The 57,671-nt window shown below is 61.8% G+C and carries 39 protein-coding genes and 1 pseudogene (1 of these 40 running past the window's edge); 13 read left to right on the top strand and 27 right to left on the bottom strand.

What is annotated here, in order from left to right; translation table 11 throughout:
• From ACFMO7_RS21135 to ACFMO7_RS21115, 5 genes are all read left to right on the top strand, one after another.
• Positions 1-1,003, top strand: partial view of an MFS transporter gene (locus ACFMO7_RS21135; RefSeq protein ID WP_376797461.1) — the 3' portion only. It extends 374 nt beyond the left edge of the window; the window shows 1,003 of its 1,377 coding nt (coding positions 375-1,377); its start codon lies off the left edge, out of view; it ends in the stop codon at positions 1,001-1,003.
• A gap of 204 nt (positions 1,004-1,207) precedes the next feature.
• Entirely contained in the window at positions 1,208-2,035 is an 828-nt protein-coding gene (locus tag ACFMO7_RS21130; protein ID WP_376797460.1) for a sulfite exporter TauE/SafE family protein, read from the top strand.
• A 146-nt stretch (positions 2,036-2,181) separates the two neighbouring features.
• Positions 2,182-3,330, top strand: coding sequence for a DUF2330 domain-containing protein (locus tag ACFMO7_RS21125; protein ID WP_376797459.1), 1,149 nt, complete (start codon positions 2,182-2,184; stop codon positions 3,328-3,330).
• A 617-nt stretch (positions 3,331-3,947) separates the two neighbouring features.
• A complete protein-coding gene (locus ACFMO7_RS21120) occupies positions 3,948-4,148 on the top strand; it encodes a hypothetical protein (protein ID WP_376797458.1) in 201 nt (66 codons plus the stop codon).
• Between the two features lie 124 nt (positions 4,149-4,272).
• The gene (locus tag ACFMO7_RS21115; RefSeq protein ID WP_376797457.1) at positions 4,273-5,235 is read left to right on the top strand and encodes a class I SAM-dependent methyltransferase; all 963 of its coding nucleotides are present in this window, start codon (positions 4,273-4,275) and stop codon (positions 5,233-5,235) included.
• Positions 5,236-6,298: 1,063 nt separating this feature from the next.
• Here ACFMO7_RS21115 and ACFMO7_RS21110 read toward each other — a convergent pair.
• On the bottom strand, positions 6,299-7,501 hold the full coding sequence (locus tag ACFMO7_RS21110) for an LLM class flavin-dependent oxidoreductase (RefSeq protein ID WP_376797456.1): 1,203 nt from the start codon (positions 7,499-7,501) through the stop codon (positions 6,299-6,301).
• Positions 7,498-8,316: an alpha/beta fold hydrolase gene (locus ACFMO7_RS21105; protein WP_376797455.1), complete on the bottom strand. Its 819-nt coding sequence runs from the start codon at positions 8,314-8,316 to the stop codon at positions 7,498-7,500. Before ACFMO7_RS21105 ends, ACFMO7_RS21110 begins: the two co-directional genes overlap by 4 nt.
• Before the next feature lie 348 nt (positions 8,317-8,664).
• On the opposite strand from ACFMO7_RS21105, the gene ACFMO7_RS21100 reads away from it, so the two are divergent.
• Positions 8,665-9,795: an RNA-guided endonuclease InsQ/TnpB family protein gene (locus ACFMO7_RS21100; RefSeq protein WP_376797498.1), complete on the top strand. Its 1,131-nt coding sequence runs from the start codon at positions 8,665-8,667 to the stop codon at positions 9,793-9,795.
• A gap of 103 nt (positions 9,796-9,898) precedes the next feature.
• Here the strand turns inward: ACFMO7_RS21100 and ACFMO7_RS21095 are convergent, their stop codons facing one another.
• Entirely contained in the window at positions 9,899-11,005 is a 1,107-nt protein-coding gene (locus tag ACFMO7_RS21095; RefSeq protein WP_376797454.1) for a three-Cys-motif partner protein TcmP, read from the bottom strand.
• Positions 11,006-11,212: 207 nt separating this feature from the next.
• Positions 11,213-12,667: a hypothetical protein gene (locus ACFMO7_RS21090; RefSeq protein WP_376797453.1), complete on the bottom strand. Its 1,455-nt coding sequence runs from the start codon at positions 12,665-12,667 to the stop codon at positions 11,213-11,215.
• 388 nt (positions 12,668-13,055) lie between these two features.
• Here ACFMO7_RS21090 and ACFMO7_RS21085 point away from each other — a divergent pair, with 388 nt between their 5' ends.
• From ACFMO7_RS21085 to ACFMO7_RS21060, 6 genes are all read left to right on the top strand, one after another.
• Complete coding sequence (locus ACFMO7_RS21085) at positions 13,056-14,195, top strand: LacI family DNA-binding transcriptional regulator (protein ID WP_376797452.1); 1,140 nt, start codon at positions 13,056-13,058, stop codon at positions 14,193-14,195.
• A gap of 89 nt (positions 14,196-14,284) precedes the next feature.
• Positions 14,285-16,777: a hypothetical protein gene (locus ACFMO7_RS21080; RefSeq protein WP_376797451.1), complete on the top strand. Its 2,493-nt coding sequence runs from the start codon at positions 14,285-14,287 to the stop codon at positions 16,775-16,777.
• Positions 16,778-17,071: 294 nt separating this feature from the next.
• Positions 17,072-18,454 (top strand): ABC transporter substrate-binding protein, encoded by a 1,383-nt coding sequence (locus ACFMO7_RS21075; protein WP_376797450.1) that lies wholly within the window; start codon positions 17,072-17,074, stop codon positions 18,452-18,454.
• 213 nt (positions 18,455-18,667) lie between these two features.
• Positions 18,668-19,630: a carbohydrate ABC transporter permease gene (locus ACFMO7_RS21070; RefSeq protein WP_376797449.1), complete on the top strand. Its 963-nt coding sequence runs from the start codon at positions 18,668-18,670 to the stop codon at positions 19,628-19,630.
• Between the two features lie 91 nt (positions 19,631-19,721).
• Positions 19,722-20,630 (top strand): carbohydrate ABC transporter permease, encoded by a 909-nt coding sequence (locus ACFMO7_RS21065; RefSeq protein ID WP_376797448.1) that lies wholly within the window; start codon positions 19,722-19,724, stop codon positions 20,628-20,630.
• A 39-nt stretch (positions 20,631-20,669) separates the two neighbouring features.
• On the top strand, positions 20,670-21,983 hold the full coding sequence (locus tag ACFMO7_RS21060; RefSeq protein WP_376797447.1) for an amylo-alpha-1,6-glucosidase: 1,314 nt from the start codon (positions 20,670-20,672) through the stop codon (positions 21,981-21,983).
• Positions 21,984-22,128: 145 nt separating this feature from the next.
• Here the strand turns inward: ACFMO7_RS21060 and ACFMO7_RS21055 are convergent, their stop codons facing one another.
• From ACFMO7_RS21055 to mraZ, 17 genes and pseudogenes are all read right to left on the bottom strand, one after another.
• Entirely contained in the window at positions 22,129-23,808 is a 1,680-nt protein-coding gene (locus ACFMO7_RS21055; protein ID WP_376797446.1) for a hypothetical protein, read from the bottom strand.
• A gap of 136 nt (positions 23,809-23,944) precedes the next feature.
• Positions 23,945-25,492 carry a radical SAM protein gene (locus ACFMO7_RS21050; protein ID WP_376797445.1) on the bottom strand — a complete coding sequence of 516 codons (1,548 nt, stop codon included), beginning with the start codon at positions 25,490-25,492 and terminating at the stop codon, positions 23,945-23,947.
• A gap of 132 nt (positions 25,493-25,624) precedes the next feature.
• Positions 25,625-28,366, bottom strand: a complete 2,742-nt coding sequence (locus ACFMO7_RS21045) for a tetratricopeptide repeat protein (protein WP_376797444.1) — start codon at positions 28,364-28,366, stop codon at positions 25,625-25,627.
• 17 nt (positions 28,367-28,383) lie between these two features.
• Complete coding sequence (locus ACFMO7_RS21040; RefSeq protein ID WP_376797443.1) at positions 28,384-29,709, bottom strand: hypothetical protein; 1,326 nt, start codon at positions 29,707-29,709, stop codon at positions 28,384-28,386.
• A 35-nt stretch (positions 29,710-29,744) separates the two neighbouring features.
• Entirely contained in the window at positions 29,745-30,806 is a 1,062-nt protein-coding gene (locus ACFMO7_RS21035) for an SIR2 family protein (RefSeq protein WP_376797442.1), read from the bottom strand.
• Positions 30,807-32,241: 1,435 nt separating this feature from the next.
• Positions 32,242-33,183: pseudogene (ftsZ, locus tag ACFMO7_RS21030) on the bottom strand (cell division protein FtsZ); the annotation flags it as partial.
• 240 nt (positions 33,184-33,423) lie between these two features.
• Positions 33,424-34,659 (bottom strand): cell division protein FtsA, encoded by a 1,236-nt coding sequence (gene ftsA, locus ACFMO7_RS21025; protein ID WP_376797441.1) that lies wholly within the window; start codon positions 34,657-34,659, stop codon positions 33,424-33,426.
• A gap of 362 nt (positions 34,660-35,021) precedes the next feature.
• The gene (locus ACFMO7_RS21020) at positions 35,022-36,164 is read right to left on the bottom strand and encodes a cell division protein FtsQ/DivIB (protein ID WP_376797440.1); all 1,143 of its coding nucleotides are present in this window, start codon (positions 36,162-36,164) and stop codon (positions 35,022-35,024) included.
• Positions 36,161-37,234, bottom strand: coding sequence for a UDP-N-acetylmuramate dehydrogenase (locus ACFMO7_RS21015; protein ID WP_376797439.1), 1,074 nt, complete (start codon positions 37,232-37,234; stop codon positions 36,161-36,163). Before ACFMO7_RS21015 ends, ACFMO7_RS21020 begins: the two co-directional genes overlap by 4 nt.
• Positions 37,235-37,398: 164 nt before the next feature.
• Positions 37,399-39,003 (bottom strand): UDP-N-acetylmuramate--L-alanine ligase, encoded by a 1,605-nt coding sequence (gene murC, locus ACFMO7_RS21010; RefSeq protein WP_376797438.1) that lies wholly within the window; start codon positions 39,001-39,003, stop codon positions 37,399-37,401.
• A gap of 165 nt (positions 39,004-39,168) precedes the next feature.
• Positions 39,169-40,323, bottom strand: a complete 1,155-nt coding sequence (murG, locus tag ACFMO7_RS21005; RefSeq protein WP_376797437.1) for an undecaprenyldiphospho-muramoylpentapeptide beta-N-acetylglucosaminyltransferase — start codon at positions 40,321-40,323, stop codon at positions 39,169-39,171.
• 333 nt (positions 40,324-40,656) lie between these two features.
• On the bottom strand, positions 40,657-42,294 hold the full coding sequence (gene ftsW / locus ACFMO7_RS21000; RefSeq protein ID WP_376797436.1) for a putative lipid II flippase FtsW: 1,638 nt from the start codon (positions 42,292-42,294) through the stop codon (positions 40,657-40,659).
• Between the two features lie 201 nt (positions 42,295-42,495).
• A complete protein-coding gene (locus ACFMO7_RS20995) occupies positions 42,496-42,885 on the bottom strand; it encodes a hypothetical protein (RefSeq protein WP_376797435.1) in 390 nt (129 codons plus the stop codon).
• A gap of 29 nt (positions 42,886-42,914) precedes the next feature.
• Positions 42,915-44,696, bottom strand: a complete 1,782-nt coding sequence (locus ACFMO7_RS20990; protein ID WP_376797434.1) for a peptidoglycan D,D-transpeptidase FtsI family protein — start codon at positions 44,694-44,696, stop codon at positions 42,915-42,917.
• A 304-nt stretch (positions 44,697-45,000) separates the two neighbouring features.
• Positions 45,001-45,402 (bottom strand): hypothetical protein, encoded by a 402-nt coding sequence (locus tag ACFMO7_RS20985; RefSeq protein ID WP_376797433.1) that lies wholly within the window; start codon positions 45,400-45,402, stop codon positions 45,001-45,003.
• A 236-nt stretch (positions 45,403-45,638) separates the two neighbouring features.
• Positions 45,639-46,613: a 16S rRNA (cytosine(1402)-N(4))-methyltransferase RsmH gene (gene rsmH / locus ACFMO7_RS20980; protein ID WP_376797432.1), complete on the bottom strand. Its 975-nt coding sequence runs from the start codon at positions 46,611-46,613 to the stop codon at positions 45,639-45,641.
• Between the two features lie 166 nt (positions 46,614-46,779).
• Complete coding sequence (gene mraZ / locus ACFMO7_RS20975; protein WP_376797431.1) at positions 46,780-47,187, bottom strand: division/cell wall cluster transcriptional repressor MraZ; 408 nt, start codon at positions 47,185-47,187, stop codon at positions 46,780-46,782.
• A 698-nt stretch (positions 47,188-47,885) separates the two neighbouring features.
• Between mraZ and ACFMO7_RS20970 the strand changes: the two genes are divergently transcribed.
• Positions 47,886-48,854: an alpha/beta hydrolase gene (locus ACFMO7_RS20970; protein WP_376797430.1), complete on the top strand. Its 969-nt coding sequence runs from the start codon at positions 47,886-47,888 to the stop codon at positions 48,852-48,854.
• A gap of 113 nt (positions 48,855-48,967) precedes the next feature.
• Here ACFMO7_RS20970 and ACFMO7_RS20965 read toward each other — a convergent pair whose 3' ends face one another.
• The 6 genes from ACFMO7_RS20965 to ACFMO7_RS20940 all read right to left on the bottom strand — a co-directional run bounded on the left by ACFMO7_RS20965 (position 48,968) and on the right by ACFMO7_RS20940 (position 57,603).
• The gene (locus ACFMO7_RS20965) at positions 48,968-50,473 is read right to left on the bottom strand and encodes a rhamnulokinase family protein (protein WP_376797429.1); all 1,506 of its coding nucleotides are present in this window, start codon (positions 50,471-50,473) and stop codon (positions 48,968-48,970) included.
• A gap of 72 nt (positions 50,474-50,545) precedes the next feature.
• Entirely contained in the window at positions 50,546-52,618 is a 2,073-nt protein-coding gene (locus ACFMO7_RS20960) for a bifunctional aldolase/short-chain dehydrogenase (protein ID WP_376797428.1), read from the bottom strand.
• A 59-nt stretch (positions 52,619-52,677) separates the two neighbouring features.
• The gene (gene rhaI, locus ACFMO7_RS20955) at positions 52,678-53,859 is read right to left on the bottom strand and encodes an L-rhamnose isomerase (protein WP_376797497.1); all 1,182 of its coding nucleotides are present in this window, start codon (positions 53,857-53,859) and stop codon (positions 52,678-52,680) included.
• Positions 53,860-54,170: 311 nt separating this feature from the next.
• Positions 54,171-55,157 carry a rhamnose ABC transporter substrate-binding protein gene (gene rhaS, locus ACFMO7_RS20950; protein WP_376797496.1) on the bottom strand — a complete coding sequence of 329 codons (987 nt, stop codon included), beginning with the start codon at positions 55,155-55,157 and terminating at the stop codon, positions 54,171-54,173.
• 221 nt (positions 55,158-55,378) lie between these two features.
• Positions 55,379-56,422 (bottom strand): ABC transporter permease, encoded by a 1,044-nt coding sequence (locus ACFMO7_RS20945; RefSeq protein WP_376797495.1) that lies wholly within the window; start codon positions 56,420-56,422, stop codon positions 55,379-55,381.
• Between the two features lie 140 nt (positions 56,423-56,562).
• Positions 56,563-57,603, bottom strand: coding sequence for an ABC transporter permease (locus tag ACFMO7_RS20940; RefSeq protein ID WP_376797427.1), 1,041 nt, complete (start codon positions 57,601-57,603; stop codon positions 56,563-56,565).
• Positions 57,604-57,671 lie beyond the last annotated feature (68 nt).

Genomic DNA, 57,671 nt, shown 5'->3' with positions numbered 1-57,671 from the left:
GATTACGACTTACCTCTCCTGGCGTTGGATTTTCTACGTGAACGTCCCGGTAGGCATCATCGGTCTTCTGGCGACCTGGTTCCTGCTGAAGGAGCGCCACACCCAGCGCCAGGGACGCTTCGACCCGTTGGGCGCGCTGACACTGGGCCTGGGCCTGGCCTGCCTCACGCTCGCCCTCTCCTTTGGCCAGGAGCTGGGCTGGCTCTCGCCCTTTGTCCTCGTCAGTTTGCTGGTTGGCCTGGCGGCGCTGGTCGCGCTCTACTTCGTTGAGCAACGGGTTGCTTATCCGGTGATCGACTTTTCTCTGTTGCGGCGGCGGGTCTTCCTCTCTGCCAACATCAGCCTGATCCTCTGCTTCATGTCACTCTTCGCGGTCAGCTTCCTGATGCCGTTCTATCTGGAACAGCTACACGGCTTCCCGACTGAGGTAGCTGGCCTCCTGCTGACGCCGCTGCCCATCACCCTGGCCTGCATTGCGCCGCTCAGCGGGAGCCTTGCGGACCGGATCGGCTCGCGCTGGTTGGCGGCCAGTGGACTGGCAATCTCGTGTCTGGGATTGATTTTGCTGGGCCAGCTCAACGCTCACAGCTCGATCTGGGATATCGTTTGGCGTCTGGTGGTCACTGGGATGGGGCAGGCCATCTTCCAATCGCCCAACAGCAGCGCGCTGATGGGTGACGCTCCGCGTGAGCAGCAGGGCAGCGCTTCCGGCTTCCTGGCAACAGGCCGGACGATGGGCCAGAGCATCAGCGTAGCCCTTGCTGGGGCGATCTTCACCAGTCTGGGCGGGGCCAGCGCCGGGCTACAGCTTGTGATCCTGCGCGCACACGGTTCGCTCCCCGCCGCTCAGGCAGCCGCACTTGAGCAGACCTTCAGCCACGCCTTCCAGAGCGCTTTGCTGGTCTGCGCCCTGATTGCTGCCATCGGCGTAGGGACCTCACTGGTGCGCGGCAAGGAGGAGCGGCGCAGTCGCCAACTCGGCCTGACTGAGCCTGGTCATTAGGCCGCTGGCCGCCTGCTCTCTCCTGGCTTCGGCTCTATGCAGGCAGAGAGGCCCCGATTCCTGACACGCCTCCGCCAGCGGGAGCGATTCCGCCAGGGACAGGCCGTAGCTCGCCGTGAGAGCCGGAGCCTCTCCTTTTTCCAGCTTTTTTGCTGCTATGATTACAGCAAGATCATCCTCACAAAGGAAAGTTGGAATACGTCTATGACCCTTGCACAGGCCATTCTGCTCTTTGTGGCCGCGATGCTCGGCGGCATGTTGAATTCGGTTGCCGGTGGAGGAAGCTTCATCGGATTTCCTGCCCTGATCTTCGTCGGAGTGCCTTCTATTAACGCTAACGCCACTAATACAGTCGCCCTTTGGCCCGGGGTGGTGGCCAGCGCCGGCGCCTACCGCCGCGAGCTGGCCCGGCAGCCGCGAGCCTTGATATTGGTGCTTGGAGGCACCAGCCTGATCGGTGGCGTGCTGGGCGCACTGCTGCTGCTGCGCACTCCTCAGCAGACCTTTACGTTGCTGATTCCACCCTTGCTCCTGATTGCCACAGTACTCTTTGCCGTCAGTCCGCAGCTGACCGCCCTTTTGCGCAGGCGACGCACGAAGCCGGCGACAACTACGAGCAGCCCGGCCCTGAGCGCGGAGAAGCTCACTCCTCTCAAGTTGATCAGTGTCTCTTTCTTCCAGCTGCTGATTGCCACCTATGGAGGCTATTTTGGCGGCGGGATCGGTATTTTGATGCTGGCCACCCTGGGGATGATGGGCATGGAGGATATCCACGAGATGAACGGCCTCAAGACCCTGCTGGCGGGCCTGATCAACGGGGTGGCCGTGATCACCTTTGCGCTGGCCGGCGCGGTCTTGTGGCTCCACGGTCTGCTGATGGTGGTGGGAGCGATCATCGGCGGCTACGGCGGCGCCTACTACGCCCGTAAAATCGATCAGCGCTGGGTCCGTCTCTTCGTCACCCTTGTTGGGGTGACCATGACGCTCTACTTCTTTATCAATATCTACATTCTGGGCCACAGCGGCAAATAGTCATCGCTGAGCAGGGGAAGCCAGCAAGAGGACGGGCAGAATGCTATAGAAGAAGAGCGAGCGACCCCGGCAAGGAGCGGAACTTTTAGGGCGCGGGCCTCGTCTCCTGGGTGGATGGAGTCTACCCGCCAAGGAGGTGCCCAGCTATGTCAAGAAGAAGCAGAAGAAGGTCTCGTCTCTGGAAGGGGCTGCTCGCCGTTTTAGTCTGCTCGCTGCTGACTTTTTCGCAGATAGAGTCAGCTCTGGCCTGCGGCGGACTGCTGGCTCCCAACGGCAGCGTCCGCCTGCAACGGGCAACTACCCTGGTCGCCTGGCACGCGGGCATCGAGTATTATCTGACTAGCTTCGCTTACCAGGGGGATGCCAGTCGCCTCGGCTGGGTCGTGCCGTTGCCAACGGCTCCGCTCAGCATTCAGGAGGGCGGGGCCTGGAGCCTGCAGCGCCTGGCTCTCGAGGCTCAGCAGCGCCTGATTCGGGGCGTGGAGTCACAGAGCGCGCCCTTGAGTGCAGCGGGAGTGCAGGTGGTGCAAAAGACACAAATCGAGGCTCTCAACATCACAGTGATCAAGGGGAGCGGCACGGCGGTGCTCGACTGGGCCACCCAGCAGGGCTTTCTGCTTGACGAGGAGACACGGGCCCACCTGCTGGTCTACGCTCAAGCCAGTCCTTTTTTCATGGCCGTCCAGTTCGATGCCGCGCAGGCCCGTCAGCGGGGATTGACCCAGGGAGACGGCACGCCGCTGTTGATCACGATGCGCCTGCCTCGGCTGTGGGTGCCATTAGAGGTGTTGGCGGTCGGGACCGATACGGTGAACGCCGACCTGTTCCTGTTGACCGATCAGCCACTCTATACGAGTGACTGGGCTTACCATCTAGGACTGTCGCCGGTAGGCAGCGAGGTACCCGGCGCTCCAGGTTTGCAGATCCTCCTGCAAGAGCCACTGAATGCCTCCCTCTATCACGACCTGGTCAGCGACCGTCATATGAGCTGGGTCTGGCCAGGAAGCTGGCTCACTTATCTCAGCCTGTCGGCCCCAGCAAGCCAGGTCAGCTACGACCTACAGGTTACTCCCCAGCCGGGACTGCTGCACGGCGTTCCCTTCGGTACTCCGCCCCTGCGCTCGTCCCAGGCGAACGCCGCTCTACCCGGATGGCTACCCGCTTTGCCCGTGGGCAGTCTGCCCCTGTTGCTGGAAGTGAGCATCTTCCTGCTGCTCGTCGCCGCTCTCTTCTTCTGGCACCATCGGACCCACGGAGGCGGCAGTCTCAGACGGTCCTTCCAGTCTCGCTCCTAAAGAAGGCTTGCCTGACGGTGCGGGCGCGATCATGGCTTCTCACAAAGAAAGATACCAGGCGACCGCGCCCGCCGCCCCTCAGAGCAAGGCGATACTCCTCCCCCACGGACCACCAAAAGCCTGCTCTTCTCCTGCAGGCCAGCCGGCACTTCCTCGATGCCCGCGCACACTCATTCATTTCAAACACCTTTTACTTTCGATACCTCCTTTGCATCTTTCTGGGAACCTCTCCGGGGTATCTACTATTTATAGATATACATAATCAATTTCACCGCCCGCTTCTTACCAGGCGAGCTGTAAAATTGTAGAAGGGTGGCAGTCGTCTTCAGGAGGCTCTTTATTGGGGTGATTACACAAGAAATCTTAAGAAAAATGGGAAATATGTCTAAAATTGGCCGCCGAAGCCTTGAAAAATTGGCTCGCAAAAACGTACAACAATAGAGAAGCACTTGCAATCGTCTCCCAGGCCAACCCGACTGGCGAGCACCTGTGTGGGTAGCCGAGCTGGCGAGGTTGGAGCGAGGGCAAAGAAGCTGCAGGGCAGCGCCGCGCTGCGGCAGGTTGACGAATGGGGAGAGGCAAGAGAGCGCTCTGCCGAAGGACAAGAGAGGATCTGGATGAAGCTCAGAAGGAGCAAAAACATAGTAGGGAGTGTATATATCTATGAGGATCTTGCATTGGCTGAAGCAGTTGTGGAGAGGAAGAGGAAAGGCGTGTTGGCTGCCGAGGACGGCCTCACAGCGGGCGAGGCCAGCGATTGGGGCAGCGAGCCAGCAGCCGGCGCAGGCTCATCCAGGACAGGTCCTGAACGCCAGTAGGAGCACAGGGACGGCGGCCTTCCTGTCTTGCTGGGCAGTACCCCCCGACACGGCCACTCCCAGGCCGCTGAGCGCTCCAGGAGAGCTGGTCAGCGCGGCGGTTGGCAACCGGGGAGGTTGTTCGGTGACCGAGGCAGGAAGTAGAGGGAACGGGCAGGCTCAGGTCCAGGCGGTCACGGGCCGGATGGCCTCGGTGGGCATAGGCAGGGCCTTTGCTCAGCAGCAGACCATAGAGCAGCACCCCACCGTCCGACTTCCCCAGTCCCCTGCGGCGCCCACTATTGCCAGGCGCTACCTGATCGACACGGACTATCTTCTGCCGAAAGACCTTATCGAGGCCAATCGACTGGACTTTCAGCACTACTACCTCAAGCACGTCCTCAAAAGTAACTACCTGGCGCCGCTCGACAAGGAGCGAGTGCGATCCATCCTCGACGTCGGCTGTGGTACCGGGCGCTGGGTCATTGAGATGGCGCGAGCTTTCCGGGAAGCGCGCGTCTATGGGATCGATCTGGAGTGGTCAACGCCAGCACAGAAGCTGCCCCCGAACGTGACTTTCCTGCAGGGCAATGTCCTTGCGGGTCTGCCCTTCCCCGGGCATACCTTTGACTACGTCCATCAGCGCCTGCTCGCTATGGGCATTCCGGCTAACCGCTGGCCCTCCCTTTTGCAGGAGCTGCTGCGGGTAACTGCCCCCGGCGGCTGGATCGAGCTGTTCGAGGGAGGGGATACCTTTGTGAACGCCGGCCCCGCCCTCAGGCTCTTCATCGAGTGGTACCGCCAGGCTAGCAAGCGGGCCGGCTACGACCCGGCCATCGTCGATCGCCTGGGCAACCTTTTCCAAAACCTCGGCCTGCATCACGTCCGTCTGGAAACCCTGAGCGTGCCGGTCGGCCCCTGGGGCCGCCATGAGGGAGTCATGCTCCAGAAGAACCTGATGGCTACCTTTCCGGGCCTCTTCCCCCTCTTGCAGCAACAACTCAATATCGAGGAAGAGCAATTCAATATGGTATTAAATGAGATAAATCGAGAAATGGAAATTTTACAGATAGAGTATCAATATTACGTAGTTTATGGGCAAAAATAAGACCACGGCGCATCCCGGCGATTGAGGAGCCGCCTGGCCCTTGCCCATTGGCCGGAGGCTCATACTGGCCTGCCCGTCAGTCTCGCCGAGGGGCCGGAGATCGCGAAGGGCACCGCGCACTGGGACGGGCCCGCTGGGAGGGAGGGGAGGGTTCCAGGAAGAGAGGCAGAGTAGCCGGCTCAGCTCAGGAACTGCCCTGGCGGCTCAGGTCTCGCTCGGTATCTCTCCAGCCCCTTTCAGCGAGCGATCAGCTCCCTCAGCCTGCGCCCTTCCGCACCGGCCACCACCGGGGCAATGCGCCGAGCAGGGATCACCTCTGCAGGCAAGCAAGATAGGGAAGGGAGGAGGAGAGCGCCACAGTTGTCCGGAAAAGGAAAGGAAAGGGAGGAACGAGAGCAGAGAGATAAAGAACAGGGTGACTACCAGAGGATGGCAGAAGCGGTCAGGCTGCCCGGCCGGTCGCCGGGTCTACCACGGGAGCCGGGACCTGGCCAGGTAGCCTGACCCAAAAGAAAGCAAGAGAGAACACCTTCGCCAGGAAGGACGAGTTGAGTTTAGCGGCCTTAGCTCCGCTTTGGCGCTTTCAGGACTCCTTCCCCGCAGTCTGCTCAGTCTGCTCAGACTGGTCCTGCCTGGGTGCTACCTTGCACGAACCGCCATTGCCGGGAGCAGCCTGCTCCTCGGACGACGCTGGCGAAAGGCCACTCTGCTGCGGCGGGTTTGATAGGGCGGCTGCTTGACGTGCAGCGCAGCGTGGACAAACCAGCCGCGGCAGCTTCTGTTTCAGCCAGAGCGGCGGCGCAGTCGCTGCGAACACATCCAATCTCCTCCTTGCCGCCTGCCACTCTCAGGCCATGTCAGGCCACGTCTAGTTGCAGGCAGGGCGGGTTACACGCCTAAGATTGATCCTTCTCTATGAGGAGAACACGCCGGGGCGCCTGCAAGCTGACAGCTCTGTCCGAAAGTACTGGTCGGCGGGCTGCCCCAGTGCGACCGCCTCTAGAGTCTCTCAGCGCTCTCCCCCTGCCCGGCCTCTCGGCGGGGACCAGAGGCTGGCGGGCACTCAGGACCGCCGACCAGCGGTCTCAAGCGGAGGTGGTTCCGGCGGCTCCTCCTGGCGACGGAAGTAGGGCATAACCTCCCTGGCCATCATCTCCTGATGCTTGAGCACTAGGTAATCGGGCATACCATCGGTGCAACCGCCGGTCACCAGCATACCGGCATGCAGCACCTCCGTATAGTAGCTTAGCTTCTCGATGACGGTCGCCGGGCTACCGGCAATGACCACCCCCTGCTCAACCAGCTCTTTAAAGGTCGTGTTGCCAAAGCCAAAACTAGCGCGGTTCTCTATAGCCGCCCGAATGCTGCGCAGACTCATGTAGCCTGGCGGCATAAAGAACTCCGTCGGCACCTTCATGGCCTTCTGAAAGAGCCACATCATGTAGCGCTCGCCCTCTTTCATAGCCAGATCATCCGTTTCGGCAATGGCAATAGGCACACAGAAAGCCAGTTGCTCGGGCTGAGCTTCGTAGCCATATTTCTCCTCGGCCAGGCGGCGATACAGCTCGTAGGCCCGCTTGCGCTGCTCCATCGGCATAAAGACGGTCATGTAAGGATAGCGATGGGCGGCGGCGAAGTCGATGGTCTCCAGGCTGGCAGTGCCGGGCAGCCAGATTGGCGGATGCGGCTTCTGCAGGGGCCGCGGCCAGATATTGACGTAGCGATAGTTGTAGTGCTCGCCCTCAAAGCTAAAGGGGCCGGGCCGAGTCCAGGCCTGGATGATGAGGTCATGGGCCTCGTTCATGCGCTCGCGACTGAGCGCCGGATTGATATTGTAGCTAAAGTATTCCATGCCGGTGCCGCGCACAAAGCCGGAGATGATGCGCCCACCGCTGATGACATCGAGCATGGCGATCTCCTCAGCAACCCGCAGGGGATCATCGTGCAGAGGGAGAGCATTGCCGATGATGCCGATCCTGGCTCGCTTGATGCGCTGGGTAAGCACCGCCGCCATGATATTGGGCGAGGGCATGGTGCCGTAGGCGTTCTGATGGTGCTCGTTGACGCAGACGCTGTCCCAGCCGAGCTTGTCGGCGCGCTCCAGCTCATCAAAGTAGCGGTTGTAGAGGGCGTGACCCTTCTCGGGATCGTAGATGCTGTTGGGCAACGTCACCCAGGCCGAGTCATACTTTTCGTCGAAGTCGGGCGGCAGATCGGGCCAGGGCATCAGATGGAAGTAGTGAAAGGTCAGTCGAGGACGGCTCATGCGGGCTTTACCTCCTGTGACTCCTGGAGGAACGAGCAGATGGGATCGGCCCATTGCTGAGGCAGCTCAAACATAGGCATGTGGCCGGTGCCTTCGAGCACCACAAGCTGTGCACCAGGAATGAGACGCTGCCACTCCTGGCCATAGGCGGGCGGAATGAGACGATCGAGTGCTCCCCAGATCACCAGGGTCGGGCACCGGAGCCTCTGCAGACGACGTCCTAGTCTGGGGTCGTAGTGCGGGTTCCAGGCCAGGGCGGCCAGCGTGGTTCGCTCGGCGTAGAGGCGGACAAAGTAGTCGGTGTTGATCTCAGGCGGGATCAGCGGGGCGGCAGCCGCCAGGTTCTCGAAGCAGGTCTCTAGCAGCCGCTGCGGGCTGAGAGCAAAGAAGTCGGCCATCGGCACCCCTTTGAGACGCAAGCCCGCGGCGTTCGAGAGGACCAGCTTGCTGACGCGCTCCGGATACCAGACAGCGATTTCGGCAGCCATCCAGCCGCCGAGCGAGTGGCCGACCAGAGCGGCCCGCTCAAGACCCAGGGCCGCCATGAGGTCGCGGAAGCAGAGCACGTAGTCGCTCATATCACGCATCCAGTCTGGCCGCTCGCTGAGGCCAAACCCGGGAATGTCGGGGGCAAACAGATGAAAGTCTCGAGCAAGCAGTCGATGGTAATCGAGCCAGAGGTTGCCAAGATGGGTGCCATGTAGATAGAGCAACGGCGGGGCAGCAGAAGGACCGGCCTCAAAGAGATGGGTGGCTATGCCTTGAACTTCAATGGTGCGCTCAATCCGGTCGCCAGCGCGATCGGCTTCGGTCATCGTCGACGCTCCTTTCTCTCCAGATACAGAGCAGGGCTTTGCTCAGGCGAAAAGGCCTGTCTGAGGCTGTCGGTCGACCCTGACGGCTAGCGCTCTCTGCTTCCTCCCGATAAGGATGCTGGCAGAATCTGAGCCGCCCGCTTCACGCTGGGCCTGGCAATTCAGACGACAAGCTGGCCTTGCGCAGAGGGGGAGGGAGAGCTGCCAATACGCCTCTCACGGAGAGAAGGATAACATATGCCGGCGCCTCCCAGTTCTTATCAGAAGCGGCCAGAAGACCCCTGCTTTCAAGGATGGGGATGAATGGCCACGCTTGAGTCATTGATGCGTTTGTGCTACCACGCAGCTATGCATAAAATGTTTGTGTACCGGATCTATCCCACCAAGAAACAAGCCACCTTGCTGCAAGCCACCCTGGACGAGTGCCGGTGGCTCTATAATCACTTGCTTGAACAGCGCAAGAAGGTCTATGAGCAAACCGGCAAGGGGCTGAGCCTGTATCAGCAGATCAACACGTTGCCCGTACTCAAACAACAACGCCCCTCGCTTGCCAGTGTGCATTCTCAGGTATTGCAGAATGTTGCAGTCCGCCTTGATCTGGCGTTCAAAGCTTTCTTCCGGCGGGTCAAAGCCGGCGAGAAGCCGGGCTATCCTCGCTTCAAGGGCCGAAACCGCTACGATAGCTTCACCTACCCCCAATCCGGCTTCCGGCTCGATGAACAAGGGAAACTCTACGCCTCTGGGATCGGGCATATCAAGATCGTCTTACACCGCCCCTTGAGAGGCAAGATCCAGACGCTGACCATCCGCCGCTCTTCGACAGGCAAGTGGTATGCTGCGTTCTCGGTGGAGTGTGAGCCGGAAAGACTCCCTGAGAACCCCCATCAGGTCGGGATCGATGTGGGACTCCACACCTTTGCCACTCTCTCGGATGGGACAGCCATTGCTGCTCCCCGTTTCTTCCGGCAAGAAGAACGCGCTCTTGCCAAAGTGCAACGCAAACACAGCCGGCTGGCAGAGGGAACGCCTGAGAGACGCCAGCACCGCCAAGTCATTGCCCGTGTGCATGAGCGGATTGCCTTCCGGCGCAAGAACTTCACGCACCAGCTCAGCCGTCAGATCGTCAACGCCTCCGGCTTCATCGCCGTTGAAGACTTGCACGTGAACCGCATGGTTCACCACCATTGTCTGGCCAAGAGCATCAGCGATGCTGCATGGAGCCAGTTCTTTGACCAATTGTTCTACAAAGCGGAAGAGGCTGGTAGGACCTTTGTCAAAGTCAACCCGGCCTATACGAGTCAGACATGCAGCGTGTGTGGACATCGCCAGAAGATGCCGCTTGACCAGCGCCTCTTCGAGTGTCCCTGCTGTCATGCTCAACTGGATCGCGACCTCAATGCGGCGAGAAACATCAAAGCTCTGGGGCTACAGAGCGTGGGTTTGCCCCTAGAAGCCCCCGCCTCCAGGCGTGGGGAGTAGTCACTGACTTACTGGCCTGTCGGCGCACCGGACTGAGGTAAGACCAACGAGCAGCAGGGCGGCAAAGCGAGGCAAGCCCGTTTAGCCCAAGCTCGGTCAGAACTTAGCGAAACAGGATAGTCATGGCTAAATCGGCGTAGGTACCTTTCTTTCTTCCTTCCGGGCCGTAGACCTCTATCAGCCCTTCTTGTTCCAGTAGTTTCAGGCTCGACTTGTATTTGAAGAAGGGAGTATCGGCTATAACATACTCTTCGATATCGTCAAGAGCAACCAACTTTCCTCGAAAGCGCTCGTAGAGCATCTGAGCCAGGATGGGCGGAGAATCATTCTGGAGAAGAAAGCTCTGCGCCAGACCAGTGCAGTCGGAGAAAACAAAGTTGCCTGTAGGATCAACTTCCCACATGGCTCGCTTCATATTCTTCATTCCCAGCCGGTGCCTGGTGGCGAAGAAAAGAAAATAATCGGTTTTATTTCTCTTATTGAGCATACAAAACGAGCGTACATAGCGGGCGCCCGCAACGCTCAAGAGCTGCTGACGATAGAGATTGTGCAGTTGCTGCTGGCGCGTCCGCGCATCCTGGCAATCGAGAGCAATCGTCCGCCACTCGGAGGTGCCAAAGAGCTGGTCATAATGGACCGACTGAGCCTGGCAATTGCGCTTCAAAAAGCGATCGATTTCTTCATACATGAAGGTAATCAAGACCTCACAACGAGGATATCTCATCAATTGACAAATAATATCCATTGGAGCATGAGAGTAGCCGAATGGATCGATAAAAACAAACATAGCATCGTAATGCTCGCGCCCACAGGCCAGGTTGCGCAGAAGATCCCTCATCGCATCCACAAAGGTGCCCGTATGAATCTCGTAAGTTGCTGTTGGAGGAAGCGGCTGGCTCTGGAGGTGGGCCTGTATCTTCAGTCGAAGGTGAGCAGAGCGATGGGGATCTCGCTCCACAAAGAAGAACTTCACCCTGCCCTGTCGTATGGAATGAGCGCGATGGCCCTGATAGGCATTGAGCATAATCAACGGCGAACCGATCTCTCCGCCTATGTACTCCCCTGGGCCTGCAAAGCCATCAACCAGCAGCCCACTGGTCCCCTTACGGATAAGAATAGGTAGCCAGGCACCGAGATACTTCCTCAGAATGATGTGCTTCGCCAGAGTATGATCCTCTAGCTTCCAAATCGTCGACCGTGGGGCCGTCATGGCCTTCTCCTTTCTGACTGGTTGGTTAGCCTGCGGCGCTCGAAGAGAGCCAGCCCCCCCAGCACAGGTGAGACGCCGACCTCCGTGGTTTGTCTTTATTTTTCAGTAAAATAGCACTATCCTTCGATTATCTTATATTTAATTATATCTACGAATGAGTGTGTTTGCAAGCGAACCATCTCTCTATAAACAAGCAAGCGCTAAAATCTACTCCTGTGGAGCGCGCTTGATCACAGGCAGGGGTTGGCGCTGCAGCTGAGCCCGCAGTCCATAGCTGATATGACAGGCGCAGGGCATACTGCTGATCGCTCCTGCCTTCAGAAACTGCAGGGCCTGGCGCGGATCAGCCTTACAGGGAGTCGTTTGCACATGGGCCAGATCGTAGCGCGCCAGCAGGAGGCGCACCCAGCGATAGAGGCGTAGCTGGCGGGTTGGCGACGGGCGATACTTGTGAGCCACCACCTGCGGCTCCATCTCCCTCAGCAAGGGAGTTACCTGCTCCTCCGGCAAGCTCGCCCGCAAGATCCGCGGCATCTGTGGCGAAAAGCGCAGGATATCCACCGTCATGCGCTTCAAGCGCGGTCCCAGGATGGCACGGATCTGGGCGAACAGCTCGTGGTAGGCCTGGCGGTAGTTGGTGACCGTGATAATCGGTCCCAGGCGAATCGTATGGTCCAAGGCCCCATGTTCGATCGCCCAGGCCAGGCCGCGCAGGCGGGCCTCGGGCGGGGCCCCACCCGGCTCAAACTGGGCGGAGATCTCCGCCGGGTTCAGACTGATTGCCAGCAGCGCCAGCCGCCCTTCCAGGCGCAGATACGGCTCATAGACGCCTTTGGTCAGAAAGAAAGAGACAATGCCGCGCTCGCTGGCCAGATCCAGGATCGTCTGCACCAGCGAGCCGTGGCCCTGCTCGTCGACGAACCAGGGATCTTCCTCGACGGGACCACCCAGCTCGGCCCAGTTAACTACGCTTCCGCGTGGCAGCCGCTCTAGCTCCGGAAGAACTTCCTCCAGATTCAGAGCCACGCTTTTGAAGCCCATGCCCTGTAGGCCCCGCAGATAGCAGAAGCTGCACTCGACCGGGCAGACCCCCTGGGCATAATTGCCACGCAGAAACCCCCGAATCGGCTCGGCGCCGCGCTCTTCCCTGGCTGAACGGGTGCCAGCGATCCAGGTTTGCGAACCGCGGCGATAGGCCACGATCGGCGTCCAGGCCCCACAGGTAGTGCCGGCACCGCCTACAAAGGGTGCAATGAACTGCGGCCTGCCAGCGCCACCGCGGCGGATCAAGAGCAGAATGCGGGCTTTCCGTCTTCCTTCCTCCTCTCCCGGAAAGAGGAGCCGATGGAGGGCCAGGGCCTCGCGCGCCACCTCCGTGCGACTGCTGAGGCGTCGCAGATGAACCGCCGCGACCAGCGGCGCGAGGCGCTCCGCCGCCAGGTGGGCCTGCTCTTCCTCCTGGCGGCTGTGAGCATGGAGCAGCAGATGGGCGGGACGGGCCGGCAGCAACCGATGGCGATTGGCCAGCAGCCTCCTTGCTCGTTCACCAGCTTCTCCAGTGCTGACCGCCGCATCCAGAACCACCAGATCGATTTCCGCCAGCCGCCCGAGCATCGACGACTCTTGCAGGATTCGCGTTTTTTCATAAGCTATACTCGTCATAATGCTTTCCTCCCGGCAGTAGCCTATAGCTGCCTCCTGGCCCGCTCATACCGGCGGCCAACGGCCGGCAACCAGCCAAGTCTGCAACTGAACAATCAATTGAATATTTGTTCGAAATCTTCTTAATTATATCCGAGAACGAGGGTGAAGTCGAGAGAACAGAGAGAACGGGCTAGAAAGGCGCATAGTGGCACCTCTCTGGCCCCCTGGAAGCCCCCCGCTCTTTCCCAATGCGCATCTTGACAGACAACCACTTCGTATGGTATCTAATCAATAAGCCAACGCAACCGGTTGCGTAAGGAAACCGACCGGTAGGGAGCGACCGAGCGATGGATCGCAGCGTAGCGATCGGTCGAGCGAGCAACGAGAGAGCGGCAGGGGGTCTCCGATGACCACACAGGAGCAGCACACGGCAAGCGCCGGCTCGAACGAGCCGCGACCGGCGGGTGGGCAGTCCAGCCGAGCGGCTGTCGAGCTAAACACCACGCGGCCCACGCTGGCGGAAATCGCCCGTCGGGCGGGTGTCAACAAATCCACCGTCTCGCGTGCCCTGCGTGACGACCCCTCGATTCCGCAAGCCACGCGCCAGCGCATTCAGGATCTGGCCGCGCAGCTCAACTACGTGCCCAACGCCAGTGCCCGCCATCTCAACCACGCGCGCACCGACACAATCGCCCTGGTCTCGCGCGCGCTCAATCTTGATACTGGGGCTGGCAACGCTGATCCCTTCCTGGTCGAACTCCTCGCCGGTATCGCCGACGAGGCCGCCAGCTATCACCTCGACGTCCTCCTGGTACGAGCCGAAGAGGGAGAGCGCGAGCTAAGCGTCTATCAGCGCATTCTGGGAGGACGGCATGCCGACGGCGTGATTCTCACCGATCTTCGCCCCAACGACCACCGCCTCAGCTACCTCTGTCGTCAGCGCTATCCGCACGTGCTCTTTGGTCGTTCTGCCGAGGATCTGGCGGAGGCTCGTCTCTACCCCTATCCCTGGGCCGAAGTTGACAATCGGAGCGGGGCCAGGATCGGCACAGAGCACCTCATCAGCCTGGGACACCGGCGCATTGCCTTCATAGGCGGTGGTGACACCTACCACTGGGAGCGCGATCGGCGAGCTGGCTATCGTGAGGCTCTGGCTCAGGCCAACCTACCCTACGATCCACGCCTGTGCATTCCAAGCGGGATCTCCCAGAAGGACGGCTACCTGCTCACCCAGCAACTGCTTTCCTGGGAAGAGCCGCCGACGGCCATCTTTGCCATCAGCGACGTGCTCGCTGTCGGCGTGATGCGAGCTGCCCTCGATGCTGGCGTCCAGATCGGGCCGACCTTCTCGGTCATCGGCTTTGATGGTCTCGGGCTTGGCTCCTACCTGACCCCTCCGCTCACAACGCTACGCCAGCCTATCAATGAGGTGGGGCGCATCCTGGTACGCCTGCTGTGCGCCGTTCTGCGCGCTACCCCACCGGAAGAGCCACACGTTTTTCTGCAGCCGGAGCTGATCGTGCGCGCCTCAACGCGTGGCTCCTGACAAGCGAGATCAAGCCAAGCGTAACCGCTATCTTCACGTCTGGTAGCCAGAGAAGCAAGACCAGTATCATTGGACAGGAGAAAAGAACCGTGTACGAAGAGCAGCAAGAAGGGCCAGCTCTCGAGGCGCAACCTGATGGGAAGCGCTTCTATGCCCTCAGCGGCAGGCGCCTCTATAGCATCGCCACCCTGGATGGTCGCTTTCCCGACCTGGGCTGGCACCAGCCAGGCGAGATGGGTGGTCTGTGGGCGCCGCCACTCAAGCTGCTTGACGGCTACTGGTTCGCGCTGCGCCTGCCTGCAAGCGAGGAAATCCTCTGGCTCACCAGTCCCGAGCGCTGGCAATGGACAGCCTCCGGTGTGTCACTCAGCTACACGCTTCCGGCCCTGGGCCTTTCTATCGAGCGCAACGAATGGATCGTGCCCGATGAAAGCGCCCTTGTGATCCAACTGACCTTCAGAGCGCAGCCTGGAGCCGATCGCCAGTGGCAGTCGCAGACAGGCGGGGGGCAGCCACACTTGCTCTGCGGCCTGGTGGTACGCAGCGACCTGCATGGGGCCTGGATGGCCGAGGAACGCCTCGGCTGGCACGACGGGGAAGATCTGGCCGAGTATGATGAGGAACTGGCCGCCGTCGTGCTGCGCGATGCGCTTCACCCCAGGTGGACAGCCTGCGTGGGAGCCACGGTCTCTCCTCTTGCCTGGCAGGTAGGTGATGCTATTTGGGGACCGGAGCGCACCGGCGGGCGCGGCACCGGCGCCGCGCGCTGGTATCGCTGCCAGGTCTCTTGCGCCGGGCCTGCGCAGCTCAGTTTCCTCATCACCGGCCCCCACCCCGCAGGCAATGCGGGGTCGGCTGCCGCCCTCGTCGCCCGCCTGACACGGGGGGAACGCGTCTCAGGCGGCTTGACACCAGCGCTCGTCGAAGCTCAGCACCGCGCCCGTGTCGAGTTTCTCTCCCCGTTCGAGCGCTGTGCCCTCTCTTCGCCCGACCTGGCCTTCAACGAGGTCTTCGCCTGGTCCAAGGTCAATGCTGCTCGTCTGCTACTGGAGGTGCCAGGCGTTGGCAGCGGCCTGATGGCCGGCCTACCCGATTTTCCCTGGTGGTTCGGCTGCGACACGGCCTATGGGGTGTTGCCACTGCTGCCCAGCGGACAGACCGCGGCTGCCGTGGCCAGCCTGCGGACCCTGGCAGCCTTCGGCAAACGCTGCGACCCCCACGGCGCTGTACCTCATGAAGTGCTCCCCTATGGCCAGGTCTGGGCGAGCGGCAATCTGGTGGAGCTGCCGCTCTTTGTGCGCGCGCTCTACCACACCTATTGCTGGACGGGGGACCGTGGCCTGCTCAGAGAACTGTTCCCCTTCTGTCTGCAGGCACTGCGCGCCTGGCCGCTGGCCGACTGCGAGCGGCGCGCCAGCCTGGTCCCCCATGGCAAGAGCATTGTGGAGACGCCGGAGATGGCTAGCGATGATGTGCAGGCGCTGGATGTGGCCGCTTATCTGGCGGAGGCCCTTGACTGCCTCGCCACCCTGGCCACCGAACTGGACGACCCCGAGCTGGCCACCGACCTGCGCCAGCGCGCCGCGCAGACGCGCGCCCATGTGCGCGACGCCTGGTGGTTGCCACAGGCGAGCCTCTTCGGCGATCTCTACGCCTCCCCCCGTCATCTGCGCCGGCATCAGGCAGCTCTGGAGGCGCGGGCTATGGCAGCCTCCCGCGCCTCGGAGGAGGCAGAGGCTCAGGCCCTGCGGGAAGCAGCGGCGGCCCTGGAGCAGGCCCTTGAGGAGCGAACCTCTTTCTCCAGCTCCGGCCCAAGCGAAAGCAATCCCGAGAGCGAGGAGGCTCCTCGCCCCTGGCTGCTGTACCATATGGTCCAGGCCCTGGCCCTGGATGCCGGCCTGCCCTCGCTGGCTCAGGCCGAGGCCCTGCTCTCGCGCCTGGAAGGGCCCGAGTGGCAGGAGAGCTGCGGCCTGGTGCTCAATGCCCGGCGCAATCGGGCCGTCATGACCTTGCCCACGGGAGCACTGGCCGTCGGCGCGGCTCGCTACGGTCGTCCCGATCAGGCTCTGGCCTGGATGCAGCGCATGAGCACGGCCTTCGGCCTAGCCTCACCAGGTACGCTCAGCGAGTACGCTCCCGACAAGGGGTGCTTCCTGCAGCTATGGTCGAGCTACGGCATCGTCTGGCCCGTGGTGCATTACTTCTTTGGTCTCCGTCCTCAGGTGGCCACACGCCGTCTGCTTTGTATTCCCCAGCCACCCCGCGCCTGGCCTCGGGCCACACTACGTCGTGTTCCTCTGGCTTCCGCTTCTCTCGATGTCGAGCTGACCGTAGAACCGGATAGCCTACAGGTACAGCTGACGATCAGCGAGCCGGATTGGGAGCTGCTGCCCGGCCTGGCGCTGCCGCCCGATCAGCGCATTCGCGAGGCTCGTCTGAACGGCAGGCCGGTGACGCTCCAACCAGCCCAGCTCACCGGGTTCGAGGAGCGTACCATCTGGCTCGCCCCGGCCTTGCAGCAGACAACCGCCTATGAGCTGCTGGTGCGCTGGTCCCCTTCTGGCGCCGCGGCTGGTCTGTAGGAGGTGAGCCTGAGCTGGTCTGTACTTCTCTTATCTGTTAGCCTGAATCAATTATCTTTAATGAATTTTTCTTGCAATGATGCAAGAACTATAAGCAGTTAACTGCTGCATCGTTGTTCATTTCGTTCCCCAGTCCGCCCTATGCAGGCCAGACTGGCCGAGGCAGCTTGCTCCGTCTCGGAGAGACAGGCAGACAGACAGACAGCCGCAAGCCTTCAGCGTGCCGGCCGCCTGATCTGGCCTGACAGGGGGATCGGTAGAGCAGCCGATGAGAGCAAACAAAGGAGTTCGTCCATGCCAAGCAAAGCAAGAAGAAGGAGCCTTTGGAGTATTCTGATGGCTCTCACGCTGGTGGCCCTCCTCACCGCCTGTGGTGGTAGCAGCAGCGGAGGAACCAGCAGCGGGACCAGCCCCAGTGTTGCAGGTCCCAAAAATGGCCTCGTGCGCTGTCCGAGCAACACTAACACGACAGCCGCCAGTCCCGAAACCGGCCAGATCCACCTGGTTGTATCTGGCTGGTCCTCGACGCCGGCGGAGGACGCCCTGGTTAAGCAGGGTCTGCAGAATTTTGAGAAGCTGCACCCCAACGTGACCGTGACCTGGACGCCCATCCCCGGCGATTACGCCACCAAGATGCGCGCCAATGTGGCCAGCGGCAACGTGCCCGATGTCTTCTATCTGCAGCCGCCGATGGCTCAGGAATACATCCCCGCCGGCAAGCTGCTCAACCTCAGCCCCTACATGGCGCGCGACCACGTCTCGCCTTCGACCTACTACCCGTCGTTGATGCAAGCCTTTGACTGCGCCGATGGCACGGTCTTTGGTATTCCCAAAGACTGGAACTCGCTCGGTCTCTTCTATAACAAGACGCTTTTCCAGCAGGCCGGCCTCGGCGACCCTTCCAACTGGACCTGGGACGATCTGAAGAATGCGGCCCAGAAGCTGACGAAGCGCGGCAGCAGCCCGGCTAACAGTGTCTATGGCATCGCGCTGCCCGCCGATGCCTCGCGCTGGGGGGCCTTCCTCTTTGCCAACGGCGGTCAGATGGTCTCCGCCGACGGCAAGCAAGCCCTCTTCAACAGTCAGGCCGGCATCCAGGCGGCGGAGTTCTACACCTCCTTCGAGCTGAACCATACTGGCGTCATGCCCGGCGATGTCGGCGCCAGTTGGGACGGCGACGCTTTTGGGAAGCAGCAGGTGGCCATGACGCTGGAAGGCGGCTGGATGATTCCCTTCCTGACCCAGAACTATCCCAAGGTTCAGTATGGAATCGCACCGTTGCCCATCGGGCCGAGCGGCAAGCGCGGCAACTTGCTCTACACGAATGCCTGGGCGGCCTACTCCGGTACAAAGTATCCCGGCATGGCCTGGGAACTGATCAAGTATATGACTGGCGCCGAGTATCAGACGCAGGTGTTGCATAACGGCTTTGCCCTGCCTACCCTGACCTCGCTGGCGAACGATGCCTACTTCCAGCAGAATCCCGGGGTCAAGGTCCTGCAGGACGGCGCTTCCTACGGTCAGCCCGACTTCTACGGTGTGGCCGATACCGAGATTCACAACGACGTGAGCAACGCCCTGCAGTCCATCATGCTCGGTAAGCAGTCGGTTGCCGCCGCCCTGAATGCAGCGGCCCAGAAGGCCAACACCTGGATTCAGCAGAACGTTGCCCCCTAATCCGGCCCTGGTTGCTAGCGCCCTGATCCAGCGAAGAGCAGGAGAGTGGGCAGGGGAGGTCAGGGGAGGTCAGGGGAGGTCAGGTCAGGCCCAGACAGGGATCCTGCACAGGCCACGCCCTGACCTCTTCCTGAATCCACCACTCTCCCGCCTCCTGAGAGCGAGCGGCGAGTAGTCCCTCTTCATCCGGCTACAGACAAAGGAGCCTTGATCATGCAAGTGGCAGCAAGGAAAATCCAACCGGGCGGTCCACCTGGGGCAGGTCGCGGCCTGCCTTTCAAGATCAATCGACGCAAGCTGACCGAGATCCTGACCGCCTATACCTTCCTGGCACCCTACCTCTTTGTCCTGATCGTCTTTACGCTGATCGCCATCGTCACGGCTCTGACCCTGAGCTTCTTCTACGTCGACTTCGGCTTCACCACGCCGATCTTCTACGGCCTTCGCAATTACCTGAACATCTGGTACGACCTGACACATGATGGCGATTTTGCGGTGGGGCTACGCAACTGCGTTGAGTACACAATTGGGGTGGTGACCCTGCAGACGATTCTGGCCCTTTTCCTGGCCCTACTGCTCAACCAGAAGGTGCGCGGACGGGGCATCTTTCGCACCCTCTTCTACCTGCCGGCCATGACCTCCTCGGTGGCTATCTCGCTGATTTTCTATTGGCTCTACCAGCCTCAGGGAGGCATCAACTATCTGCTCTCGCTGCTCCACATCCAGGGGCCGGCCTGGCTGGAGAATCCCACGACGGCCCTGCCCGCCATCATGCTGCTCAACATCTGGACCACCGCCCCGACCTTCATGCTGATGTACCTGGCGGCCCTGCAGGATATCCCAGCGACGCTTTACGAAGCCGCCCGCGTCGACGGGGCCAATCGCTGGCAGATGCTCTGGAAGATCACCGTCCCCCTCCTGCGTCCCACGACCTTCGCCGTGGTGGCCCTCGGCTCGATCGGGGCCTTCCAGATGTTCGATCAGGCTTTCGTGATGGAGGGAGCCAACGGGGCCCCGCTGCGCTCAACGCTGACTGCCGCGATGGTCATCTACGACACAGCCTTTCAGAAGTCGCTGATGGGACTGGCTTGCGCTCAAGCCTTTGTTCTCTTCATCATCATCTTCGCTGTGACGCTGCTGCAGAAGCGCTACATTGATGTCAACATCCAATATTAGCGCGTGTGAGTGGACCAGCAGGCAGAGAGACAGGCGGACAGTGCAGAGCGCGTCTGATCTGTCCTCTAGTGAAAAGAGAGGAGCAAGAGCAATGAGTACAATCGGAGGCGTCGCCAGAGCAGAAAGGGTACCGCTGTCGACCGCTGCCGTCTCCATGAAACGTCGGCCTCCGTTGCCACTGCAACCGGGTCAGATCCTTCTCTACATCGTGCTGATCGGCTACGGACTATTCTCGCTGGCCCCTTTCCTGTTCGCTTTTTCGTCGTCTTTCAAGACCTATGCACAGGTACTGGCCTGGCCACCAAGCCTCCTGCCTAATCCGGCCACGCTCGACAACTACCGTTTCATCCTGAGCGGGGCCCAGCTCTTTCCGCGCTACATTCTGAACTCGATCATCTATGCGGGCGCCGTGACAGTCCTGAATGTGCTGCTAGCCTCGATGGCCGGCTACGCCTTCGGACGCATGGAATTTCCCGGCAAGAACTTCTTTTACCTGCTGACGCTGGCGGTCCTGATGATCCCGACGCAGCTCATCCTGATTCCGAAGTTCCTGGTGGCCTATACTCTGCATTTGACCGACAACTACGGTGGTCTGATCGTGCCAGCGATGGTGGCTCCCACCTCGGTCTTTCTGATGACGCAGTTTCTGAAGACGCTGCCGCGCGAGCTGGAGGAGGCGGCCCTCATCGATGGCTGTTCACGCTTTCGCGCTTTCTGGCAGATTATCTTTCCTTTGGTGCGCCCGGCGGTCACGGTGGTGGCCCTGCTTTCGTTTCAGGGGGCCTGGAACGACTTCCTCTGGCCGTTGATCGTGATGTCTCAGCAGGACAATTATACCCTGACAGTCGGTTTGGCTTTCTTCAAAGGCAACTATGTGACACAATACAATCTGGTACTGGCAGGAGCGATGATTTCGATCGCGCCGCTAGTGATCATTTTCTTCATTTTCCAGCGCTACTTTATCCAGGGTCTGGCCACTTCGGGCCTGGCCGGCAGATAGAGAGAAGGCCCACCTAGAAAGGATGTTCGCAGCACCATCATGATGAAGTCTACACACGATCCGGAACATGCTGCTCTTCTCGTCCGCTGGTTAGAGCGCGGGCGTGCCTGGCTGGATGAGCTACAGACGCCCGGCGGCCTGCACGCCAGCAGCGCTGCCGATCAGTATCCGGCCCTCTACGGGCGAGATACGCTCTGGTCGATCTTGCTGGTTTTAGAGGCCGCGCGGCTGCGTCCTGGCGACAGCGCGCTGGCCAACTGGGCCGCAGCCTTCGCTGCCCACGGCTTGCAGGCTCTGGCGTCGACCCAAGGGACAACCGAGCGAGACGAGAACGAGGAGCAGCCGGGCAAGATCATTCATGAGTACTGGCCGGAGCCGCGCCGCTGGCTAGCCAGTGAGTGGCCGCTGTGGGAGGGCCGCTACTACGGTTCGGTGGACGCGACCTATCTCTTCTTGATCACCGCAGCGACCGTCTGGCAGCAAGTCGAGGGTGGGCGACAGGTGATCGAGCGGCTCTGGCCGCATGTCATGGCGGCGCTTGACTGGACACTGAAATACGGTGATGTTGATGGCGACGGCCTAGTCGAAGTTCTGCCACGCCAGCCCCGCGGCCTTGGATTGCGCAATCAGGTCTGGAAGGATAGCAACGACGCCCTGCTGCTTGAGGATGGCGCCCCTCCCTCGCCGCCGGTAGCCTGGGTTGAGCTGCAGGGCTACGCTTTGGCCGCCTTTCGTGAGATACGGCCCCTGCTACAGGAAGCAGGAGGCGAGACCGCCCTCCTGCGTGAGCTGGAGGAGCGCATGGAACGTCTGCGCCGTGGTCTGCCGCGCTTCTGGCTGCCAGGAGAAGGCTGTCCGGCGATGGCTCTTTCTCCGGAGAAGCAGGCCATTCCTCTGGTGGCTTCCAATATGGGACATTTGCTCTGGTGCGCTGCTCTGGAGGAACCCTACGCTTCCCGGACAGCCGAGCGCCTGTTGCAGCCCGATCTGCTCACTCCCTGGGGTATCCGCACGCTCTCGCGTAGCTCCTACGCCTTCGATCCATATTCATATCACCGTGGGACCGTCTGGCCTTTTGATAACGCGATCATCGCTTCGGCTCTCTGGCGCATGGGGCGACGGGACCAGGCTCGCCTGCTCAGTCAGCGTCTGTTGGAAGCGATCGCCCTCTTCGATTCGCCGGTGGAACTCTACTGCGTTCTGCCTCCAGAGTGGATTCTGACCCCCACAACTGGCGGGGCCGAGGCGCTGGCAGTCTACACACGTGCCTGCAAGATTCAGGCCTGGACAGCAGCCGCTCTAATGCTGGCCGCCGCGCAGCTTCTATCTGAAGCCAGCCGAGCAGAAAGTTGAGGGGAAGCTGATTGGTGGCACACACTAAGCCGCTACCCCGAGAGCAGCGTCGGTAGACGAGTGAGAGAGGGGCCACCGTCTGGCCTGTGGGAGAAGAAAGCCGTCGGCCTCCCTCCCAAGTGAGCTGTCCGCTGACCGCCACCGGTCAGCCTCTTGCTGCGCTCCAGTCGGTGGCCAGACCTCCCTGAGCCAGCACGTGCAGGGTAAAACGAGCAGCATTGTTCGCAGCCTTGCGTTGCCGCTGTTCCTCGCGCTCCTGTTTGAAGCCATCGGCCCAGTCGGCAATGGCTTTAACGAGAATCCAGTCGACTTTGTAGTGTTGTGCCGCAGCACACAGGCCGGCCCCCTCCATCTCGCCGCCGATGGCCTCCGGCTCCAGAGCCTGCAACTGATCGCGATACTCTCTGTCATTGATCAGCTTCTCGCCCGAGAGCATCAAGCCAAAATGGACACTCTGGCCCTTCCAGCTTTTTTTGCCACTCCTGAAACGGTCCAGCAGCAGCGGCGAGGCGGTCACCCGATCGCCCCGCAGGCGCACGCTGCGTTGACCTTCGCGGGCGACAACCGCCTGCAGCTCGTAGGCCAGGATCTGGCGCGCCACCAGGATGTCGCCAATGCGCTGCTCACCAGGCTTGAGGCCGAAGGCGATGCCAACCATGATGACCGCCCGTGGCCCCAGATGACGAATACCCTCGCTGACAGTCAGCAGAGAGCCACCAGCGCCCCCCTGCCCCATCTCGGACTGCACCATGAGCAGGCTGGTGCCGCCGACTTCGCCCAGGCGATAGTAGGTTTTCTGATCGACGTAATATCGCTCAGCCTGCGGGAAGAGCGCCAACACCGCCTGAGCTTCGACCTCGGTGACCGTCACAAGCAGCACATCGGCGCGCAGCCTGGGTTGCAGGGATGCCCTTCCCTCGAGTGAGAGCGCGGCCGACGGGGAAGAGGCGTTGGACTCTCCAGCCGATTCAGCGGTGGCAAGAAGGGAGGAGCGTGGCATCTGTACCTCGGTCACCTGGACCTCGAGAGGCTGGCGAGAGCTGAGCAAGGCTTCCAGTGCAGCAAAGAAAGTAGCAGGCTGCCCGTAGATCCCACAGATCAAAAACGGGGCACTGTCTCGATGTCGCGCCTCGATGAGGCGGAGCAACCGGTCGTCTTCAGCAGGAGCCTCCGGAACTACATAATAAATGCTGCTGCGGCTAGTCGCGCTCAAGAGGCGAAGCACTGCCTCTTCCTGAGTAGGAGATCCTACCACAATCAGATCCTCGTTCAGCTCCCACTCCAGGATCTCACGCAGCGGGTAGGAAAATTCTAACAGGTCGGGGAAGCTGGGGAGGAGAACACCGGCTTCCAGGCTGCCAAAGAGCTTCAAGAGGAGAACCTCATGTCCGTGGGTATGCTCTTTCAGCTTTTCCTTAAGGTAGACCTCGCTTTCACGGCCAAGCACGAGCTGGCAGAGCCGTTCTGGATTGACATCCTGGCTGCTAAAGGCTCGCTCCAAGAGGACATCGATACCGCTGACCAGAACAGTGTCAAAGTAGCCCTGCTGGCAGAGACGAGCCAGTGAGCGATAGCCGTCCAGGTTCGGGGAGTTCTCTCTCAAAGCGAGACCTTGCGCCAGCACTCCGAGACGATCACGGGGGCCAAGCTGCTGCAAGTAAGCACGGAAGTCGCTCCAGCTTTCGCTTTGACAGATTGCCCGACGGACCTCGGCAGTCAGGCTGGCAGCCAGGGTGATGACCATGCGATAGGATCGCTGCCCCTGCCGCTTGCGCAGCCCGAGAAGCCGGGCCAGTCGCGCTAGAGCAAGTGGTGGTCTCTCCATCTGGATTGTTTCCTCCTCTCTGCGGCCCCACACTGCGGCAACCCCGCCTCCTTCTGGGGAGATGGAGCGGCCTATACGCAGATCGCCTCTCTCCCTCGAAAGATGCGGGGAAGAGAATGCCGCGCTCTTGCTGCGGCTAAAAGACGAGCGCTGTCCCATACTTCAGGACGCGCAACGCCTCCAGGCGCAACACATCAGGGAAGAGAGCTTTATAGATGGCACAATTTGGTGATCGGACATCGAGTCGTCCGGTGAGATGATAGGTTAAAGCAGGACAGCCACCCGCGCACCAATAGCGCCAGCGACAGGTCCGGCAGCCCTCTTTCTCATCGACCGCGACGGCGCGCAGTCCACCGGAGGGCAGACGCACCGCTTCTAGCGGGTCCTCAGCAGCGATCGTAGCAACCTGCTCCGTAAGCGCGGCATGACAGCGCGCTACGCCACCACGCTGATCGATCACGAGATAGTGGCGTCCCATGCCACAGGCATACGGGGAAGCGAGGCCAGGATGAGTCCGGTCGAGCAGGGCCTTCCACAAGCGACGACGGGGGAGGCGCCGCTCGATCACCGCAAAGGCAGCCCGCATGCCCGCAATCATCTCCTCTTCCTCAAATCCAAGATCATCAATACCAGGGGCAGGATTGTGCTCGCGATAGTAGCTCAACGAGAAAGGTAGATCGCGCTCCAGCAAATACTCCAGCAGAGTGGGCAAGGCCGCGAGATTGCGGCGCGAGACCGTCACGTTGACAGAAGGGGGCCATCTGGCGGCCAGCAAGCGATTGAGAGCGCGCTCAACGTAGGCGAACGAGCCTCGGCCATTCCCAAAGGGGCGTTGCAGGTCATGCTGCTGGCCGAGGCCATCGAGAGAGAGCATAACGGAGATACGGCGCTCTTTCAAGGCGGCAATGGCTTGTTCACTGAGGGCCACCCCGTTGGTGAGCAGGGAGGCCGTGACCTTCATCTGCGCCTGTGAACCTAACGTGAGGGCATAGTCGTGCAGCGCCAGCACCTGACGCAAGCGCAAGGTTGGCTCGCCGCCGGCATACTTCAGGTGCACTGCCTGATAGCCATGAAGCTGAGCCGAGCGGAAGACGGCCTCTACCGCCTGCCTGGCCGTAGCGTCGGCCATTGGCTCAGAACTTTTCTGCACATAGCAATACTGGCAAGCGAGGTTACAGGCATTCGTGACATGGAGCCAGGCAGAGAGCGTTCTGGCCCTGCTCTGCTGCTCCGAAGAGACGCTCTGAACTGGCTTCCTCTCCACGGGCAGCAGCAAGCCCAGGGCAACCAGCCAGTGCAGCAGCCCGAAGAGGGCTGCTGTGGGCACCTGTGGGAAAGCTCGGGCGACCTCGAGGGGCCTGGCTGGCTGCTCAAAGGAGCGGAGGAGGGCCAGAGCCTCTTCATCCAGGACGGCCAGGGTGGCCGACCAGTGCTCGGGATCGCAGACCAGCCAGCGTCCAGCAGCACACTCCTGCCAATAGAGGGAAACAGGCATATGCAGCGGATTCCAAGACTTCTCTCTAGACATCAGCGGCTGAGCTTGCCAGATGGGCAGTGCCATTTCCTGATGACCGGTCCCAGGCTCGTAATTACATTCATCAGGAGACCCGCACTCGCACTCGTCGAAGGTCTCAAAGCCGCAAGAGATGCTCTGGAGAAGATCAAGATCTACCCAGGCGTTCATTCCCGCGCGTCACCCCCTGACAGAAACAGACAGAAGGATCTCACTACAAAGCCTGTGGCACCAGCACGCGATCCCAGCGGATCAAAGGTCCAGGCCCTCTATCGCCTGACATTCTGTCGATCAGGCGAGCCACTAGCTCCCCTGGAGCACACTCAGGAATTGAGCGATTTCCTTACAGGCCTGGTACAGTTCCGGATAGCGCTCTGCCAGCTTGCGCTGATGCCAGCCTTCACTCACCAGGTGGGCTGCCTGAGGGATCTCTTGCAGAGGAAGGGAGAAGAGCCGTCCAAGCAAGCGGCGTTGTGCCTTGTGGTACTCCAGGACATTATGGCGAGCCATCCAGGCACAACTCTCCAGATAATGCTCAAAGGCCTCCTCCAGGCGGCCAGCAGCAAAGGCCAGGCTTCCCAACAACTCCTCACCCCGCCCAAGCAACAGGCGATAGCCTTCTTCCTCGGCGATCGTCCGCGCCTCCTTCCAGGCCGCCTGCGCCTCCTCCTCTCTTCCCAGATGGTGCAGAGCTTCCATCAGCTCTACCAGGCTGGCGGCCAGCTGATAGCGATCCTGCAGGTGTCGGGCATGCTCGCAGGCACACAGCAGATGCTCTGCAGCCTCCTGCCACTGCTCTCGTCTCAGGGCGACGCGCCCCTGATAGTACCGGCTGTTGATAAAGACCTCCTCATCGAAGCCGGTCACCAGGGTCTCGGCCTGCTTGAACAAGGCATCGGCCTCCTCCAGCTGCCCTTTCAGGAACGCCACCTGTCCCAGCCGAATGTAGGTCGCCGCTACCCCCGAGCGGTAGCCGACATGGGCATAGCACTCAAAGGCCCGGCGGAAATGCTCTTCTGCCAGCAAAAGGTCCTCGCTCTCCAGATAGATCATCGCCAGCGTGCTGTGAGAGAGGCCGACGGCCCGTTCATCCAGGCGCCCCTGGCGCCAGAGGTCCTCTCGTACACGCAACCCCATCAGGCAGTAGCGGAGGGCCTTTTCGATGTGCCCCCGGAGCCGATAGACGTTGCTGATGCTATTGAGCAGGTTGGCATACCAGGCCCGGCTCCCCCGCTTCTGATGATATTCCAGAGAGGCATAATAGCAGCGCAGCGCCTCCCGCCACTGGCCCAGACGCCGATAGACATAGCCCAGCTGGCCCTGCAACGTACTGGCCTCTTCCTCATCGCCCCGCTCCAGTGCCAGCGCCAGGCACTGTTCATAATAGTGAATGGTCTTCCGGAGCTGGTTTTGCTGCAAGGCACAGCGGGCCAACTCGTAGCAGAGCTCGGCCCGCTGCGCCGTTTGCCAGGCCGGATCGGCCTCTTGCTGCAAGCGTTCGAGCAGCACCTGGGCCTGGGCCGGCTGCTCCTCGATGCGCAGCAGCCTGGCTTCCCAGAGAGCCAGTCGCCAGCGCTGCACAGGCGTTAGGTGCAGCTCAAACTCACGCACCGTCTCCAGCAGCATGCGTGCAAAGCCACTGCGCCAGCCGAGCGTTGCAAGACCAAAGAGGCGCCGGAAGTATCCCAGTCCCTCTTCCAGGTCCAGGGTGAGCCGATGATAGAGCAGCTCGACCCGGCTAGCCTGCCATTGCTGTTCCGAGAGGGCCTGCTCGTTCTGCTGCTCGTAGTAGCTGATCACGGCTCGACTCAGCTCGCGGCGGAAGCGCCTATCGGGGTCCTGTCGCTCCCAGCAATAGAGTACCACCAGACGGCGCATCTCATCGTGCAGCGCCAGCTCATCGCCTTCGCCGGCAGCCCGCACAAACGAGAGCTGCCGCAGGGCTGCCAGCCACTCTTCAACAGCGCTCTGCCCGTCGGTTTCCGTCAGCTTGACCTGGCTCAGCACCCAGGAGAGCAGAGGCGCAGACAGGCGATGATAGATATGGGCCAGCAGCAAGATTAGCCAGTTAAGGGGGCGTTCCAGATCGTTGATGCGCGCCACGAGCTGCTCCTCAAAGCGATCTGGAGGGAAGGCAACCAATTCCTCCAGCCTCAGCAGGCGCCTGGCCAGCAGATCACAGGCCAGACCGACCACAATCGGACGACCCCCAGTCAGGGCATAGAGGTGCTCCACGAACTGGGCCTGGCGCTCTGCCGAAGGAGCAGGCTCTCCCATCCCGGCAGATTCCCCGCTCGCCTCAGCAGCCCCCTCAGACAGGTCAGCCAGCTCGCGGGCCAGATAGCGGCGCACCTCCTCGGGAGAAAAGGGAGGCAGCGCCAGCTCCAGCGCCTCCCTCTCGCGTCCGCGCCAGGTCGGCTGCTGCCAATCCAGTGCGTTGCGTCCAGCCAAGAGCACTTTGACTCGTGGCAGGCCATAGTGCTCGGGGAAGAGCTGCCCCAGGCTCATCACCGCCACCTGGGGATTGCGCTCGACCAGCTCAAAAGTATCGAAGACGAGGAGCAAGGACGGTCCATCCTCGGGCAAGAGTGGCAGCAACTCCTGCACGTCGCGCGCCAGCGCTTCCGAGAGGCTATCACGAATACGGATATCGGCCACATCTTTTTCAGGATAGAGGCTGCTAAGATAGCCCTGAGTAGCAAACGACTCGAGCGTCTGAGCAAAGGTCCGCGCCTGCCACTGCGGATAGGCTTCTTGAAGGCGCTCGACCACCCGGCGCGCGATCAACAGGCGATCTCGATCAGCGACGCGGAAGAAATCCACCTGGACCACGGCCAACTGAGGAAAGCACTGGCGCGCCTGCGCCACGCAGGCCCGCAGCAGCCAGGTTTTGCCAACGCCTCCCCGCCGAGCGGGGTCTGGCTCGGCATCATGGATAGCGAGAATCCAGGGAGCGTCGGACTGACAATCCGTAAGCCAGCCGAGAAAGAGCGCCAGTTCACGCTCTCGCCCGAGAAAGGTCTCGGGTACCCCTTGACGTTGCATCGCACGACTCCCTCACCCTAGTGTTCCAGGGCTTGCAACCCTGTGAGGAAGCCCTGAGCATGCTCTCCCAGGGCTTCCTGGAGTTCCTGGTCCTGACGAACCTCTTCAACAAACTGCACGCGCGCCTCCGCGGCCTCCATACTGAGCAGCGCGAGCAGCTCCTGGATGCCCTGCGTAAGAGCTGCCGGCTCAAGACAAAAGGCGCTATGATAAAGCCATTCGCGGAGATAGCGACTGCGATCGGAGCCGCTCACCTGGCTGGCCAGGCGCTGGTTGAAGGCAGCCAACCAGCGATGCAGGGCGACCACCTGTTCCGGCTGCTCGCTCTGGAAGGTGAGCAAGAAGAGCCGGCGGACTGGCCCTTCGACCGCATAGCCGGCCCGGTCTAGATGCCAGCGAACCACTTCTGTCTTCGCGCCCAGCTCGCGCGGCAGAAAGAAATAGGCTAAGAGGCTTTCTCGCACCCATTGGGGAGCGAACTGCTCAATCAGCTCTTGCAGCAAGAGGAGATTAAAGCGCCGGGGAACCGAGAGCAGGCGGAGCAACTCCTCATAGGCCGGAACCTCCTCCGGCGAGAGCTGGCGCAGAATTCCCTGGCGGATCACGCGCTCCCTCAGCAGGTGAAGCCCCTGGAGCTGATCGGCCGGCCGCAGCAGATTGAGGCCCCCCCGAATGGCCTGGGTCAGGACCTCCAGCGCCAGTGGGTAGCCCTGCGTCCAGGAGTAGAGCAGCTCCCGCACCTCGGGCGCCAGAGCGAGGCCCGCCTTCTGGAGATAGATGTCACAACTGGAGCGATCGAGCGGTCCCAGCTCCAGCGCTGTGATCTTACGAGCTACTGAGCGCTCGCCTTGGAAGGGCACCAGGCGCGAGGCCGCCAGGACCACAAAGAGGGTATACTCTTTCACGATCTCGCGCAGCAGGGCCTCCAGCGAACGCACCTCGTCCTCATTGCCAGCATCCACCGCATCGACGAGCAGAACCGCCCGTCCCCGCTGAGCCAGCAGGTGCAGTGCTCGTACCGCACTCCACTCGTTCGGGCCAGGCTCTCCCGAGAGCGTTACCTGCGCTCCCACCGCACGGCTGTGGGAGCGCCCCACCGCCTCCACAATCTGGCGTGCCAGAGAACGCTCCTTCCGCCCCGCCTCTGCCCAAATACAGGGGACGTCGGACGCCTGACAGCGCCGCTGCACCTGGCGGAGGAGGGCCGTTTTGCCGATACCACGCACTCCACAAAACTCCACCACAGGCGTGCGCAAGAGCCGCTGTCGATCCTGCAACGTCTGCAGGGCCTCTTCAATCACCTGCAGTTCTCGCTCTCTGTTGACGAAGGAGTCACTTTCCATGCCTTATCTCCAGCAGTAATACTTATACAGCAAGACTACTCTTCGCGAAGGAGCCGACGTAACGAGCCTACCTGCTCCCTAAGCATGGACAATTCTGAGGTTATCAGCTGAAAACCCTGCTCTGTTTGCTGCTGAAGCAAGCTGAGTTGTCCCAGAACGGAATGGAACAGCTCTTGAATCTCGTGCCTCTCCTTCTGGGCAGCGGCTCGCTCACTATTTATTTTACGCAATTCACTAAGAATATCGAGAAAATTGCTTATATTGGTAGGCATTGATGACTTAAGGTGCCAGAAGATAGCTTTCAAGAAGTTCTCATACTGACCATCCCAGCCAGTAAGATAGAGCGACTGGCGAGCCTGGAAGATCTGGGCCATGCTCGACTCTGCGGGAGGCAATTCCTCATTGACGAACCAGGTTGAGCTGAAGCCTCCCTCAGGAGAGATCAAATCGATCAACCCGGCATCCCAGAGAGGGTCAAGGCCAATGACCAGAATGTCGCCTTTCAGCGCCTGCTGGAGATATTCCTTTAGCCTGGCGTAGCGATCGAGGTAGAAACGCTGACGTCTGGCATCGTAGACACGGGCCACCAGGTCGCCAAAGACCTTGATGACGCGACAGAGCCGCCGCTCGGGATGCAGTAACCATTCTTCATAGCTGCGTCCTGGGATAAAGACCTCATAGTGCCGTCCTTCCCTCATCTCTACCCGACTGAAAGCCTGCTCCAGCAGGTCATCGATATTCGTAGTAACGATTTCACTGAAGTACTCTTCCTTGACGAGCTCCGCCAGGCAGAGATCAGCGTCGGTAACAGTGACGTCGCGCAGGGCCCTCTGGAAGATTAACTCGAGGTCGCGCTCGCTAAAGGAGTGCTCGTTTAGGACGCGGTAGCACTCGCCAAAGGCTTTGGGTCTGCTCAGCCTCTCAGGGCTGCGCGGGCTGAAGCCCATGACTATCTCTTGCAAGGCCGAGCTTGGGCGGTAAAAGGCACCGGCTCGCGCCCCCAGCACGAGGATGATCCCGGAGCCACTTTGCTTACGGATGTCTAGCAGCTTGGCTATCTCTGGAATGCTAGACTCACTGGAATCTCGTCGGGGCATGATCGTCTTTCTCCCTCTGCCTGCTTTCTCTTCATGCCTGCTTGCCGGTGGACTGAGTCACGATGCTATGCTTCCACTATCCTTCCGCCGTCCCTCATCCCAGCCCGTCCCCAGGAAGTGGCCCCTTTCGCCCGCAATGAGATCCCTCGCCCACACGCTTTTTCCCGCCCAGTCTCCCGCTTTAACTAGTGGCGTCCTTTCCACCTGGCAGAACGGGGTCTTTCCCCGCCTGCCAGGTACACCAGACTCCGCATGAGCAGGCAGGTCCTATTGACTGGCTCTCTGATCTCCATCTCACTCTCTGTTGCTTCAATCTAGAGACAGAGATCACCTTCTTATATATTGTGTTAGACATTAGCAGTTCTGTCAACCATTAGCGTATCAATTATACTGTGGGAAGCGACTCTGGCTGGTAATTTCTTTTCCTTGTATAGGATCCTATCAGCGATTTATTATATAGTAAAAAACTCTCGATGACAGTCGTGGGAGGGACGTCACTTAAAGCGCAACCCGGCCAGCCGCAAACAGCTCCACGCTGTGCTGGCGTCCTTTGAACACAAACAACTGCCTATCGCCATTGAAGCAGCAGAGGCTGGCAGGTCCAAGTCCATCTTTCTCCAGACAGAGGGGCTTTGCTTTCTCAGTCAATAGAAGCAGCGAAGGAGGCAGCGGGAGAGGGTCACAGGTTGCCAGGAGGATCTCAGATGAGATTCAACAAGAAGATATAAAAGAGTTATTCCCGAAAAGATCGTTCTGCCCTGGATCCCCCAAAAGGAGGCGGGAGCAGCGTTGGTGCGCTGCTCCCCTCGCTCTGGTAGTTGGTTGGTGTTGGTAGCTTCTGCCAGCCTGTTAGCATTGTCCCACCGCCGCCGCCACCGCTCGGCGGGGTGAGTCCCGACGAGCGCTTGCAGGCAGGCGAGGGTCAGCGTTTCCGCAGGAACGCAGGTATATCGATCACATCGCTCGCTGGTCCGCGGTTGCCGCGCGGCAGATCGGAGATCTTCGGATCGAGGCGTCGAATCTGGCGCTGCGGACGCTGCTCAGGGCGCTGCAGCGGGCGGGCCTCCGGCTCGGGGACCGGCAGGCGCCCATGAGCGGGCGTTTCCAGCTCCTCATCCTCGCCCTCGAAACCCTCGCCGTAAGCATCGCCGCGCAGCTCGGCGGCCAGCTCGCGACCGCGCTGGGTGCGCGCATGCTCTCCTGCCAGGGGACCGGGGCCGGTCGGGGCATTGGCGATATTGAGGGGTGGTGTGGCCGGCAGCGGCGTGTAACCCGTATAGCCCTGAGACGAGCTGTGCGGGGCCGCCGGCGCCGGCTGGCGCAAAGGGGAGCCTCCTCCCGAGACCCCATTGCTCCCCAGGCCCGCCGGCTGGTAGAAAATGCTACGGTTATATTCCAGCCGGCCCGTGCCGGTCGAGGACTGGCCGCGCACCGCATCAAAGCCGGTGGCGATCACAGTAATCTTGATCCGCCCATCGTAAGCCGGATCCTGCACCGCGCCGAAGATAATATTGGCCTCGGGGTGGGCCGCGCGACTGATCACATCGGCAGCCTCCTGGACCTCGAAAAGCGTCAGGTCGGTGCCGCCGGTAATGTTGAAGAGCACCCCGCGCGCGCCACTGATATCGATGTCGAGCAGCGGGCTGGCAATAGCCATCTGAGCGGCGTCGATAGCGCGCGTCTCGCCGCTCGCCTCGCCGATCGCCATCAGGGCCGAGCCGGCAGCGGACATAATCGTCTTCACATCGGCAAAATCCAGATTGATCAGTCCGGGCACAGTGATCAAATCGCTGATCCCCTGAATGCCCTGGCGCAGCACGTCATCGGCCAGGCGAAACGCCTCTGAGAGCGGCGTGCGCTTATCCGCAATCTGCAGCAGGCGGTCGTTGGGGACCGTAATCAGCGTATCCACGTGCTGCTTCAGGTTAGCAATGCCCTCCTCAGCCGTCTGTTGACGCTTCTTGCCCTCGAAGCTAAAGGGGCGGGTGACAACCCCTACCGTAAGCGCCCCAACCTCGCGAGCGATCTGCGCCACGATGGGGCTGGCCCCGGTGCCGGTCCCGCCGCCCATACCGGCGGTGATAAAGACCATGTCGGAGCCTTTCAGCGCCTCATACAGCTCCTCGGCACTCTCCTCGGCTGCCTTGGCCCCCACGCTAGGATTCCCTCCCGCACCGAGGCCACGGGTCAGCTTGTCGCCGATACGGATATGCTTCGGGGCTTGTGTCAACAGCAGGGCCTGAGCATCGGTATTGACAGCGATGAACTCGATGCCCACCATATTGGCCTGAATCATGCGGTTGACCGCGTTGCTGCCGCCGCCACCCACCCCGATCACGCGGATCTGGGCGAAGCCTTCAACCTGATGTTGTCCCATTGGTCCCATATATTCGTGGCCCCCTTTCGAGCCTGTCACAAGTTCTCTCGCGCCGCTCACCGCGCACTCCCTCCTTCTTTCCTGCTTTCCTTCCTTCGCCCTTGCCTCCATCCACCTGCACCCTCCGCCCTCGCCCTCGCCTTCGGGCCAGGCGACCAGAAGCGACCGGCCGGCGGGCAGTGGGCAGCCCGCGAGGATGCGCGGTCCGGGTCTTGTCTCCTTTCACAGGCTCCCAAAGACTTACGGAATAAACGAACGTAGCCAGCGCCCGATGCGCGACAGCATATTGCTCCGCCCAGCCTGCTGCCCCTCCTCATCGTCGTAGGTCAGCGACGAATGAGTCAGGCCCCAGAGCAGCAGGCCGACGGCGGTCGCATAGGCTGGGCGACAGATCGAGTCGGCCAGGCCATGCAGGCCAAGAGGGACGCCGATGCGTGCCGGCAGATCAAGGATCTGCCCGGCCAGCTCCAGGATACCCGGAAGCTCGGCAGTGCCACCCGTCAGCACCAGGCCAGCGGGTAGCAGCCCATCGTAGCCCGACTTCTTAATCTCATCATGCACCATCTCGAAGAGTTCTTCAACACGCGCCTGGATGATCTCCGCCAGCAGCTTGCGCGGCACCAGATCGTTACAGTCTGGCATGAACTGGGCGAGATCGATCATATCGTCGTCGTCGATAGCTGAAGGATCGCAATGCCCGTAGGTCACCTTCAGCTCCTCGGCAACCGCGAAAGGCAGGCGCAGGCCGATCGCGATATCGCTCGTAATCAGGTTGCCACCGATAGGCAGGACGACGGTGTGCCAGATGGCGCCGTCGGTGTAGATCGCGATATCGGTGGTGCCACCGCCCACATCCACGAGCACCACCCCCAGATCGGTTTCGCCATCGGCTAGCACCGCTTCCCCCGAGGCCAACGGCTCAAGCACCAGATCCTCAATCTCCACATGCGCCTTCTGAACACATTTGATCAAATTGTGGATCGAAGAGACGGAACCTGTGACGATATGCGTCTCTACCTCCAGGCGGAAGCCAGACATGCCGATGGGATTCTTGATGCCTTCCTGCCCATCAACGACATAACCGCGCGGAATGACGTGAATGATCTCGCGATTGGCCGGAATGGCAATCGCCCGCGCCACTTCAATCGCCCGGCAAATATCATTCTGAACGATATCGCGATGGCTCGGAGTAATGGCAACAAAGCCTTTGCTGTTCTCCGATTCGATATGGCTGCCGGCAATGCCCACGTAGGCCGTGGTGATGTGCTTGCCGGAGAGGCGCTCGGCACGGTCGATTGCTGCGGCGATGGAAGTAACTGTCTCCTCGATGTTGACCACCACCCCACGCCGCAAGCCCTGTGAAGGGCAGGTGCCAACGCCAACAATGTTCAGCTTCCCGTCGCGATCAAGTTCGCCAACGAGAACACAGACCTTTGTTGTTCCGACGTCGATTCCGACGATCACCCGCTCTTGCACGATCTAGCTCCTCATCGGGCGGCCTTGCTAGCTAGGGACACGCACCTGCGCTCTCTTTCTTGCCCGCGCACTTCCTCTCTCGCTCCCAGGCTGTTTTGGCTGGCTGATTGACTGGCTTTCTCTCTCGCCGTGCTTCTGTGCCACCCCTCTCGCCTCCCCTTTATCGCCGCTCTCGGGGCTAACGCGCCGCTTCTCCCTCACTGGCACATGCTTCCCTCTGCGCATTGCGTGTCCATCAGAGACGCACTACAGACCTTACCGTTTTCTTATGTGATCCTGCTCCAACAGGATCAGGGGCGCCTACGCGGTGAGGCCGGGCCTGCCCTTTGCCCGCCCCGGCCTGCTCCCTCCCTGCCGCCTGTCTATGACCTCAGGGTGTAGGCCACATTCAGGCCAAAGCGCAGGTCGATCGTTGCCAGGTGAAGCCCCTTCTGCTGCGCCATGACGAGGATCTGCTGCAACTCGCGCAACCGGTTGGCCAGCGGGTTGACATCATCCGGCCCTCCAAGGTAGGCCACCCAGCCGGCGGGGCTGACGATAACAAAGGTGGTGTGGCTCACCGTCTGCGGCTGCTTTGCGGAAGGGCCGGCATTGCTTACATATATTTTACTCTCATAGCGTAGTGTAAAATTGCTAATCCCCGTCAATACGGGTACCTCTTTAAAGACCTCTACAGCAAAGGCGACTTCTGCAGCCCCCAGGTGCATGCCTGGTCGAATGGTGGCGGTGACCTTTGGCCCGCGTGCATCAATCACCGTCTGGAGTTGACTGGCCTGGGGCGTGCTGCTGGCGGCTGCCAGGACCATACCGCTGCGGTCCACACTATAGCTGCCCTGGCTGGTCTGCCAGAGCAGGACCGGCTGCCGCTCGCTCACGATGACCTGCAGCCGGTCGGGCCAGTCGCGCTCGACGCTGGCCGCTGCCACCAGCGGCAGGGCTGCAACTCGCCTGCTCAGGGCCGCCGTATCGATCAGGAAAAGGTTCTGCCCTTGCACGCCAAGCTGCTGGATCTGAGTGATGAGGGCCCGATTCTGGGTGCCAATCACCGTGATCTGCTGGATGCGAAAGGCGGGACCCAGCAAGGCGAAGAGCAGCCCAGCAGGCACAAGCAGCAGCCCGAGCAAAGCCGCTAGGAGCTTGCGCCAGCGCTGGCGCTGGCGAGCCTGCAGACGGCTCCCCCTGCGGGGAATGGGGGCCGAAGGCCCGCTTCCGGCTCGGGGCCTGGCTGCCGGTGAGCGTGGCGCCCACCTTTCCCCATTTGAGGCCCGCACGGCTGTCTGGGCGAGAGCGCGCGCTACGAGAGGGGAACCTTCCTGGCGCTGGCGCATGCGCCGCTGACGCGCGCGCCGCTCCGCCAGCACCGTCCAGCCCGTGGGGTGGACGATCCTTTGAGGAGTCGTCACCACTCGCTGCCGCGGCTGCCCCCCTCCGCCCTTCGCCGGCTCAGCGCGCCTGGCTTCCCAAAAGGCTATTTGCTCTCGTATCTCTCCTCTATGCTCGGTCATGCTATCTCCCACTCGCCGCGCAGTTCGACCTCCAGCTCCAGCTCCACGCCGAACCGCTCTCGTACACGGGTGCGCGCCTCCCTGATCAGGGCCGCGATGTCGGCGGCGCGCGCACCTCCCAGGTTGACGATAAAGTTGGCATGCCGTTCGGAGATACAGGCGCGCCCATGACAGAGTCCTTTGGCCCCGGCCTGCTCGATGAGCCGCCCGGCGTAATCGCCTGGGGGGTTTTTGAAGACCGAGCCGGCGCTGGGCTGCGGCGGCTGGGTCCGCTTACGATGCTGCCTGTACTCCTCGATGAGGGCGCGCAGCTTGCGCGGATCGTCGCGCCGCAGGCGAATGGCCAGCAGCAGAACGATTTCCGCCGGTTCGATGAGCGTGCGTGGAGCTGGTTGTGGATAGCCGCGCTCATCGAAGGTTACCTGGCGCCCCGCCCGGAAGCGACTATGACGATAGCCCAGCTCCAGTTCAGCGCGCTCGTAGCGTCGCACCAGGGGCGCAGCAGCCTCCTCCCCTTGCAGAGACTGGCCCTCGGCCTCGGCGGCACCTCTGCCGTTCCCCAGGGCGAGGGCGGGGCGCACATCAAGCACCTCCACCCACTCAAGCACCTGGGCCAGGTCCCGCTGATGGGCCCCGGCGTTGCTGACAACTCCTCCGCCGAGCGTCCCCGGAATGCCAGGACCAAACTCCAGTCCTCCCCAACCCTGGGCCGCCAGCTCGTTGAGCAGCTTCGGCCAACTGATGCCGGCCTCGGCGTAGAGCAGGGCTGAGCCGTCCTCTTGCTCCACCAGGCGGTAATCGCTCAGGGCAACGCGCGCCACAATGCCGCGCACGCCTGCATCTCCAAAGAGAACGTTCGTGCCGTTGCCGACCACCAGCAGCGGCCAGCCCTCGGCCAGACAGCAGCGCACGAGCCACTGCAGCTCGTCGCGCGTCTCCAGCGAGAGCCAGAGGTCTGCCGGGCCGCCAACTCCGAAGGTGCAGTGGCGTGCCAGCGGCTCATGCAAGCGCAACCGCCTGCCGAAGCGTGGCAGGAGCGTGGCGTACACGCTCTCCGCATCAAAAGTCATCGTCGCTCCCATTCTCCATTCTTTTGCCAGGTTTTGAATGAATTTGCCAGGAGGGTGACCTCATCGGTATTGCTCTTCAGGGCTGTGCCTCGCGCTCTTCTCCTGTGTCCCACCCTGCGCCAGCCTGTCCCACTCTGTCTTCTGAGCCTATCTACGCCAGGCTCTTATCCCTGGTGCTGACTCTGGCCACCTTCTCCTAGCAGGTGTTCTGTGACGGTATAGATGTCGCCGGCTCCCATAATGAGTGCAAGGTCACCATCCCGCAAGAGGGTCCTCAGCGTGGCCTCCGTTTGCGGGCAATCGCCTCCGTAGAGAGCCTGACGTCCTTCCGTCTTAAAGCGCGGGCGCTGAGCCAGGGCCTGGACCAGCTCGCGGGCATGCACCAGGCCCGTATCGCGCTCACGCGCCGGGAAGATGTCGCTGATGATGACAACATCAGCCTCATCAAAGGCACCCACAAACTGCTCAAAGAAGGCTTTTGTCCGGCTATACATATGGGGCTGATAGACAGCGATGAGACGCCGCTGCGGATAGCGCTGGCGCGCCGCGGTCAGGGTTGCCGCGATGGCCGTCGGATGATGGGCGTAGTCATCGATCAGGATGACATCGCGCGTTCGTCCGGCCAGCGGCAGTGGCCCCTGATGGCGTATCTCGAAGCGGCGCCTGGTGCCGCGAAAGTTGGCCAGAGCTTGCCTGATAGCCTCCTCAGAGACGCCGAGGCTCTGAGCTGCCGCAATGGCCCCCAGGGCGTTCTGCACATTATGCAGACCAGGTACCTGTAAGGTGACCTTCTCTCCACCAAAGAGAGGACGCACCCGACTGGCCTCGCCCTGGCTTTCTCCGGCATATAAGCGCACACGAAAGCTGGTCTCTCCTTCCAGCCTCAGATCGTGGGCCGCGAAAAGTGGGGGGCTTTCTCCTTTAAATGTAATAGACGTTAGCTGCTCAGTCTTTTCTCGTATCGCTTCTGCAGCTACGGTATAGAAAACGGTGCGACCTGGCCAGGCGCCCAGGCGGGCCCGCAGTTCCAGGCAGCCGGGGCTATCGGCATTCATGACCAGGGTGGGAGCCAGGGGCCAGCGCTCGCTCAGGTCCATTCCCTGGATGAAGTGCCTGAAGGCTTGCAGGAAGGCCTCATAGTCAGGGAAGAATTCGGGATGCTCGTATTCGATTGAGGTGACGACGGCCAGGCGCGGATGGTAGTGCCAGAAATTATGGTTAAACTCGTCGGCCTCGTTAACAAAAAAGAGGCTTTTACCCAGGCGATAGTTGGCTGCGAAGGCTGGGACCACCGCGCCGATGACACAGGTGGGATCAAGTCCCCCCTCGACAAGCATCAGAGCCAGCAGCGAGGTGGTGGTCCCCTTGCCGTGGACGCCACACACCGAGAGCAGGCAGTAGTCGCGCGTGAGAGCGCCCAGCAGCTCTTGCCAGGTCAGGACGGGCAGGCCCTGCCGCTGGGCAGCGACCAGCTCTTCGTGATCGGGCTGCAGGGAGGGCACAGCGGGCGTGATGATGAGGGCCTCCTGCCCTTGCAGATGCCGGGCACTGTGGCCAATAGTGACTTCGATGCCCGCGGCAGCCAGCTCGCGCGTCGTTGCCGAGGGGGCGCGATCGCAGCCGCTGACCGTCGCTCCGCTGGCCTGGGCCAGACGCGCTACCGCTGAAATGCCCTGGCCACCGATGCCCATGAAATGCAGACGTCTGCTCAGCAGGGCCTGTAAATCATCCTGCCTCCCCGCGGCGGTTGCCTCGATCTCGGTGCTCATTTTTCGTGTTCTCTCTGCTCTCTCCATCGCAGCCTGTCTCTTTAGACGCTAGCTTGTCAAGAAGTGTCACAGGAAAGGGGGCGCCAGTCAGCCTGTCCGTCTGTCTGTTTGTCGAGAGGCAGGCAGGCCCTCTGGCCGCCCCAGGCTTCTCCTTCTGCCTTTCACTTAGCAGAGACTGGCCTGCTGCTCGCGGGCGGGAGCCACGCCGGCCAGGCGGGCCACCGCCTCGGCGATGGCCTCGGTTGCATTTGGTCGAGCCAGGGAGCTGACCGCCTGTACCATAGCCTCACGATAGGCCGGGTTGCCCAGCAGGGTCTCCACATGGCCGGTCAGCACCTGTGGCGTGAGATCATCGTTGCGCACCACGAGCGCCGCCCGACGTCGTCCGAACATGGCCGCATTGGCCTCCTGCGGCGAGGAGCCGATCGCCGGAGGCAACGGGACCAAAATGCTCGGCTTCCCCAAGACCGCCAGTTCGCTGAGAGTAGCCGCCCCGGCGCGGCAGACAATCACATCTGCCGCCTGCAGGGCGAGGGCCATCTCCTGATCCAGATAGGGTACCAGATGGTAGCGCCCGCGCAGATCCTCGGCAAGGGTGACCAGCGAGCGCCGGGCCAGAGCCTCGGTCTCCTGAAAGAGCTTCTTGCCACTGATATGCAGGACCTGGCAGCGCTCCAGAAGGGCGGGCAAAGCCCGGCAGGTCACCTGATTCAGGTGGCGTGCCCCCTGGCTACCACCGGTTACCAGTACCAGCGGGCAAAGCGGGTCCAGGCCCAACTGCTGACGGGCCTGCTCGACCGCCACCTTGCGGACGTCTAAGATGGCCTGGCGCACGGGATTGCCCACGTGCAGGGTCTTGCGAGCCGGAAAATAGACCCGCGAGTCTTCAAAGGCCAACGAAATACAGGTCGCCAGCGGCGCCAATAAGCGATTTGAGAGGTTGGCTGGTACGTCCTGCTGATGCATCAGCAAAGGGATACGATGTAGCCAGGCGGCCAGGCCAGCCGGCACAGCCACGTAGCCGCCGCTGGTAAAGACCACCTGCGGGCGAAAGCGACGTACCACGCCGATGGCCTGGACGATACCTACGGGCACACGCGCCAGGCCAGTCACCGTGCGCCAGGAAACATAGCGCGCCAGCTTGCCGGCCTTGATCGTCACGAAGGGCAGGCCGGCGGCCGGGGCCAGCTCGGCCTCCAGCCCGTCGTCGCTCCCCAGATACAGGATCTCTGCCTGAAAAGTCCGTTGTAGCTGCGTCGCCACCGCCAGCGCAGGATAAATATGGCCGCCGGTGCCGCCGCCTGATACCAGTATCCTCATACACTGCCTACCACAAGCGCAAAAGGTTCTCGCCGGAGAAGCCTCCCGTCGCCCCTCTGCCACAGGCCGACCTGGTTGCCCATCCCACTTGCGACCAGGGTCCAGGCGCACGAGCGAGCGGTTCCTCCACCGGCGGGGTCGTTTCTTAACGGTCACGCGAGGAGTATACTCGCTTTTTCTCTCATCAGCAAAAAGAGCATGATCTCTGTTGATCCTTCACAAGCAACGGCCCTCGCCAGCGGGGAAAAGGCCGGGACTGTCTGGCGAGGCACCCGCATCCCCAGGTGCATCAGCTCAGGCGAGAGGGTAGTCACCTGGCCAGCGACCTGGCGGCTAGCGATCACGGGCAGCAAGCCCCTGTCTCTGCCGACTTCGCTTCAGGCGCAGCTCCAGAGTGCGCCGGGAGAAGAGCGGGTCTTCCGGCTCCTGGACATAGCGCGAGATGTTGAGTAGAACGCCGACCGCTGCCATTGAGACCACCAGCGAAGAGCCACCGAAGCTGATGAACGGCAGCGGCACCCCGGTGTAGGGGATCGAGGCCGTGCTCGAGCCAATATTGATCATGGCCTGCACCACCAGCCAGGTGGTGATCCCCGTTGCCAGCAGGGAGCCATAGAGGTCCGGCGTGCGCCGCGCCAGGCGGAAGCCACGGAAGGCCAGCCACAGAAAGAGTAGCATTACTGTGGCACAGCCGATAAAGCCCAATTCTTCGCCAATAATGGCAAAAATCGAATCGATATAAGGCAGCGGCAGATAGCCGGTTTTCTGGCGACTTGCCCCCAGGCCAAGGCCGAACCATCCGCCGGAACCGAGGGCGAGCAACGACTGATAGAGCTGCAAGTTTATCCCGGTCACGTCGCGGAAGGGATCCAGAAAGCCAAGCAGGCGAAAATAGCGATAGCCCTTGAAGGCTTGAGTCAGAAAGACCAGGCCGCCGCAGGCCACAGCCAGCAAAAACTGGGCGATATTGGCGCCGGCGGCGAAAAACATGGCCGTGGCGGCCACAGCAATAATCACCGCCGTCCCCATATCTCTCTCTAGCAGGACCAGCCCGAGCACGACCCCTACAAGGATCACGAACGGCGCCAGGCCATAGAGGAAGGTCCTGACCTGATTCCCCTTGCGCGCCAGCCAGTCTGCAATGTAGAGCGCCAGCACCAGCTTGACCAGCTCACTGGGCTGGAAGGAGAAGAAGGAGCCGAACGTCAGCCAGCGCGTGGCTCCGTAGGCGCTCGTTCCAAAGCGCAAGACCAGCACCAACAGGGCCAGAGCCACCAGCATGCCGACCAGCGAGAAGCGGCGCCAGACTCGATAGTCAATATGCATGGTGACCAGCATGGCGATCACCCCTAGCACGGCCCACAGCAGCTCACGCTGAAAGATATAGGAGGCATCGCCATAGAGGCTGGCCGAAATGAAGGAGCTGGCACTGTAGACCATGACCAGGCCGAAGCAGAGCAGGGCCAGTACGATGATGAGCAGCCAGTGATCGATCTTGCCGGCGACGCGCGGCAGGCGCATTTCCAGCTCCTCCAGCCGGCGCTGCTCCTCCTCCTCACTCATGGTTGCCGGCGCCGAGGGCGCGCTCAGGCTTTCGTCCTCAGCCAGCAGCCTTCGACGCCAGCCAGCAGTCAGACCACTACGCTGAGGGCGCGCCGGCGACTGCTGGTCGACCCGCTCCCGTACGCCATCGAGCAGCCTGACAGCTCGCGCCGGCAGCTTCTTGCGCGCCAGCGGCGGCACTTTCAGCTGTTCTTCGGCAGCCAGATAAGCCTGGCTGGAGACCGGCTTGCGCGAAGGACGGCCCATCAGCCCTCCCTTCTTGCCGTGCTGGCTCTGACGCTGCTCGGCCCCTCCCTCCCGGGCCAGAGCCTCCAGCGCCGGCGAGCGCAGATGAGGCAGGGCCTCACGCCTCCCCTCCTGACCGCCCGGCCTCCCTTGTCGGGCTTTTCGCTGACGCTCATCAGGCATTTTAACACTCTATATTTTATTTTTATATAGTAACAACAACAGCGGCACTGGCGAGTAGCGCGGTACGGTATGATCTGCGCCGTCGTCTCTGGCCGGTCCCACTCTCGCCCGGGCGCCGCTCGCCAGCCGGGCAGGAGACGGGAGAGGGCAGGCGAAGGTCAGACGAGCGGGGAGATCAGTCCGCTCAGCTTTCTGAGCTACTCAGCTCTCTCCTTCCGCTGGCTGGTCGCCGGCCTGAGTAGTCTGATGCTGGGCCGAGTGAGCGGGCTGCTCCTGAATGGCCTGCAGAGCCTGCTCGACGTCCTGTTCGCTCAACGGCTCATGACTGGCATGCAGGCGCTGCAGATCGATCACTTCCGTGCCCCGGGTCTGCACCAGCTCGCTCCAGGGATCGTTGGGAAGCGGCTCGATTACCACTGGCTCCGCCGGAGTTGGTACCTCGCCCTGCCTCTCTTCTCCCTGCTCGGTTTGGCTGGCCAGGCCCAACAACTGCCGCCAGGTCTCACTCAGCTCAAGCTCCTCTAGCCGCTGCACCTGTGTCTGCAGGTCAAGTTCTTTGTTTTGTTCCTGCTTCTGATCCTGTAATTCCATTTCGCACCTTTTATAGTACCAGAAAGAAATCACTGAGACTGATCGGGCGGGACATGGTAGTACCACATCAGCTCCTCAGCGATAGCCTTCCACAGAGGAGCGGCGGCGGTCCCGCCGTAGATACTGGCCTGTGGGCGATCGAGCTTCACCAGAATCACAAAGCGGGGATGAGAGGCGGGCAAGAAGCCGGCGACCGAAGCCTCGGTCTGGTCCTCCGAGATCCCCTGAGTGGTAGCGGTGCCAGTTTTAGCGGCAACCGTATAGCCCGGGACGAGGGCGCGCTGGGCGGAGCCATCGATGGCCGCCACCTCCAACATGGCGGTCAACTCGTGGGCCGCCTTACTACTAATCACGCGGCGGACGACCTGGGGTTGGATCTTCGTCACATGGCCATTGGCATCGATCGAGGAGACCAGGTACGGGCGCATCATCACGCCATCGTTGGCGATGGCCTGGTAAGCCAGAGCCACCTGAAGCGGTGTCGCCAGAATGCTCTGACCAAAAGCCTGGCGGGCCAGATCGCTAGGTGTCCAGCCTGGCGAGCCGGGGTGGCGATAGAAGCCTGTGGCCTCGGGGCTATCGATACCGGTGCGCTGACCGAAGCCGAAGCGAGCCAGATAGGGATAATAGCGAGACGGGCCGAGCAAGTCGTGGGCCACATAGGCGGCCCCGACATTGGCCGAGTGCACCAGCACCTCGGTCATCGTCTCACGTCCCCAGGCCTGGTTTTGCCAATTGGTAACCATTGGCGTCCCATCGTTGAAGGTCAGATAGCCGCGGTCATAGATGGTCGTATTGGGCGTAATCAGGCCCTGATCGAGGGCCGCCGCCATCGTCACGGCCTTCAAGGTTGAGCCAGGTTCATAGGCGCAGTAGAGGGCTGGATTGAGATAGACCTCCTCGCTATGGAGGCAGCCAGTTTGGTTGGCGTAGCGTCCGTACTGATTCGGGTCATAGTTTGGGTAGCCAGCCATAGCCACCACGGCCCCGGTGCGGGCATCGAGCACCACGACGGTGCCGCCCTGAGCGCCGAGCTGCTTGACCGTAGCGGCCAACTGAGTCTGTACAAAGTATTGAATTGTACTGTCGATGGTCAGCGTCAGATTGGCGCCTGGGACAGGCGGCTCCTCGGAGCTGGCGCCGACCACCAGAGGGTTGCCATAGAGGTCGCGCTCGGCGGTCAGGCTGCCTGGCCTGCCGGCCAGCAAGCTATTATACTGGGCCTCGATGCCATAGACGCCCTGCAGGGACGAACTGCCGCTGACGTAGCCCACATAGCCGAGCACCTGGGCGGCCAGATCGCCCTGGGGATAGATGCGTTCGGTCTGAGGGGCCAGGAAGACCGCGGGCAGGGCCAGCTCACGCAGGCGCTCACTCTGCTGCGGAGTAATCGCGTGAGCGATGAGCAGCGACCAGCGATTAGCGCTGAGGGCCAGCATAAAGGCGTGACGAGTCTCGGCGACGGAGAGCGCAGGCAGGACGCTATGGAGAGCTGTCAGGGTTTGCGTGAGAGCCTCCTGGAGATCATCGGGATGGTTCTCGGAGAACTGCACCGGCTCGATATAGACGTCGTCGCGCACCACATTGGTAGCCAGCACCAGGCCATTAGCATCGTAGATCAGGCCGCGTGAAGCCGTCAGGACCTGATCATGAATGTGCTCCTGGCTGGCCAGTAGGGCTAGCTTGTGACCGCTGTAGGCCTCGACGATCTGCCAGTAGTAGAGTCGTCCGAGCAGGGCCAGCATGCCAACACAGACCAGCAAGAAGATGAACATTTGCCGGGCGCGTGCACGGCGAACCTCCGTGCTCATCTAGCCTCCTCCCCCTGGCAGTATGCTTCTCCTCGTCCTCGTCAGCTTCTTCATGCGTCGCTTCCTTCATCCATCGATCGCGCTGGCTATCCCGGCGGCGCGGGCTGTGGCCCGTCCCTGGCGGAGGTACCGGCCGCTTATCGCTCGAGCGCCGCCTGATTGGCTGGCAGACTGGCTGGCTGAGGCCAGCCACTCCCAAACAAGGGCCGTTCCGTTCGGGCCGGCTTAAGGGCCATCCATCTCCATCCATTTACTTGGCGCGTCCGCGGTCCTGCCGCCAGCGGAGACGACCCGCGATCCTGGATCAGGGGGCAGCTCCCGATTGTGGACCGGGAACGGATTGCAAACCGGGCACCTCCAGGACCTCAACGGCCTTGGGGTCGGCGGGTACCAGCCCCTGTGCCTGGGCATGAGCGGCAATATAAGCCGGCGACTGCTCCTGGGCCAGCGTATTGACCAGGTCCTGGTTCTGCCGCTGCAGAACCGCCTGCTTGGCCTGGTAATCCTGGATCTGCTGATTCACATTGAGCGCCTGGCTCAGCTGCGACAGGTAGAGCAGGGCCATCAGCGCGATCAGCAGGACACTGCTGATGGTCAGCGCTACCGGTCCCATCTGGAAAAAGAAGGGGTGCAGCTGACGGCGGCGCCGCGCAGCCACAATTGGCCGCGTGGGAGCTTTTTTTTGTCCACCACTGGCGTAATGCATTGCTGGGCCTTCTTTCTCTTTTCTCTGCTTTACCCGTGCCGGCCCTGGCTCTCTTGGCTCGGCGTGCTGCCGGCCTCTCGTCTGTCCGGTCTGCCCACGCCGACCGGCCTGCCTGTCTACTCGTCTGCTACATGAGGAAGGTCGCCGCGCCAGCCAAACGCTCAGGTCGGCCTCGGAAGGCAGGAGGCATCAGGTCGGGCGGTCTGGAGCCTGCCGCTCTTTGGAGAGGCAGGCCATCAAGCCTGTGCCTCTGCCAGGCGTTCGGCAGCGCGCAGGCGAGCACTGCGCGAGCGTGGGTTAGCGCTGACCTCCTCGGGCGTTGGTCGCACCGGCTTAGGAGTGAGCAGGCGCAGGCGCGCACGATGGCCACAGACGCAGACCGGTGTCCGCGGGGGACAAAGGCAGTCCGTAGCCTCGCGCTTCATGAACTCCTTCACAATGCGATCTTCCAACGAATGAAAGGCGATCACAACCATTCTGCCCGCCGGCCCGCCATCCTCCGGGGTGCCACGGCTGAGCAGAGTAAGCATCTGCGGCAAGGCTCGCTCCAGATTCTCCAGCTCGCGGTTGACGGCAATACGCAGAGCCATAAAGACGCGCGTCGCTGGATGGATGCCATCGCGGGGGGGCCCTTGGCGCGCGGCAGCGATGGCCGCTGTCACAATATCAGCCAGCCGGCGTGTATTGCTAATCGGCGCCTGCTCACGTTCACGCACGATGCGCCGGGCAATCTGGCGAGCGTAGCGCTCTTCGCCATAGCGGTAAAAGATATCGGCCAGTTCCTGCTCATCGGCCTGGTTAACAAGATCGGCAGCGGAGAGCGGCTGCGCCGGGTCAAGCCGCATATCCAGGGGTCCTTCCACAGTGAAAGAGAGGCCGCGCCGCGGGTTTGAGAGCTGCAGAGACGAGAACCCCAGGTCGAGGAGAATCCCCTGGACCGGCCCGAAAGCGTATGCTGCAGCGATGCGTTCGAGGTCGGCAAAGGTGCCTTGCGCCAGAAGCAGGCGTCCACTTTTCACATACCTTGAGAGGCGCTGCGCTACGCGGTCCAGCGCCTCGGGGTCGAGATCGATACCCAGAACTCTGCCATCGGGAGCCGAGCGCTCAAGAATCGCCTCTGTATGGCCACCTTCACCTAATGTCCCATCAATATAATGACCGCCCGCTTGCGGCTGAAGAAACCGTACCACCTCTTCCAGCAGCACCGGCATATGCCCTGATTCCATATTCCACTCGCTTACACCGCTTGGTACGCGCTGCCGAGCGCGCTGCGACAGGGAGGGAGAGGCTCCCTGGCTTGCGCACGGGCCGCAGCAGCCAGCAGCCAGCAACTGCCATACCCAGGACCACAGGCTACCCCCCACCAGGCACACGCAACTAAAAAGGAATTTTTCCCCCCTCGGCTTCCAGCTTCTCCTGATAGGCTCGCCAGATGGCGCGATCCCAAATTTCAAAGTGATCTCGCACGCCGGCCACGGTAACTTCCGAACCAAGCTGGGCATAGGCCCGCAGCTTGGCAGGGATCACGATCCGTCCCTGAGCATCTAGCTCGACTTCGCTGGCGCTGGGATAGATGCGACGCTCGAAGTCGCGCAGTTCATCGCTGTTCTTGCCCGCCACCAGCTCCGCCGATTTCTCCTCCCAGCGCTGCATCGGATAAACCGACAGGCAGGTCCCCATCCCCTTGCTGATCACCGCTCCTCGCCCCATCTGCGCCCGAAAACGCGCCGGCACAGCCATGCGCCCCTTCGAGTCAATCGTATGTTCGTATTCGCCAAGAAACATAGGCGCCCTCTATCCCTCAACGAGGAGCTACTTTCCTCCCGCTAGCAGGGCCTGCTGAAGGCTTCGACCGCAGCACCAGGATTCACCACTTTCCCCCACTTCTCCCCACTACATTATACAGTAATCCGGGGGAGGCGAAAAGAGTGTTATCCACCAATTTGGCCCTCCTCAAGTGGATAACTTGTGGATAACTTCAGACGCGCAGTCAGCTACAATGTCACAGTGATACTGTTACATTCAGCGTGCTGCCTGAGGAAACGGCCTCTCGGACAGCATCATGCGTCCTATCTTTTGCTGCTCCTGATCCTCCCAGGCGCTGCTCGATGGGATGGAATCGCCCCAGTGGGACCGCCTACCTGGCGTCTCGCCAGAGGTCTGGCCCTCCCCCACACTCGGGGCCTGAGGGCAGGACTACTTTCGCACACGGGCCTCCTCTCCCGGCTTTTTCTGCCAGTCGTCAGGACGGCGCCAATCCTGGTTTCCATAGACGCTGCTCTCTCTGCGCTCTACAAGACTGTCGTGTCCGAATAGGATGGCCTGCTGATGCCGGTGTTTGTCTTGTTCCTCAATTGTGAGCTATGATGATACTGCTGCTCTTGCCTGAGGGCCTTTTCTCTGTCCGATGTTGGCGGGGTCCTGGCCGGGGCAGCCAGGAGGTTAGCAATAGACTCCTTAATAGAAAGGGAGGAGATGACTCTATGCCTCTCGATCCGAGCTTGCGCGCCTATCTTGATGGGCTGGCGGCCATGAATGTGCCGCCGATCAGCGCTCTGACGCCCCAGCTAGCGCGCGAGGCGATCGCGGCTCAGCTCACGACGGTCCAGGAGAAGGAGCCTGTGGCTAGCGTTGAGGACCGGCGCATCCCTGGTCCCGCCGGAGAGATTCCCGTTCGCATCTATACGCCCGCGGGTGCTGGTCCCTTCCCCGTGCTTGTTTTCTTCCACGGTGGTGGCTGGGTGATTTGTAATCTGGATACGCATGACGCTCTCTGCCGCAGTCTGGCCAATGGAGCTGGTTGCCTGGTAGTCTCGGTCGACTATCGGCTGGCGCCCGAGCATAAGTTTCCGGCGGCAGTCGATGACTGCTACGCGGCCACGCGCTGGGTGGCCGAGCACGCGGCGGAGCTGAACGGAGACCCGCAGCGCCTGGCTGTCGGTGGCGACAGCGCTGGCGGCAACCTGACAGCGGTGGTGACACACCTGGCGCGCGAGCGCGGGGGGCCTCCCCTGGTCTTTCAACTGCTGATCTATCCGGCGACCGATTTTACTGCCGATACGCCATCGCGCCGCGAGAACGCTCAGGGCTATAGTTTGACGCTTGACGACATGCTCTGGTTCGCCAACCAGTACTTGAATAGTCCCGAGGAGGCCCGCAACCCGCTGGTCTCGCCGATGCTGCGCGAGGACCTGGGCGGACTGCCACCGGCGTTGGTGATTACGGCGGAGTACGATCCTCTGCGCGATGAGGGCGAGCTGTATGGGGAGCGCCTGCGCGAGGCAGGGGTTCCGGTGACCATCCATCGCTATGAGGGTATGATCCACGGTTTCCTGACGCCGCCTATCCCTCTGGCACAGGCCCAGGAGGCAATTGCTGAGTGCTGTCAGGCGCTGCGCCACGCCTTTGGGCAGGGGCAGGAGCAGGGTGGACAGGCCAGGGCTTCGGCCTGATACGTTGGCCTGTCTGCTCCCTGTTCAGGCTCGGGACGAGGTCGCTGGCGTGGCCAGCGATGGCGCAGGTGCCAGATAGGAGTTGGCTGGCTCCTTATCTGGCACCGCGCTCGCTAATGGAGAGGGGAAACCAGGGGGAAAAGGGCGTTGAAGCGGGCATAGGCTTCCTCCCAGGCGCTACGCTGCTCTGGATCAGGAAGGAAGGTCTGGGTCACAGTGGAGCGGACGGCCAGGGCGCGCACTTCCTCGAGCGAGCGGAGTTCGCCAAGGCCGACGAGCTGGAGCAGGGCGTTGCCCTGGGCGGTGGCTTCGACTGGACCGGCGATGACGGCCAAACCGGTGGCGTCGGCCAGGGCCTGGTTGAGCCAGCGATTCTGAGCGCCGCCGCCAACGACGTGGATGGTCCGGAGGGTCTTGCCGGTAATGGTTGCAGCCTGTTCCAGCACCTGACGATAGCGCAGGACCAGGCTATCCAGAATGGCGCGGACAAGGGCTGGCACGTCTTCAGCGGCAGGCACGGCCTGGTTGTGGGCGCTGAGCTGCTCGCGAATGCGCTCCGGCATATCGCCCGGCGGGAGCAGGCTGGGATGGTCGGGGTCAAAGAGCGTGCTCCAGGCTGGGGCCTTTTCGGCCAGGGCTATGAGCTGCTCATAGGTGAACGTCTGTCCGTCTGCTTGCCAGCTTCGCCGGCATTCCTGTAGAAGCCAGAGGCCCATGACGTTGCGCAGGAAGCGGACCGTGCCAAAGACGCCGCCTTCGTTGGTGAAGTTGCTGGCGCTGCCCTGGGCAATTTGCGGCTGGGCCAGTTCGAGACCCACCAGGGACCAGGTGCCGGAGCTGATATAGGCTCGGTCGTCAGGAATGGCGGGCATGGGGATGCCGGCCACAGCAGAGCCAGTATCGTGGGTCGCTGGAGCAATGACCAGTATGTCTCGTCCCAGCTCGTCGCCTGGTTCTCCCTGCAGCTTACCGAGAGGAGTGCCCGGCGCAACCACCGGCGGCAGCAAGTGGGTTGGCAGGCCCAGCCTGCGCAGAAGCTCTTCGGCCCAGGTTCCACCAGGCACCGACCAGCATTGGGTGGTGGTGGCATTGGTATACTCACAGACGCGCTCGCCGCACAACCAGCTATGGAAGAGGTCAGGCATCAGCAGCAGGCGGGCCGCGCTTTCCAGCAAGCGGGGCTGTTCCCGTTGCTGGGCCAGGAGCTGGTAGAGGGTATTAATCGGCATGAATTGAATGCCGGTTTGGGCATAGATCTCTTCCCGCGGTAGGCGCGCACAGACCTCCTCGATAAGGCCCTCGGTGCGGCGGTCGCGGTAGTGGACGGGCAAGCCGAGCAGCAGCCCGCGTTCGTCTAGCAGGGCGTAGTCGACGCCCCAGGTATCGACTCCGATGCTCTCAAGTCTGTTGCCGGCCAGGCGATGCGCTTTACGCAGGCCATTGATTATCTCTTGCCAGAGAGCGAGCACGTTCCAGTAGAGATGGTGCTGAAGGGCCACCGGGCCATTGGCGAAGCGATGGACCTCTTCGAGCGTCAGACGCTGACCATTGTAGCGCGCCAGGTGGACGCGTCCGCTCTCCGCCCCCAGATCGACTACGGCGAGATAGCGCTCGCTCATCTCTTTCTCTCCCTCTCTCGCTCTTCTATCGGCGCTGGATTGGTGCAGGACCGAACAGCCAGACTGCCCATGTTAGCGCAAATAGGCCGCTGGCACGCCACCATCGACGGTGAGGGCGCTGCCAGTCGTCTTGGAGGAGCGATCAGAGGCGTAGAAGAGGACGGCCTCAGCAATGTCCTCCGGGAAGACATTCACCTTGAGGGTGGTGCGTTGACGATAGTAGTCCTCTAGCTGCTCGGGAGCGATGCCGTAGGCGCGCGCCCGCTCCTCGCGCCAGGCGCTGCTCCAGATAGCCGAGCCACGTAGGACAGCGTCGGGCATGACCACATTGACCCGCACACCGAGCGGGCCGCCCTCTTCGGCCAGGCAGCGTGCGAGATGTTGCTCGGCGGCCTTGGCGGCGCTGTAGGCGCTGTTTTCTTTGCCCGCCACGACGGCATTCTTGGAGGTGATGAAGATTAAGCTGCCGCCGATGCCCTGCTCCTGCCAGAGGCGGAAGGCGGCGCGCGCTATCAGGAAGTAGCCCTGGACAAGAACATCAAAAACCCTGCGCCAGTCCTGGAGGCGTGTCTCGACCAGCGGGGCGGCAGTAGCAAAGCCGGCGTTGCTGACGACAATATCGAGTCCACCATAGGCGCGCACGGTGGCGGCGAAGGCGGCGGCCACCTGTTCCTCGTCGCTGACATCGCAGGGGCAGGCGATGGCACGTCCCTGACCATACTGCTGCTCAATGGCGCTGGCGGTCTCCTGGGCGCTCTGGGAATTGAGATCAAGGATCGCTACATGAGCCCCCTCGGCGGCTAGCCGCAGGGCCGTGGCGCGTCCGATACCACTACCGCCGCCGGTGACCAGGGCAATGCGCCCGGCCAGCTCTTTTTCGGGTGGACGGCGCGTCAGTTTGTAGAGTTCCAGGGGCCAGTACTCGATGTCGTAGGCCTCCCTCTCAGAGAGCGGGGTAAAGCGGTCAAGGCTTTCGCAGGCACGCATGACGGCCATAGCCCGCTGATAGAGATCGCGGGCCACGCCGGCCATCTGAGCGTCGCGTCCGCTGGCGATGACCCCGAGGTGGGGCACAACCACGATGCGCGGATTGGCATGCTGCAGCACATCCCCGGGATGATGGCATTCCTCAAAGTAGCGCTGGTAGTTGCGACGGAAGGCCGCGATTTCCTCGCTCAGGGCGGCCTTGAGCGCTTCACGACCCTGGGCCGGCTCCCAGGGAATCCAGAGCGGCCAGTGCCGGGTGTGCACCAGGTGATCGGGACAGGCGGAGCCGCGTCGAGCGACTTCGCGCGCCTCGGCCGCGCTGGCAAAGGTCAGCGCCTCCTCGCTGCTGTCAACGGTCAACACCATGCGCAGCGGCTGGCTAAGCTGACCACGCAGGCCAGGCAGGATGCTCGTCAGCAACTGCTCGCGCTCGCCGGCGCCGAGCGCTGGCTGGCCTACCAGGACGAAGGTTCGCCCCCGGCGCTGCCGCTCGGCGGCGACGGCATCCTCGGCTTCCTGGACAATGCGCAGCGTCTGCTCGTAGCAGGCCCGGGCGGTCTCGCCCCAGGTTACAAGGCCGTGCTTTTCGAGAATGACCAGCTCGACAGCGGGATTGCTGCGCACGGCCTGGGCAACCTGCTTGGCGAGGGTGAAGCCAGGACGGATATAGGGAATCCAGGCCAGGCGCTGCCCAAAGACCTCCTCAGCCAGGCGGCGCCCATTCTGGGCGTTGGCAAAGGCCAAAATGGCGTCAGGGTGGGTATGGTCAACGTGGGCAAAGGGCAGGAAGGCATGCAGCAAAGTCTCGATCGAGGGCCGTGGGCGCCCCGGCTCGGCCACACAATGGAGCAGATAGGCAACCATTTCCTCATCGCTGAGGCTCTCGCGCTCCTCCAGCGGTAGCACATCGTCCAGGCGCAGCGGCACAAAGTCTGCCATTGTCATGGTTGCCAGGTCAGAGCCACTGCCCTTGACCCACATGAAGCGCGTGGGCCGCCCGCGGAAATCTGGCTGAGTGAGCTTGACTGAGGTATTGCCACCTCCCCAATTGGCCAGGCTCCGATCGCGGCCCAACAGATGGGAGCGGTAGAGCAGGAGCGCTACCTCGTCCGCCTCTTGTCCCTGAATTTCCTCATCGCGCCAGAAATTGCGCGGCATAGCGTCGTCTCCCCTTTCCAGAGCCAAAGCAGGATAGATATGAGAGCGGCTGGCGCACTTCAGGCGCCCGGATAGCCGCTTGCTCCGCTCTTGCTGGCCGGGCGAGTCCGGGCGACCTCGTCGGCGTAGCCGCTGCGACGGAAGGCTGCAATCGGATCGGGATCGAGGCCCATCTCTTCGCGGGCCTGCGCCAGCAGAGGGCGAACATCGGTTTCAAAGGCATCGCGCAGCACCCGGTAGGCACCGAGGACGTCGCCCGCCGCCTGGGCCTCCGCCAGGCGCTGGCGATCGACCAGCAAAGCACGGGCGTAGGCGCTCTGAATATGGAGCACCGACTGAATCATGGCCTCGATCTTCGGCTCAATGTTGTGAGACTGATCAATCATGTAGTCGATGCGCGGCGCCTTAGGCTGGCTGGCCGTCGCCACCAGCTCATTGAAGACCAGAAACAGCTCAAAAGGATGCTGGGAGCCAACGATCAGATCATCGTCGGCATAGCGCCGATCGTTGAAATGGAAGCCGCCGAGCACTCCCTCATCGAGCAGAAAAGCCACCACATGGGCCAGATTGGTCCCCTGGGGATGATGCCCCGTATCTACCAGCACGCGCGCCTGCGGCCCCAGCTTACGCGCGAGCGTGTAGGCCATTCCCCAATCGGCCAGGTCGGTATGATAAAAGGCCGGCTCAAAAAACTTATACTCGATCAAAAGGCGCATTCCAGGCGCCAGGGCGGCATAAATTTCGGCCAGGGTCTCCTCCAGGCGATGCTTACGGGCCCGCAGATCGTCCTGGCCCGGATAGTTGGTGCCATCGGCCAGCCAGAGACTGATCGTATCCGAGCCGACCGCGCGCGCGATCTCGATACACTCCAGCACATGCTGCACGGCCCGGCGGCGCACGGCTGGCGCGGGGTGGCAGAGGCTGCCGAAGCGATACTCCTCATCCTGGAAGAGATTGGGATTGACGGCCCCGATGCTCAGGCCCAGCTCAGCGGCATAGGCTTTGACCGCGGTCCAGTCATCTTCCTTATCCCAGGGAATATGAATGGCTACCCGTGGGCAGACCCCCGTCAGCCGATGAACCAGGGCGGCATCGGCCAGCTTCTCGCGCAGATTGCGAGCCGCCCCGGGCCAATGAAAAACCTTAAAGCGCGTCCCCGAATCGCCGTAGCCCCAGGAAGGCGTCTCGATCGTAAAGCGTTTGATAGCCTCTAGCAGGGCGCGCCGCTCCGCCGAGGTCAGTTTCTCGCTGGTCGGACGCGCCTTCTCTTCGCCTGACTGATCCTGTTCTTGCTTCAAGCGAACCTCCTTCACTTCGCCTTACAGCAGCCATGGACAGATGGATGGCAGAGCAGTCAACAAACAAGAAAGCAAATTGATGAAAGGATAGCGAGGTGGTCACCCAAGGCGAGGGTCAGAGCTGGCGCGGCGAACGGCGGCGTCCGCGGGAAGCAGGTTCGCCGGCCAGCCCTGGCCGGGACGCCAGGAAGAGCGCCGCAGCCGGGCCGTGGCAGCCTCGGCTTCAGGCCCAGGCCACGACGCTGCTAGCCTCCCTAGAAATTGAACTGATCGATATTGTCCTTATTAAAGACCGTTGGCGGGCCAAGCAGGACCACATTATTGGAACCGATCGTCTTCGTGCCGAGCTTACCGGCGCTGAAGCTCTCGCCAGGCTTTCCTGTGATCTTGCCTTCCACCAGAGCGGCAGCCGCATAGTAGGCCAGGTAGCCCAGATCAGCGGGGTTCCAGAGAGCGAACTCCGGGCAGGTTCCATCCTTGACATACTTGCGCATCAGATTCGGCGTGCCCAGGCCGGTCAGCATGACCTTGCCGCCCTTGCCCACCGACTCGATGGCGCGCGCCGCCGCGGCCAGGCCCACCGTGGTGGGCGAGATGATGCCCTTGAGGTTGGGATAAGCCTGCAGCAGCCCCAGGGTCTCCTGGAAACTCTTCTGGTCATCATCATTACCGTATGCAATCTTGACCAGATGCATATTCTTGTACTGGGGCCTGGTCAGCTCGTCCTTCATGTACCCAATCCAGGTATTCTGGTTGGTGGCCGTGCTTGCCGCCGAGAGGATAGCGATATCGCCGCTGTAGTTAATCAGCTTGCCCAGGATCTGCACCTCGATGCGTCCGATATCCTCGGAATTGGCCTGGTTCACGAAGATCTGGCGCGCATCGGGAGCGACGTCCGAGTCGTAGCTGACCACTTTAATTCCCTGCTGCATCGCCCGCTTGAGAGCCGGCGCCAGGGCGTTGGGATCGTTGGCTGAGACCACGATCGCGCTCACATGCTGTTCCATCAGCGTGTTGATGAACGGCACCTGCGCCGCCGCACTATTCTCCGTCGGTCCAACCTGCTTGAACTGGCCCTTCAGTTCCGAGGCAGCCTGCTTAGCGCCGTTGGCCGCGGTATCGAAATAGGGATTGTTGATCGCCTTGGGGAGAAAGGCAATATTGAGCGAAGAGGAGCCTCCGCCCGAGCTGCCACTCCCGCTACTGCTGCTGCCACCGCAGGCAGCCAGCACCAGCAGCATTGCCACAAACAGAGCGCTAAGCAGCGTGCGCAACAGCGTCTTCACTGTTTTCCTCCTCCTTCCTTCCTTCCAACGCTCCCACAAGCGGAGCGTCCTGGTGTGGTAGTGGTCATGACAACCAGCCAGCATATCTATCGCGAGGCGAGGCATCAGGCCGTACGAGCAAGGCTCCAGTCGGAACCAGGCCAGGCCAGCCAGCCAGGCCAGCCAGCGGTCTGCTGCTAGTGGCGCCCGCTTCGCTCGCGGGCAGACGCCTCTGCCCCTTGAGGCGCAGACCGCGCGCTGTGGGCCAGCCCGCCAGCAGGCCCCTGGTCAGCCGCGTGTCTGCGCGACGCCGCCTCCTGTAAACGCCGAACCACATTCGGGCCCAGGACTGAAAGAATGAGCAGAGCGCCTACGGCAATATTCTGGATATCGCCGCTGACATCCGCCAGGCCCAGCGCGTTGCGCAGCACTCCAATAATCAAGAGAGAGAGCACCACACCGGGCAGGCTGCCGCTGCCGCCAAAGATGTTGACTCCACCCAGCAAAACAATTGTCACCACGTCTAACTCGAAGCCGAGGGCATTATCGGCACGAGCATTGGAGAAGCGTGCCGTGAAGACCACACCGGCCAGGGCCGCCACCAGGCCCGAGAGGACAAAGAGCAGTAGCTTGATATCGTCAACGCGGATGCCGGCGAAGCGAGCCGCCTCCTTATTGCTGCCGACGGCATAGATCTGCCGGCCCAGCGTACTGCGATGCAAGAGCAAGGAGAAGATCAGCGCCAAAGCCAGGAAGAGCACGAAGGGCCAGGGGATGAGCGTCCCCGGCACTGTGCCGAAGCCAAAATTCGTGAAGACCGAGGGGAAGTTGCTGACTGCCTGATCCCCCATGACCACATAGGCCAGACCGCGGAAGAGGGCCAGCGTGCCCAGGGTCACGACCAGCGATGGCAGGCCGAGGCGGGTCACTGCCAGACCATTGAGGAGACCACAGAGAGCGCCGATCAGCAGAACCAGAGCAATGGCCAGCCCCAGCGGCAGACCGTGGCTCCAGGTGTAGCCAAGAACCACACTTGCCAGCCCCAGAATCGAGGCCACCGAGAGATCGATCTCGCCGGCGATCACGATCAGGGTCATAGTCAAGGCCATCAGAGCCTTTTCCATCATATCGCTGATCAGCAGCGAGAAGTTGGACCAGCTCAGGAAATAGGGCGAGAGCGCGCTTCCCAGCGCCAGAGAGAGCAGAAGCAGCACCAGCAGCAACGCTTCCCAGGAACGCATCCAGGCCGGCAAGCGAGCGAGGCGAGCAGAGCCATGTCCGGAGGCTGCCGCCCTTGCTCCTGGCCCGCTTTCCAGACCAGCAGCCGGGGAAGCAGAAGTATCGAGGCCGAGCGCAGGCCGCTTGACTTCGGACGAATCACTCATCGTTGCCTCCCACTGCGCAGGCGGCGCTGGAGCCAGCGCGTAATCAGGGCATCCAGCGTCACCGCTGCCAGAATAGCGGCGCCATCGATCGCCTGCAGCCAGAACTGCGACAGCTTCAGCAAGGTCAGGGCATTATCAATGGTCCCGAGCACGATCGCGCCCAGCATCGCCCCCAGGATGGTCCCGGAGCCGCCGAAGATATTCACTCCACCCACAACGACCGCGGCGATCACCTGCAGTTCCAGGCCCGTTGCCGCCCCTGAATCGACTGTCGCAAAGCGTGCGCCCCAGAGCACCCCAGCGAAGCCGCTCAAGAGGCCACAGAGCAGAAAGGTCAGGAAGATCAGGCGTTCAGCGCGCAAGCCAGCCAGGCGTGCCGCTTCAGGATTGCTGCCCAGAGCATACAGCTCGCGACCGGTGCGGGTCGCCCGCAACAGATAGGCAAAGATCAGGGCGATGGCTGCCGCAAAGACAATCAGAGCCGGAACTCCCAGAATATGGGTGGTTGCCAGGGAGAGGAAGCTATCCGGTACGTCGTAGGCGCTCACCTGCGTTCCGCCCGCGATATACGAGTCCAGGCCGCGATACAGATAGAGCGTTCCCAGTGTCGCCACGATGGCTGGCACCCTTCCCAGGGCCACAATCAGGCCATTGACCGCCCCCAGCACGGCCCCCAGAGCGCAGCCGAGCAAGACAATCAGAATCACCGGCGTCTGTGGATGGTTCTTCAGGACGTCGGCGCAGACAAAAGCGGTCATGCCAACGGTCGAGCCAACCGAGAGGTCTACATTGCGCGTCAGGATCACCATTGTCTCGCCGACTGCCACAATGGCCAAAATGGCGATCGAGAGCAGGATCTGCTCGAAATTGCCCGGCGTCAGGAAGCGCGGCGTCTGTAGACCGACCAGAGCAATGATCGCCAGCAGCACGACGATCAAACCCAGCTCTCGCACGCGGCCCACCAGGGCCACAAGGCGCTTGCCGCCCGAGAGCGCGCGCCTGCGCGACTCCTCTACACGGGTCGTTGTTGTGCTCATGCACGTACCTCGCTCACCTGCTCTGTCTGTTCTGTCCCGTTGCTGCCAGCATGACTTTCTCCTGATCG

The organism is Thermogemmatispora sp. (assembly GCF_042408735.1).
Lineage (GTDB): Bacteria > Chloroflexota > Ktedonobacteria > Ktedonobacterales > Ktedonobacteraceae > Thermogemmatispora.
This window is presented reverse-complemented; position numbering and strand designations above follow the sequence as displayed.

What these genes read in the sequence shown, in the direction of transcription:
- ACFMO7_RS21130 (WP_376797460.1), top strand. Translation starts at nt 1,208, where the DNA reads ATGACCCTTGCACAGGCCATTCTGCTCTTTGTGGCCGCGATGCTCGGC.
- ACFMO7_RS21125 (WP_376797459.1), top strand. Translation starts at nt 2,182, where the DNA reads ATGTCAAGAAGAAGCAGAAGAAGGTCTCGTCTCTGGAAGGGGCTGCTC.
- ACFMO7_RS21120 (WP_376797458.1), top strand. Translation starts at nt 3,948, where the DNA reads ATGAAGCTCAGAAGGAGCAAAAACATAGTAGGGAGTGTATATATCTAT.
- ACFMO7_RS21110 (WP_376797456.1), bottom strand. Translation starts at nt 7,501, where the DNA reads ATGAGCCGTCCTCGACTGACCTTTCACTACTTCCATCTGATGCCCTGG.
- ACFMO7_RS21105 (WP_376797455.1), bottom strand. Translation starts at nt 8,316, where the DNA reads ATGACCGAAGCCGATCGCGCTGGCGACCGGATTGAGCGCACCATTGAA.
- ACFMO7_RS21100 (WP_376797498.1), top strand. Translation starts at nt 8,665, where the DNA reads ATGCATAAAATGTTTGTGTACCGGATCTATCCCACCAAGAAACAAGCC.
- ACFMO7_RS21095 (WP_376797454.1), bottom strand. Translation starts at nt 11,005, where the DNA reads ATGACGGCCCCACGGTCGACGATTTGGAAGCTAGAGGATCATACTCTG.
- ACFMO7_RS21090 (WP_376797453.1), bottom strand. Translation starts at nt 12,667, where the DNA reads ATGACGAGTATAGCTTATGAAAAAACGCGAATCCTGCAAGAGTCGTCG.
- ACFMO7_RS21085 (WP_376797452.1), top strand. Translation starts at nt 13,056, where the DNA reads ATGACCACACAGGAGCAGCACACGGCAAGCGCCGGCTCGAACGAGCCG.
- ACFMO7_RS21075 (WP_376797450.1), top strand. Translation starts at nt 17,072, where the DNA reads ATGCCAAGCAAAGCAAGAAGAAGGAGCCTTTGGAGTATTCTGATGGCT.
- ACFMO7_RS21070 (WP_376797449.1), top strand. Translation starts at nt 18,668, where the DNA reads ATGCAAGTGGCAGCAAGGAAAATCCAACCGGGCGGTCCACCTGGGGCA.
- ACFMO7_RS21065 (WP_376797448.1), top strand. Translation starts at nt 19,722, where the DNA reads ATGAGTACAATCGGAGGCGTCGCCAGAGCAGAAAGGGTACCGCTGTCG.
- ACFMO7_RS21060 (WP_376797447.1), top strand. Translation starts at nt 20,670, where the DNA reads ATGATGAAGTCTACACACGATCCGGAACATGCTGCTCTTCTCGTCCGC.
- ACFMO7_RS21055 (WP_376797446.1), bottom strand. Translation starts at nt 23,808, where the DNA reads ATGGAGAGACCACCACTTGCTCTAGCGCGACTGGCCCGGCTTCTCGGG.
- ACFMO7_RS21050 (WP_376797445.1), bottom strand. Translation starts at nt 25,492, where the DNA reads ATGAACGCCTGGGTAGATCTTGATCTTCTCCAGAGCATCTCTTGCGGC.
- ACFMO7_RS21045 (WP_376797444.1), bottom strand. Translation starts at nt 28,366, where the DNA reads ATGCAACGTCAAGGGGTACCCGAGACCTTTCTCGGGCGAGAGCGTGAA.
- ACFMO7_RS21040 (WP_376797443.1), bottom strand. Translation starts at nt 29,709, where the DNA reads ATGGAAAGTGACTCCTTCGTCAACAGAGAGCGAGAACTGCAGGTGATT.
- ACFMO7_RS21035 (WP_376797442.1), bottom strand. Translation starts at nt 30,806, where the DNA reads ATGCCCCGACGAGATTCCAGTGAGTCTAGCATTCCAGAGATAGCCAAG.
- ACFMO7_RS21020 (WP_376797440.1), bottom strand. Translation starts at nt 36,164, where the DNA reads ATGACCGAGCATAGAGGAGAGATACGAGAGCAAATAGCCTTTTGGGAA.
- ACFMO7_RS21015 (WP_376797439.1), bottom strand. Translation starts at nt 37,234, where the DNA reads ATGACTTTTGATGCGGAGAGCGTGTACGCCACGCTCCTGCCACGCTTC.
- murC (WP_376797438.1), bottom strand. Translation starts at nt 39,003, where the DNA reads ATGAGCACCGAGATCGAGGCAACCGCCGCGGGGAGGCAGGATGATTTA.
- murG (WP_376797437.1), bottom strand. Translation starts at nt 40,323, where the DNA reads ATGAGGATACTGGTATCAGGCGGCGGCACCGGCGGCCATATTTATCCT.
- ftsW (WP_376797436.1), bottom strand. Translation starts at nt 42,294, where the DNA reads ATGCCTGATGAGCGTCAGCGAAAAGCCCGACAAGGGAGGCCGGGCGGT.
- ACFMO7_RS20995 (WP_376797435.1), bottom strand. Translation starts at nt 42,885, where the DNA reads ATGGAATTACAGGATCAGAAGCAGGAACAAAACAAAGAACTTGACCTG.
- ACFMO7_RS20990 (WP_376797434.1), bottom strand. Translation starts at nt 44,696, where the DNA reads ATGAGCACGGAGGTTCGCCGTGCACGCGCCCGGCAAATGTTCATCTTC.
- ACFMO7_RS20985 (WP_376797433.1), bottom strand. Translation starts at nt 45,402, where the DNA reads ATGCATTACGCCAGTGGTGGACAAAAAAAAGCTCCCACGCGGCCAATT.
- rsmH (WP_376797432.1), bottom strand. Translation starts at nt 46,613, where the DNA reads ATGCCGGTGCTGCTGGAAGAGGTGGTACGGTTTCTTCAGCCGCAAGCG.
- mraZ (WP_376797431.1), bottom strand. Translation starts at nt 47,187, where the DNA reads ATGTTTCTTGGCGAATACGAACATACGATTGACTCGAAGGGGCGCATG.
- ACFMO7_RS20970 (WP_376797430.1), top strand. Translation starts at nt 47,886, where the DNA reads ATGCCTCTCGATCCGAGCTTGCGCGCCTATCTTGATGGGCTGGCGGCC.
- ACFMO7_RS20965 (WP_376797429.1), bottom strand. Translation starts at nt 50,473, where the DNA reads ATGAGCGAGCGCTATCTCGCCGTAGTCGATCTGGGGGCGGAGAGCGGA.
- ACFMO7_RS20960 (WP_376797428.1), bottom strand. Translation starts at nt 52,618, where the DNA reads ATGCCGCGCAATTTCTGGCGCGATGAGGAAATTCAGGGACAAGAGGCG.
- rhaS (WP_376797496.1), bottom strand. Translation starts at nt 55,157, where the DNA reads ATGCTGCTGGTGCTGGCTGCCTGCGGTGGCAGCAGCAGTAGCGGGAGT.
- ACFMO7_RS20945 (WP_376797495.1), bottom strand. Translation starts at nt 56,422, where the DNA reads ATGCGTTCCTGGGAAGCGTTGCTGCTGGTGCTGCTTCTGCTCTCTCTG.
- ACFMO7_RS20940 (WP_376797427.1), bottom strand. Translation starts at nt 57,603, where the DNA reads ATGAGCACAACAACGACCCGTGTAGAGGAGTCGCGCAGGCGCGCGCTC.